Source organism: Streptacidiphilus anmyonensis (genome assembly GCF_000787855.1).
Taxonomy (GTDB): Bacteria; Actinomycetota; Actinomycetes; order Streptomycetales; family Streptomycetaceae; genus Streptacidiphilus; species Streptacidiphilus anmyonensis.
This window is the reverse complement of the sequence record NZ_BBPQ01000029.1, coordinates 48,894-94,915: the sequence shown is the minus strand read 5'-3', so window position 1 is coordinate 94,915 and position 46,022 is coordinate 48,894. Positions and strand designations below refer to the sequence as shown.

The following is a 46,022-nucleotide window of genomic DNA, read 5'->3' as shown; positions in this document are numbered from 1 at the left end:
AGTCTCGGCCTTCTTACGGGTGCGGCGGGCCCGCTTGCGCGGCTCCGGCGCCTCCTCGGCGGCAGGCTCGGTCGGGGTGGACGCGGCAGCGGCCTGCGTGGCCGTCTCTGCGCCCTGGGCGGCGACGGACGTCTCGGAGGCGGCAGCCTCCGCTGTCGGCGGGCCGGCCGGGCGGCTCGCGGCGCGGCGGCGGCGCGGGGCGGCCTTGGGGGCCGCTGCCTGCGTGTCGCTCTGGTCGCGCCGCTCGTTGGATTCGTTGTCGGTGATGTCGGGCATGCGGGCGGTTCTCCCGTCACGCCCCCGGGCGCCGCGCCGGTGAGGCGGGCGCCGCACGGGGGCTCGCGTATGTCGTCGTGGCACCCCCACGGGTTCGCGGGCGTGCCGAAGTCTTCTGGTCGCACCCCTCGACCCGGCCCCGGATGGCTCCCAGGGCGCCGGTCGGGCGCCGGCGACGCCGCGTCGCCGACCGATCGCCGCTACACGAGCTGCGGCCCGGCCGCCTCGGAACTGTGGGTTCCAAGGGCCGCAGCCGCGTCGCGGTCGGACGCGAACGGGTCGGTCACCGCACCGGACTCCTCGTCGAGCGGCCCCTGCGCCAGCCTGGTCACCCCAGCGGGGACCGGCAGCGCGAGGTCGGCCGTCGCACGAAGCCCGGTCAGGACGTCGTCGGGTCGGACGGCGGGTGTGGCGTGCCGAACAACCAGCCGCAGTATCGCACAGGCGCGGCCTGCAGGGATATCGGTCGTACTTTCCGGTAGGGCGGGCGCACCCGCGTCCACCTGCGCATCCACGACCTGCAGCGAGATCACCGCGCCGCGCGCGTCGAAGCTGCGCAGGCCGTTCTTGGTCTGCCGCTCCACGATGACCTCGTCGGCGGCGAGGAACGCGGCGACGGCGGCGCGGGCGGCGTCCGGCTCGACGCCGTCCAGCTTCAGCTGCCAGACGGAGGCCTGGAGCCGCTCCATGAAGTCCTTGCCCTGCGCCTCGACGGCGTCGATCACGTCCAGGCCGGGCGGGAGCGACTCGTCGAGCTGCTTGCGCAGCAGCTCCGGGTCGCGGTGCTCGGCGAGGGCCAGCTCCACGTACTCGGCCTCGCTCGCGGCGCCGGTGGGCGCGGCGTTCATGAAGCTGATCCTGGGGTGGGGGGTGAAGCCGGCGGAGTACGCCATGGGGACGGCGGAGCGCCGCAGGGCGCGCTCGAGGGCCCGCTGGAAGTCGCGGTGGCTGGTGAAGCGGAGGCGCCCGCGCTTGGTGTAGCGGAGCCGGATCCGCTGGACCACGGGTGCGGGCGGCGGACCATCGGGCGTGCGGCGTGCCAGTGCGCTCAGTCCTTCGGGAGTAGGGGCGGTTGTGCGCCTACAAGGGTACGCGGGCGCGTCAGGGGATGGATCCGGGCTCGGCGAGCCAGCGGGTGGGCAGGCCGGTGAGGCGGCCCATGGCCTCCAGGTCCGCGTCGTAGTGGAGCAGCGTCAGGCCGTGGTGGGCCGCGGTGGCCGCGAGCAGCAGGCCGGCCGTGCCGACGAGGCGCAGCGTCCCCTGTTCGGCGTCCTCGGCGAGCCGTTCCTGGTAGTCGAGGGCCCGGCGGGCGGCCTTCTCGGGGATCGGCCACCAGGTGTAGAGGGCCTCGACGCCGGCGCGCATCCGCGTGAACTCCTCGCCGGAACGGGCCGTGCGGAGCAGTTCCAGCCTGGTGACGTCGCAGATGCCGATCTGACCGGTGGAGATCTGCTCGCGCCAGTCCTCGATCACGTCGGGACGCATCATGCGGCCGACGGCCGAGGTGTCGATCAGGAAGCCGCCTGCTCCGGCCAAGCCCGCGCACCTCCCCGGCGCTGCATCGAGTCGTCGAAGGCGCCGCACTCGAACAGCTGGAGCATCTGCTCCAGGGCCCGCTCGCGCTTGGCCCGTGCCCCTATCTCCCGCAGTGCGGCGTTGACCGTGTCCTTCTTGGTCTTGGTGCCGAGCACCTCGGCTGCGAACGCCAACGCCTCTTCGTCCAGGTCGATCAGGGTCTTGGCCATGCTATTCAGCATATTCGCCCGAAGGGACTGCAGAAACATTTCCTCTGGCCCGATAAGCACGCATCTTCGCACGACTTCCACATACGGCCATGCTGCACCAGCGTCCGCGTCCGGCCGGGGAACGATCGTAATAGACCTCGCGACAGGACTCGTCCGCGCACGCCTTGAGCCGCAGAAAGTCCTTGCCGGAAGCTGCGACAGCGGCCGCGACCTGCGCGAACAGCAGTTCCGTGGGCGGCAGTCCGGGAGCCGGGACGAGTTCCGCGCTCCCGTCGGGGCGGAGCGCGAGCACCAGGGGAGCGATTGCGAGCTGACCTTCGAATATCTCTATCGACTCCGAGGAAATATCCATCCCTCCATGAGCTGCACATACGAGGCGTAGCAACTCACGAAAGGCGCGCGCCCGCACGAGATCGACGCCCTCGGCGGCGAAGGTCTCCAGGGCGTCCGCACCGCTGTCGACGTCGAGGGTGTTGACCAGGTCCTGGACGAGCCGCAACGGCTCCGGGGCGTCTCCCATGCTTGCGATGTTACCGATTGTGCGAGAGGATCCGGTAACACCAGCAGTTACCTGTAGACCGCATCTGGCGGTAACGCCCCATGGAAGGCACGAGATGATCGGCACTCTGCGCGCCTACGCACTGGACTGTCCCGACCCCCTGGCCCTGGCCGCCTTCTACGCCGAACTGGTCGGCGGCAAGGTCGTGGACGAGGGCGACGGCTGGGTGGAACTGGTCGGCGACTACGGCACCAGGCTCGCCTTCCAACAGGTCGAGACCGCCTACCGGGCACCGGGCTGGCCGGACCAGGACACCCCGCAGCAGGCCCACATCGACATCGGCGTCACCGACCTCGACGCCGCGCAGGCGCAGGTGCTCGCGCTCGGCGCGACGCTGCTCCAGGACTGGGACGGCACCAGGTCCTGGCGGGTCTTCGCGGACCCGGCCGGCCACCCGTTCTGCCTCTGCGCCTGCTGACTCCGCCCGCCGAATGAATTTCGCTCCGGAAAGGGGCGTAAATACCACGCGCCCCTTTCCGGACGGACCCTCAAGAAATAAATGCCGTAGTTACCTTGCGGTAGCAATCAGCCGTGTGCCAGATTCTGCGCACCGGCCGGTGAACCCCAACCCTCACCTGGAGTTCACCCATGATTGGCTCCTCCAGAGGGATGCGACTCGGCGTCGCGTCCCTGACCCTTCTTCTCGCGTTCTTCAACGGCAGCGGCACCGCGCATGCGGCCGTCACCGGACCGACCGCCGTCGTCTCCATGGGCGACAGCTATATCTCCGGCGAGGCCGGACGCTGGCTCGGCAACAGCGACGACTACTCCGGCAGCCGCGACGGCACCGACCGCGCCTACGTGGGCGGCAGCTACCAGCCCACCGTCGTCTACGGCCCCACCTATAACAGCGGCTGCGACCGCTCCGACACCGCCGAGGTCGACAGCGCCCCCGGGCTCTCCCAGTCCACCCGCATCAACATCGCCTGCTCCGGGGCCACCACCGCGAACGTCCTGCGTGCGGCGGACGGCGGCCAGTCCTTCAAGGGCGAGGCCCCGCAGGCCGACCAGCTGGCCCAGATCGCCGCGACCGACGACGTGCAGACGATCGTGCTCTCGATCGGCGGCAACGACCTCGGGTTCTCCGACGTGATCACCACCTGCGTCGAGGACTACGAGATCTGGTACAGCTACTGCAACCCCTCTGAGCAGCAGGCCATCGCCTCCGCGCTGCCCGGCGCGATGAGCGCCGTGGGCAACGCCATCGACTCCGTCAACGCCGCAATGGCCTCGGACGGCTACGCCCCCGGCAGCTACCGGATCATCCTCCAGTCCTACCCCTCCCCCATCCCCCGCAGCAGTGAGAACCGCTACGCGGAGAGCGGTTGGTCCCGCACCGACACCGGCGGCTGCCCGTTCTGGAACGGCGACTCCGACTGGGCCCGCAACACCCTGATCCCGGAGATCTCCTCCGCCCTGCGGAACGTCGCCGACGCCAAGGGCGTCCAGTTCCTCGACCTGGAGAACGCCCTCCAGGGCCACGAGGTCTGCTCCACCCACGACCAGCTCGCGACCTCCACCCAGCCGCCCTCCCCCGCCACCAGCGAGTGGGCCCGCTTCCTCACCACCGGCGCCACCCAGGGCACCGAGCAGGAGTCCTTCCACCCCAACGCCTACGGCCAGCAGGCCCTCGGCAACTGCCTCGCCCTCATCACCGCCCATTCCTCGGGCGACTGGTCCTGTACGGACACCCCCGGCCAGGGCCCGTCGGCGATGAGCCTCAGCCAACTGTCCTGAACCCGCCCCCGAACAGCGACGAGCGGCCCTGCCCGAAGGCAGGGCCGCTCGTGGTGTGACGCGGTGCGGGCGCTACTGGTTGACGACCGTCAGCGGCAGCAGCTTCTTGCCCGTGGGGCCGATCTGGATCTCGGTCTGCATCTGCGGGCACACGCCGCAGTCGAAGCACGGCGTCCAGCGGCAGTCGTCGACCTCGACCTCCTCGAGGGCGTCCTGCCAGTCCTCCCAGAGCCAGTCCTTGTCGAGGCCGGAGTCGAGGTGGTCCCAGGGAAGGACCTCCTCGTACTGGCGCTCACGGGTGGTGTACCAGGCGACGTCGACGCCGGTGCCGGCCAGGGCCTTGTCGGCGCAGCGCATCCAGCGGTCGTAGGAGAAGTGCTCGCGCCAGCCGTCGAAGCGGCCGCCGTCCTCGTAGACGGCGCGGATGACCGCGCCGACGCGGCGGTCGCCGCGCGAGAGCAGACCCTCGATCAGGCCCGGCTTGCCGTCGTGGTACCGGTAGCCGATGTTGCGGCCGTACTTGCGGTCGCCGCGGATCGCGTCGCGCAGCTTGATCAGGCGCGCGTCGGTCTCCTCGACGCCCAACTGCGGGGCCCACTGGAACGGCGTGTGCGGCTTGGGCACGAAGCCGCCGATGGAGACGGTGCAGCGGATGTCGTTGGTGCCGGTGACCTCGCGGCCCTTGGCGATGACGTTCTTCGCCATCTCGGCGATCTGCATGACGTCGTCGTCGGTCTCGGTCGGCAGGCCGGCCATGAAGTAGAGCTTCACCTGGCGCCAGCCGTTGCCGTAGGCGGTGGCGACCGTGCGGATGAGGTCCTCCTCGGACACCATCTTGTTGATCACCTTGCGCAGGCGCTCGCTGCCGCCCTCGGGCGCGAAGGTCAGACCGGAGCGGCGACCGTTGCGGGAGAGCTCGTTGGCGAGGTCGATGTTGAAGGCGTCCACGCGGGTCGACGGCAGGGACAGGCCCACCTTGTCGTCCTCGTAGCGGTCGGCCAGGCCCTTGGCGATGTCGCCGATCTCGGTGTGGTCGGCGGAGGAGAGCGACAGCAGGCCGACCTCCTCGAAGCCGGTGGCCTTCAGGCCCGCCTCGACCATCTCGCCGATGCCGGTGATGGAGCGCTCGCGCACGGGGCGGGTGATCATGCCCGCCTGGCAGAAGCGGCAGCCGCGGGTGCAGCCGCGGAAGATCTCCACCGACATGCGCTCGTGGACCGTCTCCGCCAGCGGCACCAGCGGCTGCTTCGGGTAGGGCCACTCGTCGAGGTCCATGACGGTGTGCTTGGACACGCGCCACGGCACGCCGGGCCGGTTCGGGACCACGCGGGCGATGCGACCGTCCGGCAGGTACTCGACGTCGTAGAAGCGCGGGATGTAGAAGCCGCCGGTGCGGGCGAGGCGCAGCAGCACCTCGTCGCGGCCGCCGGGGCGGCCCTCGGCCTTCCAGGCGCGGATGATCTCCGTCATGTCGAGGACGGCCTGCTCGCCGTCGCCGACGACGGCCGCGTCGAGGAAGTCCGCGATCGGCTCCGGGTTGAACGCTGCGTGGCCGCCGGCCAGGACGATCGGGTCGTCCAGCGTGCGGTCGGCGGCGAGCATCGGGATGCCGGCCAGGTCCAGCGCCGTGAGCATGTTGGTGTAGCCGAGCTCGGTGGAGAAGCTCAGGCCGAACACGTCGAAGGCCTTGACCGGGCGGTGGGCGTCGACGGTGAACTGGGGCACGCTGTGCTCGCGCATCAGCGCCTCCAGGTCCGGCCAGACGCTGTAGGTGCGCTCGGCCAGGACCCCCTCGCGCTCGTTGAGGACCTCGTACAGGATCATGACGCCCTGGTTGGGCAGACCGACCTCGTACGCGTCCGGGTACATGAGAGCCCAGCGGACATCGCAGGCGTCCCAGTCCTTGACGGTCGAGTTGAGCTCGCCGCCGACGTACTGGATCGGCTTCTGGACGTGCGGGAGGAGGGCCTCCAGGCGCGGGAAGACCGACTCGACAGGCATGAGAGGCAGGGACTTTCGTGTGGACGCCGGGGTGACCCTCAAGGTTACCGCAGGGACTAAGGTAAGTGGTTTGACCCGAATGTCCCTGGCCGGCTCTCTTCCGAGGTAGCGCACTGTGTCACCCATCCCCAAGGCGGCTGCATCCCCCCTCCCCAAGGCGGAGCTGCACCTGCACATCGAGGGCACGCTCGAGCCCGAACTCGCCTTCGAGCTGGCACACCGCAACGGGGTGGACCTGCCGTACGCCGACCCGGAGCAGCTGCGCGCCGCGTACGCCTTCAGCGACCTCCAGTCCTTCCTCGACCTCTACTACCAGCTGATGGACGTGCTGCGCACCGAGGACGACTTCACCGCGCTCGCCGAGGCCTACCTGGTCCGCGCGGAGGCGGAGGGCGTCCGCCATGCGGAGATCTTCTTCGACCCGCAGGCGCACACCTCGCGCGGCGTGGAGCTGGACGCGATGGTGCGCGGCCTGCGGCGGGCTCTGGACGCGGCGGCGGAGCGGCACGGCATCAGCACCAGGCTGATCATGTGCTTCCTGCGGGACCTCCCGCAGGAGTCGGCGCTGGCGACCTTCGAGGCGTGCCGGCCGTACTTCGGCGCGGCGATCGACGGCGTCGGCCTGGACTCGGCCGAGGTCGGGCACCCGCCGGCGAAGTTCGCGGACGTCTACCGGCTGGCCCGGGAGGCCGGGCTGCGGCTGGTCGCCCACGCGGGCGAGGAGGGCGGGCCCGAGTACGTGCGCGAGGCGCTGGACGTGCTGCGGGTCGAGCGGATTGACCACGGGATCCGGGCGATCGAGGATCCCGAGCTGGTGGAACGGCTGGTCCGGGAGCGCATCCCGCTGACCGTCTGTCCCTTCTCGAACGTCCGGCTGCGCTGCGTGGACACCCTCGCCGACCACCCGCTGCCCGCGATGCTCGCGGCGGGGCTGCTGGTGACCGTCAACTCCGACGACCCGGCGTACTTCGGCGGATACGTGGACGAGAACTTCGGGGGCATCCGCGCCGCCCTGGGACTGACGGACGATCAGCTGCGGCTGCTGGCCCGCAACTCCTTCGAGGCCTCGTTCCTGGAGAACGACGAGGAGCGGCGCAAGAGGCTGCTGGCGGAGGTCGACGCGTACCGGTTCCCGGAGCGGGACTGACCTCCGGCCCCGCGACGGACCTGCCGCCCCGGGGGGAGGCCCGGGGCGGCAGGTGGAGGACGGCGGGGTCAGCGCTCCTCGGGCTCGGCCCGCTTCTCCGGCTCGGAGGAACGCAGCAGCGTCGGCTGGTTGGTCACCGTCGTCCAGCCGTTCGTGCAGGTCACGGGCGTGGAACCGGTCGCGAACGCGCAGCTGGTCTGGTAGAGGGTTCCGGTGGTGCTGAGCACCTCGACGACTGCGGTGTTGCCGTGGTCGCTGATGCCCACGCCGCAGGCGACGGCACCTCCCGGGAGCGCATTGGGCGGGCTGGTCCAGGACGTCGTTCCCGGCGTCGGGTTGAGGTCCTCGGAGCCGACGTCCACGTGACCGTTGCGCACCACGACCGTGTACTCCACGTCCCCGTGGATGAAGGAGTCCAGGGTCATGCACGGCCCGGCGGCGCCCGTCGCACCGGTCGCGCCGTTGGTACCCGTCGCACCGGTGGCGCCGTTGGCGCCGTTGGCGCCGGTCGCACCCGTCGCACCGTTGACGCCTGTGGCACCGGTCGCGCCGTTGGCGCCCGTCGCGCCCGTCGGCCCGGTCGTGCCGTTGACGCCGGTGGCGCCCGTCGCACCATTGGCGCCGGTGGCACCGGTCACGCCGTTCGTGCCCGTCGCACCGGTGGCACCGTTGGCGCCGGTCGCACCCGTCGCGCCGTTGAGGCCCGTCGCACCCTTCGGCCCGGTGGCACCAGGGGAACCCGTGGCACCGGTCGCGCCCTTCGCGCCGGGGGAACCCGTGGCGCCCGTCGCGCCCTTCGCACCAGGGGAACCCGTGGCACCCTTCGCACCGGGGGCGCCTTTCGCACCCGGCGGGCCCTTGGGGCCGGTGGCGCCCTTGGGACCGCGCGGGCCGGGCGGGCACTTGCAGTGCTTCTCCTCGTGGCACTTGGGCGGCTTCTTGCCCCCGTCGGGCCCCGCCGCCCGCTTCGCAGCGGCGGGCGCGGCCGCCCGGTGCACCACGACCGGCGTGACGGCGGCGGGAGCCTTGAGGGCCACCGAGGTGTGCGTCGCGGCGAGGTCCGCGGCGATGGCGGTCACCGGTGAGCTGAGCAGTGTGCCCGTCAGCGCGGTGCCGCCGACGCCCAGAGCCACGCGGGCGAAGGTTCGGGCGACGGCCCTGGAGCGGTGATCCTCGGTCATTTCCACCTCGATGGTCGCTGGTGTCGCGATGTCGAGGCGTCAGATCCCACACAGAGGATCGTTGATATCACTATCAGATTGACGGACTACTCGGTCGGCGTACAAGCGCCATGCGAAGGGCCCTGCCCTCAGCCGATCGAATCCGTCACCGGCAGCTCGCTCACGAACCAGCCGAGATTCCCCCGCACCCGGTCCGCCTGCGGATTGCCGCGCAGCGCGCGCACGCCCGCGTGCAGGGCCTCCTCGTGACGGCCCGAGTTGCCCAGGCAGACGGAGAGGAAGTCCCACGGCGCCCACCCGTGGTCGCGGTCGCGGACGAAGCCCTCGGCCGGGCGGGTCCGCGCCGCCGTCGCGGCGCTGAAGAAGGGCACGGCGCGGGCCCAGTCGTGCTGCTCGTAGGGGATCATGCCGGCCACCATCCAGGCCTCCGGGCGGGTCGGGTCCAGCAGCACCGCCCGCAGCGCCACCTCCGCCGCCTCCGCGCCCCGGTCCACGGCCTGGAGGCACTCGGCCCGCGACATCAGCGCGAAGTACCGCTCCCAGGCGGGCTGCTCGGTCTCCAGCACCTCCGCGTAGGCGGCGGCCGCCTCCTCGTGCCGGCCGAGGTCGCGCAGCTCGTTCGCCCGGTAGTAGAGCGTGCGCGGGGAGCGGTCGCCCTCGGCGTAGAGCCGCTCCAGGATGCGCAGGTTGCGCCCCTCGTCCTTGGCCGCCTGCGCCTCGGTCCGGCGGTGCTCCACGACGAGCTCCGGCTCGGAGCGCGTGCGGGCCGCGGTGATGTCGACGACCTCGTGGATCGCCCCGCTCCACCGCAGGCCCGCGGCGCGGCGCAGGACGCGCTCGCGCAGCGTGGTGAAGGTCGGCGCGCCGGTGCTCTCGTCGAACGCGCAGTGGTAGGGCGAGATCACCGCGTCGACGTCCCCGTCGAGCGCCGCGAGCACCCGCGAGAAGGCCTGCTGCGATGCGGGCGGGACGCGGTCGTCGGCGTCGAGCCAGATGATCCAGTCCCCGGTGCAGGCGTCCAGGCTTGCGTTCCGTGCGGCGGCGAAGTCCTCCGTCCACGGGACGTCGACCACGCGGGCGCCGGCGGCGCGCGCCAGCTCCTGCGTGCCGTCGGTGCTGCCGGTGTCGGCGACGACCAGCTCGTCGCAGAAGGCGGAGGCGTCGCCGAGCACCTCGACGATCGACTCCGCCTCGTCCTTCACGATCATGGAAAGGGAAACGTGGCCCATGCGACCGATTCTCGGTCGCACGGGCCACGGGAGCTCCGAGGCGAACGCCGCGCCGCGACGGATTCGCTCCGTTGCACTACTCCGGCGCGCACACCGGGTTCCGCGCCGTCGGGGCCGTCTCAGCCCGCCATCGAGCGCTGTATCTTGACCGACTGGAGCAATCCGATGCCGATCCAGATCGCGAACATCGACGACCCGCCGTAGCTGACGAACGGCAGCGGGATGCCGGCCACCGGCATGATGCCCAGCGTCATGCCGATGTTCTCGAAGCCCTGGAAGGCGAACCAGGTCACCACGCCCGCCGCCAGGACCGTGCTGTAGAGGTCCGTCGCCTCGCGGGCGATCCGGCACGCGCGCCACAGGATGACGCCGAGCAGGCCGATGATGACCATGCCGCCGACGAAGCCGAGCTCCTCGCCCGCGACGGTGAACACGAAGTCCGTCTGCTGCTCGGGGACGAACTGCCCGGTGGTCTGCGTGCCGTGGAAGAGGCCCTTGCCGAGCAGGCCGCCGGAGCCGATGGCGATGCGGGCCTGCGCGGTGTTGTAGCCGACGCCGGCGGGGTCGAGCGTCGGGTCCGCGAAGGCCGCGAATCGGGCGATCTGGTACTGCTTCAGGATGTGCAGCTTGACCACGGCGGTGGCGCCGATCGCGCCCACCAAGGCCAGGCCGCCGAGCCAGCGCGTGGACGCGCCGGAGGCGAGCAGCAGGCCGAGGATGATGACGACCATGACCATGGTCGAACCAAGGTCCGGCATCATCAGCACGATGCCTATCGGCACCGCCGCCAGCCCCAGCGCCTGGAGGATGGAGCGGGTGTTGGGCCGCTGCATCTCCCCGGCGTCCACGCGGGCGGACAGTATCGTCGCGCAGATCAGGATGATGGAGATCTTGCAGAACTCCGAGGGCTGCATGGAGAAGCCGCCGCCCAGCACGATCCACGAGTGCGCGCCGTTGACCGTCGAGCCGAGCGGGCTGAGGACGGCGAGGACGCCGAGGATCGACAGGCCGTAGATGAACGGCACCGCGGTGCGCAGCCGGTGGTGGCCGAGCAGCACCACGCCCGTGCACAGGCCGATGCCGATGGCGAGGTTCACCAGGTGCCGGACCAGGAAGTACTGCGGGTCGCCGTGGTTGATCTCGACCCGGGAGCGGGTCGCGGACCACACCAGCAGCGAACCGATGCCGGAGAGCGCGAGCGCGGCCAGCACCAGGATCCAGTCCATCCGCCGGAACGGGGAGTCCCGCTCCAGCAGCCGCGCCATCCCGTCCCGGCGCGGCTTGTAGCGCGGGGCGGACCAACTCGGGCTCGTCAGGCCTGCCATCCGTCGGCCCTCCTCTCGGGGGCGAGGGCGGCGATGTCGAGCGCGGGCAGCACCGGCGCCTGCTGCTGCGGCGTGGAGGCCAGCGACGGGAGCTGCACGGTGTAGTCGACCGGGCTGGTGACCGTGCCGTCGGCGTGGAAGGTCGGCAGCTGGTTCTGCGCCGGCGGGTGGATCGCCTTGCCCGGGTCGATCGAGTTGTCGGCCTGGATGCCGTAGAGCGCGTTGTAGATGTTGCGCACGGCCGGACCGGAGCCGCCGGAACCCGTACCACCCTGGGAGATCGTCATCACGATCGCGTAGTCCTTGGTGTACGTGTCGAACCAGGACGTGGTCTGCTTGCCGACGACCTCGGCGGTACCGGTCTTGGCGTGCAGCTGGATCTTGTCCTGGGGCCAGCCCCCGAACTTCCAGGCGGCGGTACCGCTGGTGATGACGTTGGCGGTGGCCTGGTCGATGTAGTTGATCATCTTCGGGGTGTCCGGCAGGTGGCCCTGCACGACCGGCTTGACGGCCTGGACGTCCTTGCCGCCCGGGCTGACGATCGCCTTGGCCAGCTCGGGCTGGTAGAGGGTGCCGCCGTTGGCCAGCGCCGAGTAGATCCGGGCCATCTGGATCGGGGTGACCAGCGTGTCGCCCTGGCCGATCGCGTAGTTGACCTCGTCACCGGCTCGCAGCGTGGCGAAGTCGGCGCAGTCCTCGGTGGCGATGGCCTTCAGGTACGCGTCGGTCTCCGTCTTGGCCTGCTGGCACCAGATGTCCTTCATGGCGTCGTAGTAGTCCACGTGCCACTGACGGTCCGGGACGCGGCCCTTGACCTCGCCCGGCAGGTCGACGCCGGTGAGGGCGCCGAGGCCGAACTGGTGGGCCGTCTTGTACAGCCAGTCCTTCGGGTTCTTCGGCTTGGTCCCGCCGTCCTTCATCCACTGCTGGTAGGCGATGTTGTAGAAGACCGTGTCGCAGGAGACCTCGAGGGCCTTCGACAGGTTGATGGCGCCGAAGTTCTCACCCTCGAAGTTCTTGAACACGCGGCCGCCGATGGTCATCGACGAGGTGCAGGGGAACGTCGAGTCGAAGCCGTACCCGGCGTTGAGGGCGCCGGTGGTGCTGACCACCTTGAAGGTCGAACCCGGGGCGCTCTGGCCCTGGATCGCTCGGTTCAGCATCGGGTAGTCGGAGGACGTGCTGTTCAGGGCCGCGTAGTCCTTGGCCGAGATGCCGCCGGACCAGATGTTCGGGTCGTAGGTCGGGGCGCTGGCCATGGCGATGATCGCGCCGGTGTGCACGTTCATCACCACCACGGCGCCCGAGTCGGCCTTGAAGTTCTCGTGGGTGACCGGGTCGTAGGTCTTGCGCAGGGTCACCATGGCCTGCTGGAGCTGCTGCTCGGAGATGGCCTGGATGCGCGCGTCGAGGCTGGTGACCACCGAGTCGCCCGGGACCGCGGCGTCGCCGCCCGCGGTGCCGATGACCCGGCCGAGGTTGTCCACCTCGAGGTTGCTGGTGCCGTTGGCGCCACGCAGGTACTTGTCGTACTGGAACTCCAGGCCGGCCCGGCCCACCTGGTCGGACGGCGACAGCGAGGACTTGCCGCCGGAGTCGGTGGCGGCGTTGATCTCGTCCTGGGTGACCGGGGAGAGATAACCCAGTATCTGCGCCGCGTTGGCCTTGTCGGGCGCCGGGTAGGTGCGCACGGCGGCCGGGGTGGCGGTGACGCCGGGGAAGTCCTCCTGGCGCTCCATGATCTGCATGGCCTGCTGGGTGGTGGCCGTCTGGGTCACCGGGATCGGCTGGTAGGGCGAGCCGTTCCAGCAGGGCGCCGGGGTCTTGGCGTCGCAGAGCCGGACCTTGTCCTCCACCTGCTGGGCGCTCATGCCGAGCACCTGCCCCAGGCGGGTCAGCACGGCCACGCCGCCGTCCTTCTGCCCTATCAACGACGTGCGGGAGACGGAGACGACGAGCTTGGTGGTGTTGGTCGCCAGCGGCACGCCGTTGGCGTCGAGGATCTCACCGCGCACGGCCGGGACGACGACCGTACGGATGTGGTTGGACGAGGCCTGCTGCTCGTAGGAGGCTCCGTTGCGGATCTGCAGGTACCAGAGCCGCCCGCCGAGCGTGCCGAGCAGGGAGAGGACCAGAACCTGGAGCACCAGCAGCCGGCCGGTGATCTTCCGGGTGCGGCCCGTCTCCGGGATGTTGCCCACGGGATTCCCCTCCTGGCTTCCGCTGGGTCTTCAGGGTTGTCGATGGTGCGGGCGCCGCTCGCGCGGCGTCGACTACTTCAGGGACTTGCCGGCGAGGCGGCTGAGCTTGCCGCTCCGGCTCGGCTTGGTGGAGGCGCCCGACCCCTGGCCGAAGCCGGGGACGGTGCCGAGACCGGCCGCGCCGCCGGTGCGGGTGCCGCGGTCGGCGAAGAACGTGCCGCGGCGGTTCAGGCCGATCCGGCGCGGCTTGGGCGGGGTGCCCTGTCCGGCGCCCGCGGCCGGGTCGGTGACGGTGCGTCGGGCCAGCGCCATGACGCCCGGCACGACGAACGGCGCGAGCAGCACGTCGTAGATCACCGAGGAGATCACCAGGCCGGTCAGCCCGACGTGCCGGGCGGCGGTGTCGCCGACCAGCGCGCCGACGCCCGCGTAGAGCAGCGTGGAGCCGACGGCCGCGGCGGCGACGACCATCAGCGGCGTCATGACCGAGCGCAGGTGGCCGGTCTCCGGCTTCATCAGGCCCGCGACGTAGCCGACGACGCACAGCACCAGCGCGTACCGGCCGACCGCGTGGTCGGACGGCGGGGCGAGGTCGATGAACAGGCCGCCGAAGAAGCCGATCAGGCAGCCGGTGACGTGCCCGTAGACCAGCGCGAGGCCGATCACGACGAGCAGCAGCAGGTCCGGCACGGCGCCGGGCAGGCCGAGCCGGGCCAGAATGCTGACCTGGACCACCATCGCGCCCACGATGAGCGCCGCGGAGAGCAGGAAACGCTGGATCATGCCGTCACCTCTTCTTCGTCGCGCTGGCCGACGGCGCGGGCGACGCCGAGGTCGAGGGGGCCGGGGTGTTGGCCGGCGCCGGCGCGGGCGCGGCCGGCTTCGGCGGCAGCACCGCGAAGCGCGGGTCCGTCGCCGGCGGCTGCACGACGACGCCGACCAGGTCCAGCTTGGTGAAGCTGACGAACGGCTGGACCAGCACCGTCTTGGTCAGCTCGCCGGGCGTGTTGACGATCTGGGTGATCGTGCCGAACGGGACGCCCGGCACGAACGGCTTGTCGTTCTCGGAGCCGAAGGTGACCAGCCGCTCCCCGACCTTGGCGTCGGCGTGGCCGTTGAGCAGTTCCACCCGCATCGGGGCGTCGCCCTCGCCGGTGCCGAAGCCGACCTCGCCGCTGGTCTCCAGCCGCGCGCCGACGGTGAACCGCGGGTCGACCGCGAGCAGCACGGTGGAGGTGGTCGGCGCGACGGTGGTGACCCGGCCGACCAGGCCGTCGCCGTTGATGACGGTCATGTCGCGCTGGATGCCGTCGGTGCTGCCGATGTCGATGGTGACGGTCCAGGAGAAGTTCTGGCTGGACCCTATGGCCACGACCTGCGCCACCTTGATGGTGTACTGGCCGGCCCCCGCGAGCCCGAGCAGCTTGCTCAGCTGTCCGTCACGGGACTTCACCAGGTCGTTGGAGGACAGCTGTTGACGCAGCAGCTCGTTCTGCTGCTCCAGCGCGCGGATCCGGTCGGCCTGGCTGCCGGAGTTGCGCAGCGCGTGCAGACTGTCCGCGACCGGGCTGACCACCCGCGAGACCCCGCTCTCGACCGGCCCGAAGAGCGAGGCGGCGGCGGAGCGCGGACCGTTCAGCGGCGAGTCGTCACCACCGTGGATGTCCACGGTGATCAACGCGAACGCGACCGCCACCAGCAGGATCAGCAGGAGTCGGCTCTCTCGTGTGTCCCTCACGATTCTCGGCGGAGCCCTTCAATTCGTGACGCAGCGTGAGCGGATGGGCCTTGCTTGGGGTACGGCTTGCCTGGGGTTCGGCTGGGTGGGGCTCGGAGGTCAGCGGCGCGGCTGCGCGTCGAGGACCTGCTGGAGCGCCTCGAACTCCTCGACGCACTTGCCGGAGCCGAGCGCGACGGAGTCCAGCGGGTTCTCGGCGATGTGCACCGGCATCCCGGTCTCGCGGCGCAGGCGCTCGTCGAGGCTGCGCAGCAGCGCGCCGCCACCCGTGAGAACGATGCCGCGGTCCATGATGTCACCGGCGAGTTCCGGCGGGCACTGGTCCAGCGTGGTCTTGACGGCGTCGATGATGGTGTTGACCGGCTCCTCGATCGCCTCGCGCACCTCGGCGGCGGAGATGACGACCGTCTTGGGAAGCCCGCTGACCAGGTCGCGGCCGCGGATCTCGCTGTGCTCCTCGTTGTCCCCCTCGGCGGGGTAGGCGGAGCCGATGGTCATCTTGATCTGCTCGGCGCTGCGCTCACCGAGAAGGAGCGAGTACTCCTTCTTGATGTGCTGGATGATCGCGTTGTCCAGCTCGTCGCCGGCCACCCGGATGGACTGCGCGGTGACGATGCCGCCGAGGGAGATGACGGCCACCTCGGTGGTGCCGCCGCCGATGTCGACCACCATGTTGCCGGTGGCCTCGTGGACCGGCAGACCGGCGCCGATCGCCGCCGCCATCGGCTCCTCGATGATGTGCACCTGGCGCGCGCCGGCCTGCGCTGACGCCTCGATCACCGCACGGCGCTCGACACCGGTGATGCCGCTGGGCACGCAGACCACGACACGCGGCCGGGCCAGGTAGCGGCGGCGGTGGATCTTCAGGATGAAGTAGCGGAGCATCCGCTCGGTGATCTCGAAGTCGGCGATGACGCCGTCCTTGAGCGGGCGGATGGCCACGATGTTGCCGGGCGTGCGCCCGATCATCTTCTTGGCCTCCGCGCCCACCGCGAGGATTCCGCCGGTGTTGGTGTTGACGGCCACCACTGACGGTTCGTTGAGGACGATCCCTCGGCCCCTGACGTACACCAGCGTGTTGGCCGTACCGAGGTCCACAGCCATGTCACGGCCGATGAACGACATGTTGTTCGCCATGGGGTGGGGGCCTTCCCGGGCTCGCGGTTTGGGTGCGACGACGGCGGATTGCAGGCGGATCGCCGACTCACTGGCCGTCAGTTACTGACCATGAACGAAGCTGCCGTCGGGCAGTCACCATGGTAGCGACGGGACCTTTATCGCCATTGTCCGTGCAGACGATCGGATATCCCGCCATTGGGACGCCGTGTGTCGGCGTTCGGTTCTCCACGGTCCGGGTACGGACCGTGGAAATCCCGTGAGAAAGGTGTGAGCGCAGCGGGTCAGGCGTGACCAGGGAAGAAAATCTTGATCTCGCGCGCGGCGGACTCCTCGGAGTCGGAGGCGTGGATCAGGTTCTCCCGGGTGATGGTGGCGAAATCCCCGCGAATGGTGCCGGGGCCGGCCTCCAGCGGGTTGGTCTTGCCGGCGAGGGCACGAATGCCCTCGATGACGCTCTCACCCTCGACGATCATGGCGACCGAGGGGCCCGAGGACATGAAGCCCATCAGCGGCTCGTAGAACGGCTTGCCCACGTGCTCGGCGTAGTGCTGCTCCAGCGTCGCGGCGTCCAGGGTGCGCAGCTCCATGGCCGCGATGCGCCAGTTCGCCTTGCGTTCGATACGGGAGACGATCTCGCCGATCAGGCCCCGGGCCACGGCGTCGGGCTTGAGCAGGATCAGCGTGCGCTGGGACGTCGAGGACATGGGACGGCTCCCGGAGTTTCGTGATGTGATGATCGACACGAGAGTACCGGAGGGGTGTCTCATCCTTCGCAGCGGGAGTCCTTTTGGATTCACCCGCGCGGGGGCTGTGCTACGCCTGTGCGGCGGCGTCCGCGGCCCGGGCCGCCTTGATGACGTCGATCTTCCGACCGTAGTGGACGGACGCCCACCACAGCCCGGCGAAGATCACGCCGAGCCCGTACATCATGCCGACGACCGCGCCGCTCGCGATGAGCGCGATCTGCAGCGCCCACCCGATCGTCACCGCGCCACGGCGGTTGAGCACCCCGCACAGCAGCACGCACAGCACCATCGCCGCACCCGACACCGACCACAGCGTCGCCGACGAGACATGCGACAGCCGCATCGCGACGAGCGCGGCGAAGCCGATGACCATCGCTTCGCTGATCAGTGTGGAAGAACAGAGGGTACGCACGACGGCAAGCTTAGACCGAGGGGTTCGGCAGGCCACGACCAGGGCCGCGGGAAGGCGGGCGCGGGGAGGCACAGCTCCCCGCGCCACTGGGGAAGGCGCAGCTACCGCTTGCCGAGAAGGATGCGGGCCTCGCCGATGGTGATGATGGAGCCGGTGATCAGCACGCCCGCGCCGCCGAGGTCGCCCTCCTCCTCGGCGAGCGTGACCGCGGCCTCGATCGCGTCGTCCAGGCGCGGCTCGACATGGACGCGGTCCGCGCCGAAGACCTCGACGGCGAGCTCGGCCAGGCGGTCGACGTCCAGCGCACGCTGCGTGCTGTTCTGGGTGACCACGATCTCCGCGAGGACCGGCTCCAGCGCCTCCAGGACGCCGAGGACGTCCTTGTCGCCGCTCGGCGAGAAGACGCCGACCAGGCGGGTGAAGCCGAAGGACTCCCCGATCGCCTCCGCCGTCACCTGCGCGCCGCCGGGGTTGTGGGCGGCGTCCAGGACGATGGTCGGGCTGCGGCGGACGACCTCAAGACGGCCGGGCGAGCTGACGCCGGCGAACGCCGCGCGGACCTTGTCGATGTCCAGCGGCTCCTGGTGCGCGGCCCCGACGCCGAAGAAGCCCTCGACCGCGGCCAGCGCGAGCGACGCGTTCTGCGCCTGGTGGGCGCCGTGCAGCGGAATGAAGATGTCCTCGTACTCGTGGCCGCCGATTCCCCGCAGGGTGATCATCTGGCCGCCGACCGCGAGGTCACGTCGCAGCACGCCGAACTCCATGCCCTCGCGGGCGACCGTCGCGTCGATCTCGACGGCGCGGCGCAGGATCACCTCGGCGGCGTCCAGGGGCTGCTGGGAGACGACCGCGAGGCCGCCCTTCTTGATGATCCCGGACTTCTCCCCCGCGATGGCGGCGTGCGTGTCGCCGAGACGGTCCATGTGGTCGAGCGAGATCGGGGTGATCACCGAGACGACCGCGTCGATGACGTTGGTCGCGTCCCAGGTGCCCCCTATCCCGACCTCGACGACCGCGACGTCGACGGGCGCGTCGGCGAAGCAGGCGTACGCCATCGAGGTGACCACCTCGAAGAAGGACATCGGGACGGGCTGCTGGGCGTCGACCATCGCGACGTACGGCTTGATGTCCTCGTACGTCTGCACGAACAGCTCGGGGCTGATCGACTCACCGTCGAGGCTGATGCGCTCGGTGATCGACTCGACGTGCGGGCTGGTGTAGCGGCCGGTCCGCAGCTCGAAGGTGCGCAGCAGCTGCTCGATCATGCGAGCCGTACTGGTCTTGCCGTTGGTGCCGGTGATGTGGATGGACGGATAGGACCGCTGGGGCTGGCCCAGGATGTCCATCAACGCCTGGATCCGCTCCAGAGAGGGATCGATCTTCGTCTCCGGCCACTTGGCGGCCAGTTCCGCGGCTACCGCGGTCAGCTCAGTGTCGCTCACGGCGCAAGTGTACGGACGCTGAGCGGGAGTGATGCACCTGCGTAAGTGGGCAAACGCCAGGGGCGCGGGGCTCTGCCGATGTGCGGCTCCACCGCGTGGGCGCGGGCAACCATCCTGTGCGAATGGCCCCGCTCGTTGTGCGACCCACCTCTTCGGTGGCTTGTCGCGCCCACGCGGCGGAACCGCAGGGCAGCAGAGCCCCGCGCCCCTGACGTGCTGCAACTGGGCGACGTGCCTAGCCCTTCGGAAGTGCCTCCAGCTGCGCCGTGAGGCGCTCGATGTCCTCCGTGGCCTTGGCGAGGCGGCCGCGGATCTTGTCCACGGCGGCCGGGGCCGCCTTGGCCACGAACGCCTCGTTGCCGAGCTTCGCGCCGGCCTGCGCCAGCTCCTTCTCCGCCGCCGCCAGGTCCTTGCTCAGTCGCTTCCGCTCCGCCTCGACGTCGATCGCGCCGGAGAGGTCCAGCTCGACCGTCGCGCCCGCGATCGGCAGGGTCGCCGTCGCGTGGAAGCCCTCCTCCGCCGGGGTGAGGCGGGCCAGGGAGCGCAGCGCGCCCTCGTGGGCGACCAGCGAGGTGCCCTCCAGGGTCAGCCGCGCCGCGACCCTCTGGCCGGGCTTGAGGCCCTGGTCGCTGCGGAAGCGGCGGACCTCGGTGATGACCTGCTGCAGCAGCTCGATCTCCTTCTCCGCCGCCGAGTCACGGAAGCCGCTGTCGGCGGGCCACTCCGCGATGACGACGGACTCGCCGCCCGTCAGCGTGGTCCACAGGGTCTCCGTCACGAACGGCGTGATCGGGTGCAGCAGACGCAGCGTCACGTCGAGGACCTCACCCAGCACGCGCCGGGTGACCTCCGCCGCCGGGCCGCCCTCGGCCAGCGTGGACTTGGTGAGCTCCACGTACCAGTCGAAGACCTCGTCCCAGGCGAAGTGGAACAGTGCGTCCGTGAGCTTGGCGAACTGGTAGTCGTCGTAGAGGGCGTCCACCTCCGCGACGGTGGTGTTCAGCCGCGACAGGATCCAGCGGTCGGCCGCGCTCAGCTGCTCCGCCGCCGGGAGCGGACCCTCCACCGTCGCGCCGTTCATCAGCGCGAAGCGGGTCGCGTTCCAGATCTTGTTGCAGAAGTTGCGCGAGCCCTGGACCCAGTCCTCGCCGATCGGCACGTCGGTGCCGGGGTTGGCGCCGCGGGCGAGCGTGAAGCGGAGCGCGTCCGCGCCGTAGGCGTCCATCCAGTCCAGCGGGTTGACCGCGTTGCCGAAGGACTTCGACATCTTCTTGCCGAACTGGTCGCGGACCATGCCGTGCAGGGCGATGGTGTGGAACGGCGGGGTGCCGTCCATCGCGTACAGGCCGAACATCATCATCCGGGCGACCCAGAAGAAGAGGATGTCGTAGCCGGTGACCAGCACGGACGTCGGGAAGAACTTCTCCAGCGACGGCGTCTGCCCAGGCCAGCCCAGGGTCGAGAAGGGCCACAGGCCGGAGGAGAACCAGGTGTCGAGGACGTCGGTGTCCTGACGCCAGCCCTCACCCGTCGGCGGCTCCTCGTCGGGGCCGACGCAGACGATCTCTCCGTTCGGGCCGTACCAGACCGGGATCCGGTGGCCCCACCACAGCTGGCGCGAGATGCACCAGTCGTGCAGGTTGTCGACCCAGGCGAAGTAGCGGGACTCCATCTCCTTGGGGTGGATCTGGACGCTGCCGTCGCGGACGGCGTCACCGGCGGCCTTGGCCAGCGGGGCGACCTTGACCCACCACTGCATGGACAGCCGCGGCTCGATGGTCGTCTTGCAGCGCGAGCAGTGGCCGACGCTGTGGACGTACGGGCGCTTCTCGGCGACGATCCGGCTGTCGGCGCGCAGCGCGGCGACGATCGCCGAACGGGCCTCGAAGCGGTCCAGGCCGAGGAAGGGGCCATGCGCGGTGATGACGCCGTGCTCGTCCAGGACGGTGATGGCCGGCAGGTCGTGGCGCTGGCCGATCTCGAAGTCGTTCGGGTCGTGGGCGGGCGTCACCTTGACGGCGCCGGTGCCGAACTCCGGGTCGACGTGCGCGTCGGCGACGATCGGGATCCGACGGCCCGTCAGCGGCAGCTCGATCTCGGTGCCGACCATGTGCTTGTACCGCTCGTCGTCCGGGTGGACGGCCACGGCCGTGTCACCGAGCATCGTCTCGGCGCGCGTCGTCGCGACGACGATGGAGTTCTCGCCCTCGCCGTAGCGGATCGAGACGAGCTCGCCCTCGTCCTCCTGGTACTCCACCTCGATGTCGGAGATCGCGGTGAGGCAGCGCGGGCACCAGTTGATGATGCGTTCAGCGCGGTAGATCAGCTCGTCGTCGTAGAGGCGCTTGAAGATGGTCTGGACGGCCTGGGACAGGCCCTCGTCCATGGTGAAGCGCTCACGCGACCAGTCCACGCCGTCGCCGAGGCGACGCATCTGACCGCTGATCTGGCCGCCGGACTCGGCCTTCCACTGCCACACGCGCTCGACGAAGGCGTCACGGCCCAGGTCGTGACGGGACTTGCCCTCCTTGGCGAGCTCCCGCTCGACGACGTTCTGCGTCGCGATGCCGGCGTGGTCCATGCCCGGCTGCCACAGGACCTCGTAGCCCTGCATGCGCTTGCGGCGCGTCAGCGAGTCGATGATGGTGTGCTCGAAGGCGTGGCCCAGGTGCAGCGAGCCGGTGACGTTCGGCGGCGGGATGACGATGGTGTACGGCGGCTTCTCGCTCTTGTCGTCCGCCGTGAAGTAACCGCGCTCTACCCAGCGCTCGTACAGCGGCCCCTCTACGTCAGCCGGCGTGTACTGCGTCGGCAATGTCTCGAGGGCGCTGTCGACCCCGGCGTCGGCGGGGTGCTGGTTCATTTCGGTCACGACGGCAAGTTTAGGGGGCGAGCGTCCATGGTCACGAACGCTTTCGCTGCGTGGCCGCGGGGGCGAAGCCGGACGAATCGGGAGCCGGAGCGACGCCGACGCAAAGGCAATGGACAGGGACCGGCCACGCTGGTCTGATAATCGACCATGTCGACGAATCCGCCTCCGGGCGGCTATCCCCAGCCCGAGTATCCGCAGGGCTACTCGGCGCCGGGTTCCCAGCCGCCGTACCAGCAGTCCCCCTACCAGCAGCCGGGATACGAGCAGCCGGGATACGACCAGAACGGCTACGCCCAGCCCGGCGTGCCGCCGCAGGGCTTCGACCAGGGCGGCGCCGCCTGGGGCTACGCGCCCGTGCCGCCCAGGAAGTCGCACACGCTGCGCAACGTGCTGCTGATCCTCACCGCCCTGGTGCTGGTCGGCGGCGGCGTGATCGCCTACTACGCGGTGAACGTGGCCAAGACCGTGGGGGCGAACAAGCTGGTCCCGCCGGCCTCGTTCCAGAGCTTCGCGCGCCAGGACGCCAACCCCAACCTGGCCTCCGTGCAGAGCAGCGCGCAGACGCTGGCCACCACGGCGCACCTGACGCCCTCGGTCGCGATCTACGGGACCTCCGCGACCAGCACCAGCCCGTCCTTCCTCTTCATGGGCGGCTACGGCAGCACGCTCGGCGCCGCGTTCGGCATCAGCGACTTCTGGAAGGGCATGAGCGGCGACCAGGGCGTGTCGGTCAGCGACCAGACGGACGAGTCGGCCGGCTCGCTGGGCGGCAGCATGCAGTGCGCCCAGGTGCACCTGGCCGCGCTCGGCAAGTCGCTGCCCGTCTGCGTCTGGGCCGACAACAGCGGCTTCGGCTCGATCATGGACTACTCCCGTGCCGGCTCCGCGGACCTCAGCGGGACGGCGGCGATGACGCTGGCCTTCCGGCAGGTCGCCGAGGTCAAGAAGTAACCGCACCGACGCCGCCCCACGCGCGCCTCGTTCGTGCCCCGTCGCCTGGACCAGTCACACTTGTGAGCTGACAGTCAGGCAACGGGGCACGAGTGGTTGAAGGAGCGAAGGTGAGCGAGGACCCGGGCGCCATGCGGCGGGCGCGGATCGAGGCGCTGCGCGCGCAGGAGCAGGCCAAGGCGCGGAAGCGCAGGGCCCTGGGCATCGGGGCCGCGGTGCTGGTGCTGCTGCTGGTCGTGGGCGGCATCCTGTGGGCGACGCTAGGCAACTCGTCCAAGTCGTCGAGCACGGCCGGCTCCAGTACGGCGTTCTGCGGCAACGTCGTCTCGGGCAGCCCGACCACCAAGCAGTGGTCGCAGCCGCCCGCGATGAGCATCGACACCAAGGCGACCTACACCGCCACGTTGAAGACCTCCTGCGGCGACATCGGCCTGAAGCTGGACGCCCAGCACGCGCCGAAGACGGTGAACAGCTTCGTCTTCCTCGCCCAGCAGGGCTTCTTCGACCACACGCACTGCCACCGGCTCACCACCGCCGGCATCTACGTGCTGCAGTGCGGCGACCCGACGGCCACCGGCACCGGCGGTCCGGGCTACAAGTTCGACGACGAGTACCTGAACGACCCGGCGATCCAGGGCGGCACCTACCCGGCCGGCACCCTGGCGATGGCCAACTCCGGCCCCAACACCAACGGTTCGCAGTTCTTCCTGGTCTACAAGGACAGCCAGCTGTCGCCGGCCTACACGCCCTTCGGCACCATCACCTCGGGCCTGGACATCCTGAACCACATCGCCCAGGACGGGAGTGACAACTCCAACGGCCAGGGCGACGGCAAGCCGAACGACACCGTCGTGATCAACTCGGTGCCGGTCACCAAGCAGTGACGCGAAAGGGGTCCGGGGCGAAGCCCCGGACCCCTTTCGGTTCGTTCCTTACGCGCTCTTCTCGCGGCGCTCGCGCTGGGCGCGCAGGTCGCGCGGGACCAGCGTCGGGTTCACGTGCTTGAGGACCACGTCATCGTCGACGACCACGCGGGCGACGTCCTTGCGCGAGGGGACCTCGTACATCACGGACATCAGCACCTCCTCCATGATCGCGCGCAGGCCGCGGGCGCCGGTGGAGCGCTTGATCGCCTGGTCGGCGATGGCCTCGAGGGCCTCGGTGGTGAACTCCAGCTCGACGCCGTCCAGCTCGAAGAGCCTGCGGTACTGCTTGACCAGCGCGTTCTTGGGCTCGGTCAGGATCTGCAGCAGCGCGTCGCGGTCGAGGTTGTGCACCGAGGTGATCACCGGCAGGCGGCCGATGAACTCGGGGATCATGCCGAACTTGACCAGGTCCTCCGGCATGACCTCGCGGAACAGGTCGCTGGAGTCGATCTCGTGCTTGGAGCGGATCGGGGCGCCGAAGCCGATGCCCTTCTTGCCCGCGCGGCCCTCGATGATGCGCTCCAGGCCGGAGAAGGCGCCGCCCACGATGAACAGCACGTTCGTCGTGTCGATCTGGATGAACTCCTGGTGCGGGTGCTTGCGCCCGCCCTGCGGCGGCACCGACGCGGTCGTGCCCTCGAGGATCTTCAGCAGCGCCTGCTGCACGCCCTCACCGGAGACGTCACGCGTGATCGACGGGTTCTCGCTCTTGCGGGCGACCTTGTCGATCTCGTCGATGTAGATGATCCCGGTCTCGGCCTTCTTGACGTCGTAGTCGGCCGCCTGGATCAGCTTCAGCAGGATGTTCTCGACGTCCTCACCGACGTAGCCGGCCTCCGTCAGCGCCGTGGCGTCCGCGATGGCGAACGGCACGTTCAGCATCCGGGCCAGGGTCTGCGCCAGCAGCGTCTTGCCGGAGCCGGTGGGGCCCAGCAGCAGGATGTTGGACTTGGCCAGCTCGATGCCGTCGTCGCGGCCGTGCTTGCCGTTCTCGCCCGCCTGCACGCGCTTGTAGTGGTTGTAGACGGCGACGGAGAGGGCCTTCTTGGCGACCTCCTGGCCGACGACGTAACCGTCGAGGAACTCGTAGATCTCGCGCGGCTTCGGCAACTCCTCGAAGCGGACCTCTGAGGTCTCCGCGAGCTCTTCCTCGATGATCTCGTTGCACAGGTCGATGCACTCGTCGCAGATGTACACGCCTGGCCCGGCAATGAGCTTCTTCACCTGCTTCTGGCTCTTGCCACAGAACGAGCACTTGAGCAGGTCGCCACCGTCACCGATGCGTGCCACGAGGTGCTTCCCCTTCGCCAAAGGCTCCTCAAGGGGCGGAGCCTGGTGCTTGGTATCCGACGGTACTCCGTCAGGAGCCGCGATTCGCCGTGTTCGACGGCTTCCCACTTCCGCCCTGGGCGAATAAACGAATCGGCCGGATCAGGATGTCGGTACTGACGATGGTGCCAGGCGTCGCCCCGGGCTCCAAGAGCGGGGGCCGGTCTGGCTGCGTGGTGCTGGTCTCAGCCGGCACTCAGCGGGGCGGACGAGTCCGGGCGCGGTCACGGACCGCGCCCGGAGCGTCACCCGGCGCGCAGGGCGGCCGGAATCAGACCGCTTCGGTCTTGCGGGTGGAGATGATCTGGTCGATGAAGCCGTACTGCAGGGACTCCTCGGCGGTGAGGATCTTGTCGCGCTCGATGTCCTCGGAGATCTCCTGCTGGCTCTTGTTCGAGTGCTTGGAGAGCAGCACCTCCAGCAGCTCGCGCATGCGCTGGATCTCCGCGGCCTGGATCTCCAGGTCGGAGACCTGGCCGCGGCCGGTCTCGGTGTACGGCTGGTGGATCAGCACGCGGGCGTTGGGCAGCGCCATGCGCTTGCCCGGCGTGCCGGCCGCCAGCAGCACGGCCGCGGCGGAGGCCGCCTGGCCCATGCAGACCGTCTGGATGTCGGGCTTGACGTACTGCATGGTGTCGTAGATCGCCGTCAGCGCGGTGAAGGAGCCACCGGGCGAGTTGATGTACATGGAGATGTCCCGGTCCGGGTCCATCGACTCCAGGCACAGCAGCTGGGCCATGATGTCGTTCGCCGAGGCGTCGTCCACCTGGGTGCCCAGGAAGATGACGCGCTCCTCGAAGAGCTTGGCGTAGGGGTTGTACTCGCGGTAGCCCTGCGAGGTGCGCTCGACGAAGCTGGGCAGGATGTACCGGCCCTCGGCGATCATGTTGTCGACGCGCGACTGCGCGGCGGACAGGCTGGGGATGTTCATCGGGTTCTTCCGTCCTCCGGGACGATGGTCGACTGGGTGGCGACTGGTGGTGGCTGCCGGGGCTGCCGAGGGCTCAGGCGCCCGTGCCGCCGCCACCGGGGACGTCCGAGGCACTGTGCATGATCTGGTCGATCAGGCCGTACTCCTTGGCCTCGACCGGGGTGAACCAGCGGTCGCGGTCGGAGTCCTTGGTGATCTGGTCCACCGTCTGACCGCTGTGCTCGGCGATGAGTTCGGCCATCCGGTGCTTCATCCGGACCAGCTGCTGCGCCTGGATGCGGATGTCGGTGGCGGAGCCGCCGAGACCGGCCGAGGGCTGGTGCATCAGGATCTCGGCGTTCGGCAGCGCGAAGCGCTTGCCCTTGGCGCCGGCCGTGAGGAGGAACTGGCCCATCGAGGCGGCCATGCCCATCGCGATGGTGACCACGTCGTTCTTGATGTACTGCATGGTGTCGTAGATGGCCATGCCGGCCGTCACCGAGCCGCCCGGGGAGTTGATGTAAAGGAAGATGTCCTTCTCCGGGTCCGCGGCCAGCAACAGCAGCTGCGCGGTGATCTTGTTGGCGATGTCGTCGTCGACCTGCTGGCCGAGGAAGATGATGCGCTCGTTGAGCAGACGGTTGTAGACCTGGTCTCCCAGACCGCCACCGCCGATGTCGCCGGCGGCACGCGGGGTCACAAGCCCGGGCATGGAGATCTGCGGAATCGTCACGTATCCACCTGCTCGTTGTTGACACGACGGCTGGTCGTCGAGGGCCGCCGTCACAGCGTTTCCACCGACCCTAACGCGCAGTGCTGGTCCGGCCATCCCTCAAAACCGACCTGTTCGCTTTGAGCGTCACGTGTCGTGCTCTGCGCGAACAGGGGAAGGCCGGAACGGCGGAACGGGAACGCGGCAGGGCCCGGACCGCGCGATGCGCGGTCCGGGCCCTGCCGTTTCAGACTGCTGAGGCTCAGGCCTCCTCGGTCTCCTCGGCCGCAGCCTCGACCTCGACGGTCTCGACAGCCTCGGACACCTCGTCCTCGTCCTCGTCGTCCGCGAAGTCGACCGGGTTGCCCTCGGTGTCGACGACCTTGGCGGCCTCGACGACGGACGCCAGCGCCTTTCCGCGGACGACCTCACCGACGAGCAGCGGCACCTGGCCGCCCTGGACGACCTGCTGGGCGAACTGGTCCGGCGTCATGCCGGAGCCAGCGGCGCGGCGCAGCAGGTGCTCGGTGAGCTCCTCCTGGCTGACACCGAGCTCCTCCTTGGCCGCGATGGCGTCCAGGACGAACTGGGTCTTGATGCCCTTCTTCGCCTGGTCCTCGAGCTCGGCCTGGAAGTCCTCGGCGGACTTGTCCTGGAGCTTCAGCCAGGCATCCATGTCGATGCCCATCTGGGGCAGCTGGTGGTGCTCCAGGTTGTGCTTGCGGGTCTCGATCTCGTCCGCGAGGAGCTTCTCCGGGTACGGCATCTCGACGAGCTCGAGCAGCTTGTCGAGGACGCGCTCCTGGGCCTGGGTGGCCTGGTCGAACTCCTTCATGCGGGCGAGCCGCTTGCGGGAGTCGTCCTTCAGCTCGTCCAGGGTGTCGAACTCGCTGGCCATCTGGGCGAACTCGTCGTCCAGCTCCGGGAGCTCCTTCTCCTGCACGGCGGTGACGGTGACGGTGACCTCGGAGTCCTTGCCCGCGGCGGAACCGCCCTTGAGCTCGGTGGTGAAGGTCGCGGTGCCGCCGGCCTCCAGGCCGATGACCGCGTCGTCGATGCCGTCCAGCAGGCGGCCGGAGCCGATCTCGTAGGTCACGCCGGTGGCGGTGCCGTCCTCGGGGACCTCACCGTCGACCTTGGCCTCGAGGTCGACGACCACGACGTCGCCCTCGGCGGCGGCGCGCTCGACGGCCTTCACCGAGGAGAAGCGCTCGCGCAGCTGCTCCAGGCTCTTGTCGACGTCCTCGTCGGTGACCTCGATCGGGTCGACCTCGACCTCGATGGTCTCGAAGTCGGGCAGGGTGATCTCGGGACGGATGTCCACCTCGGCGGTGAACTTCAGGTCGCCGCCGTCGGCGAGCTTCTCGACACCCTCGATCTCGGTGATCTCCGGCTGGCCGAGGACGTCGATCTTGCCCTCTTCGACCGCCTGGCCGTAGAACTTCGGCAGCGCGTCGTTGACGGCCTCCTCCAGCACGGCACCGCGGCCGAAACGCTGGTCGATGACGCGAGCCGGGATCTTGCCCTTACGGAAACCCGGAACCGTGACCTGCTGGTTGATCTTCTTGTACGCCGCGTCGAGGCTGGGCTTGAGCTCCTCGAAGGGCACCTCGACGGTGAGTCGAACCCTGGTCGGGTTCAGAGTCTCCACGGCGCTCTTCACGGTTGGGTCTCCTTGGGGGCTTTACGGTCGGTGTGTCCGCCACGGCCCGGTCTTCGGGCACGCGGCGAGACGGGTGATGCGTCCTGTTGACTAATCGCCCGCCGGGCTGTGTCGGTGGACCCCGCACACCCGCGACCATCGCCGCGGTGCGCAGACGCCACCAGCGCCCCATCCTACCGGTACCACAATCAGCCTTCGCCCCCGCGGGCCCGGCGGCTGTTCTCGCAGCTCAGCAGGGGTGCTCTCGCACGTTCATCGGCCCTGCGCAGTCGGGGTGACCGGATTCGAACCGACGACCTTCCGCTCCCAAAGCGGACGCGCTACCAAACTGCGCCACACCCCGTATCGTCTCGCGAGACGTAGCGTACATGCTGCGGGGTCGCCACCCGAGCGAATTCGGTTTCGACGCCGCGCAGGTCAAGTGGTGTGCATCCGCCCGCCCGCGTCCGCTACCCTGATCCACGGCGCAAGCCCCGCGGGCGTAGCTCAATGGTAGAGCCCTAGTCTTCCAAACTAGCTACGCGGGTTCGATTCCCGTCGCCCGCTCCAACGCCGAAGGCCCAGGTCAGGGACATGATCCCCGACCTGGGCCTTCCGCGTTCCAGGGGTGCTGCTCCCCCGGCATGCAACGGGACCGTGCAGTCCGGCCCCGTCGGAATTCGGTGGCCGACCCGGCCCAGCGCCCCTACGTTCTGATGCCGTGATCGTGGTCTCCTCGGAAGGTCCCCTGCGATGGACGGCGCTGCGCGACGGGCGGGAGGTGGCCTGTCTGCTGGCCCGTGACAGGCCGGATCAGCGGTGCTTTCTCCTCCACCGCGGCAGCCCCGACGCCCTCGGAGCCCTGGTGGAGACCGCGCTGGGGTCGCTGGCCCGGGACGTGTATGCCGAGGTCGACGCGACCGACGCCGGTGCACTCGCCCAACTGACCGCACTCGGCTTCGTCGTGCGGCGCCGGGAGCATCACTACCTCCTGCCGACCGATCCCGCTCGCTCGGGGCTCGGCGACGGCGCGCGGCCGGCGGCCATCGCGTTCCTGCCGGTGACGAGCGCGGACCCGGACCGGTGGCGGGAGTTGGACGACGTGCTGCGGCAGGACGTGCCCGGCACGGACGGATGGCGCAACGACCCGGGCAGGTTCGTCGAAGAGACCCTCAGTGACGCGGAATTCGACCCGTCCACCTACCTGCTCGCCATGGACGAGACGGACGGACGGTACGTGGGCCTGGTCCGCGTCTGGAACACCTCGACCGGGCCACGGCTCGGCCTCGTCGGAACGCTCGCGGCCCACCGACGCCGTCGCGTGGCCGCAGCCCTGCTGGCCGAGGTGTTCGACGTCCTCCACCGCCGCGGCCAGGCGCACGTCAGCTGCGAACTCGACACCACCAACGTGGCTTCCGACGCACTCATGCGGGGCATCGGCGCCGAGCGCGTCGGAGGCGCCGTCGAACTCGTGCGCCAGTGGGTGAAGACCTGCTGAGCTTTCGGGGCTTTGTCGGGTGGAACTCGGTGATCGTGGGTCTCACCTCCCCGGGGACGACGCCCTCGTCGTCGAAGAACGCGCCGGGCTGGCCGAGGACGCGCAGCGTGGCGAGCCGGATCGCCGTGGCCGCTCCCTGCTCCGGGGTGCGGTTCCCGAAGAAGCCGGTGAAGTCCGCTCCGAGCAGAGCGGTCTCGGGTCCGGACCACGTCCCCGGAGTGCGGGGCGCGGGCGGCGCTCCTAGCGTGGACGGTGCAGGCATCCCCTCATCCCTCGTCCGAGGGAGGCATCGTGCTGTACGTCATGACATTCGAGTGGCAGCCCGGGCTCAGCCGGGAGCAGCGGGACGGCGCGCTCGCGCGGCGGGCGCAGTGGCAGTACCCCGCGGGGTTCTCCGCGCAGGGTGAGTACTGGCTGGGAAGCGAGGACACGGCCGTCGTGGTCGTGTTCGAGGCCGAGAGCTTCGCGCCGATCATGGAGGTCTCCCTGGCCTGGGGCGACATGTTCCGGATCAACACCTTCCCGGCCGTCACGGCGGCGGACGGGCTCGCGATGGGAGCCGCGGCGCTTCAGCAGCGCAGCATCTGAGCCGGTCGTCGGTGCAGGAACCCTGCGTCCGGGAGGAGTCGTGAACAGCCGCTCGCGATACGCTCGGCGCGGCTTCACAGGGGCTTCACGAGAGGCGGCAGGTTGCGAGCCGAGCAGCGGCTGGACGTGATACGGCGCAACGTGGTGCGGGAGATGGCCGCGCTCGGACGTCGGTTCCACGTCGACGAGCAGGTCGTGCGCGGCCCCGGGCGCACCGCCGTAGCGGTGCGCGAGCATCGTGACCCCGGCGCGGACGCCGGTGCGGCGTCGCATCTGGACCTCGGGTACGCGCTGCGGCTGGGGGACGGCGAGGGGCCGGTCGTCTGGGACTGCGTGAGCGGACTGGGCCGCACCGAGGAGCAGCGGCTCGAGAACGGGGTGCGGATGTGGCGCATCACGACCGCGGGCGCGGTCGTGGAGCTGCTGGAGCGGCGCGGCGTGCACGGGGACGTCTTCGCGCCGGGCGCGCCCGCCGGGGTGCCGGGCTGGTACTCGGTGCAGGGACCCGCAGCCGTCTTCGGGTTCCGCAGCGAGCCGCTCAGCGCCTGGGTGGCGGGCAACCACCTGCTGCCCGCCCTGGCTTCACAGGTACTGCCGTACCTGGACGAGCGCGCCCTGCACGGGGTGCGCGTCTTCTTCGGCGGGCGTGCCGACGACGAGATCGCCGAGGTGCGCGTCGACGGCGAGCCGGTGCCCGCCGCGTCCGCGGCCCTGCGGGCGCTCGACTGGCCGCGCGGGGAGCACCTGGCGTGGGCTCGGTGCTTCCTGCTGCTCACCCGTGACCCGGACGCGCTGCGCGACGCGGAGAACGCCGCCCCGGCTCCCCCCTCGGGACCGGCCAGCCCCTCAGGGCCGGAACCGCACTCCGACGCGCGGACGCGGAGTCAGCCGCCGGCTCCCATGGCCCTGTTGCGCCGACTGCTGTGAACCTCGCCCGCAGGCGTGCCCGGTTGAGGGGGACTCACCTGGTGATCTGGTTGATCGTGTCGGCGATCTGGGTCAGGAAGGTCTGGATCGGGGCCGCGGCCGACGTCTTCGCCAGGAAGAAGCCGAAGAGCACGGCCAGCGCCGTGTAGCTCATCTTGATGCTCTTGTTCCTGAGGAACACCACGAGCAGGATCCCCAACAGGACCACCGCGGAGATGGAGAAGGTTGTCACGGGCCCCACTTCCTCGCTTCGAGCGTGACGACGGCTACGTCAACAGCTGAGGGACGCCCGGCGCCGAGGCCACACCGCGTCACCACGGCACCACCCCCAGCTCACGCTCGCCCGCTTAGTCAGTCTCTCCGGATCAACGGGCTCCGTAAAGCGGTTCTGGCTCACACTGCACTGCCGGAGTGCACTATCAGCCGAGATTGTCCGAAGATCGTGTGACGGATGGTACAAGTGCGGCCTGCGATACGCCTATTCGCGCCAGAGGAGCAGGAGGGCCCGGTCGTCGCTGCGGTCCTTGGCGACCCGTTCGATCAGCCGCCAGGCGGAGCCGGAGAAGGTGGTGCCGACCAGCCGGTCCGCCTCGCCCATGAGCCGGTCCATGCCCTCGGACAGGTCCCGGCCCGGCGCTTCGACCATGCCGTCCGTGCAGAGCATCAGCACGTCGCCGTGGGCCAGCACGCCGCGCACGCCCTCGAACTTGGCGCCGTCGTAGATGCCGAGCAGAGGCCCCTCGGCCTCCTTGGTCTGCCAGTGGCCGGTGCCGTTGACCCGCTGCATGCCCGGGAGATGACCGGCCGACAACAGTTCGTACTCGCCCGTGTCCAGATCCAGCACCAGATGCACGGCGCTGGCGAAGCCCTCCTCCCAACCCTGGCGCAGCAGGTAGCCGTTGGCGGCCGGAAGGAAGTCGTGCGGGGGCAGTGAGCCCAACAGGCCGCCGAACGCGCCGGAGAGGAGCAGGGCGCGCGAACCGGCGTCCATGCCCTTGCCGGAGACGTCCGCGAGCACCGCCTCCAGCACCCGCTTGCCGGTGCCGGTCCGGGCGGCGACGACGAAGTCACCGGAGAAGGACTGCCCGCCGGCCGGTCGCAGCGCCATCTCGGCGTGCCAGCCCACGGGGAGGGACGGGATCCGGCTCTGCACCTTGAGCCGCTCGCGCAGATCGAACAGCATCGATCCGCCGCGCCGCCACGGCACGCCGACCCGGCTGCGGAACTGCGCCAGCACCAACCCGACGGCCCCGACCGCGCCGACGGTCAGCACGCTGCCGGGCGTCACCCGGCTCAGATCGCCACCGCCGCCCGGCCCGAGCAGCACCGACTCCGCGGCGAGGGCCGCCGCGGCGGCGGCGTAGAGAAGCACGAGGCTACTGGGCCGCAGCAACAACGCGCCGGAGATCACCGGCATGACGAGCACGGTCGGCGGGAACCAGACCGGCAGGGACACGGTCGCGAACGTGAGCAACGGCACGAGGAGGAGCAGGACGACGAAGGCGATCCAGTCCGCGCCGTCCCCGCGGAAGTAGTCGACGGCGGCCCTGCGCACCCGTCGCCAAGCCCGTCGCTGCGCCCTGCGCAGGCGGACCGTACGGGTGTCGACCGGGTGTGCCCCGGCGTCTTGGCGTGCCATGTTCCGCAGACCCTACCGACCGCCGCCACCGCGCGTCGACGTGTTGCGGATGCGGGCTGCACCGATCGCGCCATTTTGGGCAGGCGGCTTCAGCGTCCGGGCGGTGGCCCTGGGCACACCGCACGGGCTTGCTCGGGATAGCGTCGTCGTATGTCTACCGCGACCGCCCGCCCTGCCCGCCCCGCGCAGGTGAAGGCCAGCCTGCCGCTGCTGCTTGTGATCTCCGTCATCGGGCTGGGGCTGGTCTTCCTGGGCGGCTACCGGGCCGCGTACTCCGCGGGGCTCGCGGGGACGCCCGGGACGCTGACGGTGGCGTCGTGCGGGCAGTCCGGCCGACCGGGCGTCTGCACGGGAGTGTTCCGCGCCGCGGACGGCTCGGTCACGGACCCGGCGGCGACGGTCTCGGCCTCCGGGAATCCCGCCAAGGGCCGCGCGCTGGACGTCGACCGCCTCGGCGCCGGTGACTACGGCCCGATCAGCCTGGCCCACTCGGTGGGTTGGCTGGCCCTCATCCTGTTCGGCCTGATGCTGGCGGCCTCGCTGCCGTCCTCGCTGCTGGGCCGCCGCGCGGAGGGCAGCCCGCGGGCCGCGCGTGCGGCGGGACGGCTCGGGTTCGCCGTGCTGGCGCTGTTCGTGGGCGCGGGGGTGTTCGGCATGATGGCGCTGGTGCTGTCGTTCACCGTCTCGTGACGCCGCGCCTCGTGACGCCGTGGCCCCGTGACGCGGCCGTCCTGTGATGTCCGCATGGTGACGCCCGCATGGTGACGCTCTGTCCGGTGGCGCCCGTCTCGTAACGTTGCGTCCCTTCCGCGGTCTCCGCGCGCGCCCGGGGCGGCCGGCTGGCGCGCATGCGGCGTCACGCCTGGCAGCGCGGGCACCAGAAGAGGTTGCGGGCGGCGTGCTCCTCGGTGCGGACCTCCGTGCCGCAGACCAGGCAGGGCTGGCCGGCTCGGCGGTAGACGTAGACCTCGCCGCCGTGGTCGTCGACGCGGGGCGGGCGGCCCATCGCCTCGGGGGTGTGCTCGGGGCGGACGGTGTCGATGCGGTTGTTGCGGACGCCCTCGCGCATCAGCGGGCGCAGGTCGTTCCAGATCGCGTCCCACTCGGCCCGGTCGAGGCTGCGGCCCTGGCGGTGCGGGTCGACGCCCTGACGGAAGAGCACCTCGGCGCGGTAGACGTTGCCGACGCCGCACAGCACCTTCTGGTCCATCAGCAGGGCGGCGACGGTGGTGCGGCTGCCGCTGATCCGCTTCCAGGCGGCGTCGCCGGTCTCCTCCGGGCGCAGCGGGTCGGGCCCGAGACGGGACTCGGCCTCCAGCTTCTCGAGCGGGGTGACGAGCGCGCACCGGCTGGGGCCGCGCAGGTCAGCGTAGGCGTCGTCGGAGGCGATCCGCATCCGGACCTGGCCGACGGGATCCGGGGCGGGGCCCTGGCCCCAGAAGACCTTGCCGTAGAGGCCGAGGTGGATGTGGACCCAGCCCGCGGCGCCGAAGCCGAGGAAGAGGTGCTTGCCCTTGGCGTCGGTCGCGGTCAGCTCGTGGCCGTCCAACTGCCGTGCGGCCTCGGCGAAGGGGCCCTGCGGGCTGGAGACGGCAACGGCCTGGCCGCCGAAGACCCGGTGGTATTCGGCGGCCAGTCGGTGGATGGTGTGGCCCTCGGGCATCCCAGCGCTGCTGCTGCCGCGCTCAGCCCTGCGGGTGGTGGGCCGGGATGGGCGGCAGCTCGCCGGTGGTCTCGTACTCCGTCAGCATGTCGATGCGGCGGATGTGGCGCTCCTCGGCGGAGAACGGCGTGTTGAGGAAGGCCTCCAGGAAGGAGGTGGCCTCCTCGACCGTGTGCATCCGGCCGCCGATGGAGATGACGTTGGCGTTGTTGTGCTCGCGGCCCAGCTTGGCCGTGTCCAGGCTCCAGGCCAGCGCGGCGCGGACGCCCTTGACCTTGTTGGCCGCGATGGCCTCGCCGTTGCCGCTGCCGCCGATGACGACGCCGAGCGCCTCCGGGTCGGCCGCGGTGCGCTCGGCCGCACGCAGGCAGAACGGCGGGTAGTCGTCGACCGCGTCGTAGATGTGCGGACCGCAGTCGATCGGCTCGTGCCCGGCTTCGGTCAGCCACTTCACGAAGTGCTGCTTGAGCTCGAAACCGGCGTGGTCGGATCCCAGGTAGACGCGCATGGCTGGATTATGTCAGCCCGGCGTCGACCAGGCGCGTCAGCCCTGCTCGCCCGAGGCGCGGCGGCCGACGAGCTTCCAGGCGGTCGGGAGCAGGCCGGTGGCGACGGCGATCTTGAGGGCGTCGCCGAGCAGGAACGGGTAGAGCCCAAGCGAGGCGGCCTGCGCAAGGGAGACGTGCGCGGCCGCGGCGAGCCACGGGACGCCGACGGCGTAGATGGCGAGGTTGCCGAGCGCCATCGCCCCGACGGTGCGCAGCGGCGAGCGGTCGGCGCCGCGCCGGGCCAGCGCGCCGACGAGCGCGCCCGCGACGACGAAGCCGACGACGTAGCCGAGGGTGAGCAGCACCGCGCCGGTCGCGCCGGAGCTGCCGCCCTGGAACCAGGGCACACCGGCGATGCCGGCCAGCAGGTAGAGGGCCATCGAGGCCGCACCGCGGCGTGCGCCGAAGGCGGTGCCGACGAGCAGCGCCGCCAGGGTCTGCCCGGTCACCGGCACGGGCGAGCCCGGCATCGGCACGGACAACTGCGCGGCCAGACCGGTGAACGCGGCACCGCCGAGAACGAGCGCGGCGTCCCGGCCCAGCGCGCGGCCGCGGGTGACCCCGGCGGCGGGCAGCAGGTCGACGAGGACGGCGCCGGGACGGACGATCGGTGCGGCAAGGCTCACGGCTGGGCTCCTGTGGTCCTGGGAGACGGATGTTAACGATCGTGAACATACCGCCGCCGGCGGGCGGGGCGCTTAGGGCGCTTCCCACAAAACCGCAGGTCAAGGGTTAGGTGAGCCCAACGGGTCGACGGCGGAGGGTGGTCGAGCCCTCACGCTTTGCGATTTCGGCGTTCGCATGCTGGCCGCTCGGGCCCGACTTCCTGCTGCCGCAGGCACCATTGCCCGAATACTGAGCACACCGGTTCAGTATGCGAACACCCCCGACCCTCAGGACAGATGAGCACCACGACGACCGCACCCCAGCCCACGCGGCAGACCGGGCAGCAGGCCGAGCAGGCCGCGACCCCCGGCCTGTCACACAGCCTCCGGCCGCGCCACCTCTCGATGATCGCCCTCGGCGGCGTCATCGGCGCCGGCCTGTTCGTCGGCTCGGGCGCCGGCATCGCGGCGGCGGGCCCCTCCATCGTGCTGGCCTTCGCGGCCTCCGGTGTGCTGGTCATGCTCGTCATGCGGATGCTCGGTGAGATGTCCGCCGCCCGCCCGGCCTCCGGCTCCTTCTCCGTGCACGCGGAGAAGGAGATCGGCGCCTGGGCCGGGTTCGCCTCCGGCTGGCTGTTCTGGCTGCTGCTCTGCGTCGGCGTCTCCGCCGAGGCGACCGGCGCCGCCGGCATCATGACCAACTGGCTGCCCGGCACGCCCACCTGGATGTGGGTGGCGCTGTTCATGGCCTTCTTCTGCGCGAGCAACCTCACCGCGGTGAAGAACTTCGGCGAGTTCGAGTTCTGGTTCGCGGCGATCAAGGTCGCGGCGATCGTCGGCTTCCTGGTGCTGGGCGTGCTGGCCGTCCTCGGCGTGGTCGGCAAGGGCGCCCCGGGCCTGACCAACCTCACCGGCCACGGCGGCTTCCTGCCCCACGGCGTCAACGGCCTGGTCACCGGCCTGCTCGCCTCGGTCTTCGCCTACGGCGGCCTGGAGACCGTCACCATCGCGGCGGCGGAGTCGAAGGACCCCGTGCGCAGCGTGGGCAACGCGGTGCGGACCGCGATGTGGCGCATCGCGCTGTTCTACGTCGGCTCGATGGCCGTCATCGTCACCCTGCTTCCGTGGAACAACCCGAACGTGGTGAAGAACGGCCCCTACGTGGAGACGCTGAACCTCATCGGCGTCCCGGCGGCGGCGCAGATCATGAACGTGGTCGTGCTGATCGCCCTGCTGAGCGCCATGAACGCGAACATCTACGGCTCGTCCCGGATGGCGTACTCGCTGGTCCAGCGCGGCCTCGGCCCCAAGGCGCTGGCCCGCGTGAGCGGGGGCGTGCCGCGGCCGGCCGTCCTGGCGTCCTCCGCCTTCGGCTTCTTCGCGGTGCTGCTGAACTTCTGGTGGCCGACGACGGTCTTCGCCTGGCTGCTGAACGCCGTCGGCGCGGCGGTCCTGGTGGTGTGGGCGTTCGTCTGCGTCGCCCAACTGCGGATGCGCCGGCGCGTGGAGCGCGAGGCGCCGGAGCAGCTGACGGTCAGGATGTGGGCCTTCCCGTACCTGACCTGGGTGGCCCTGGCGGGCGTGGTGACCGTCCTCGCGCTGATGCTGCTGAGTCACGGCAACCGGGTCCAGCTGGCGACGACGCTCGGCGCGACGGCGGTCCTGTCCCTGCTGGGGCTGGTCTGGGTGCGCAAGAGGTAGGTCCGGGTGCGCGCGAGGTAGGCCGGGTGCGTTCAGGGGCGCGGGGCTCCGCTGGTATGCGGCTCTCCGCGCCCCTGAGGTGTTGCCACCGACCCTCAGTCGAAGATCGGACCCTGGGTCCGCGTGCGCTTGATCTCGTAGAAGCCCGGCGTCGAGGCGACCAGGATCGTGCCGTCCCAGAGGCGGCCCGCCGCCTCGCCCTTCGGGGCCGGGGTGACGACGGGGCCGAAGAAGGCGATGCGCTCGCCCGTCGGGCCCGGGACGGCGATGACCGGCGTGCCGACGTCCTCGCCGACCAGGCTGATGCCCTCCTTGTGGGAGACCCGCAGCGCGTCGTCGTAGTCCGTGGAGCTCATCGCGTCCGCGAGCGACGCCGGCAGACCGGCCTCGACCAGCGCGGCCTCGATCGTCGCGCGGTCGCGCGGCTGACCGCCGTTGTGGAAGCGGGTGCCCAGCGCCGTGTAGAGCGGGCCGAGGACGCCCTCGCCGTGCTTCTGCGCGGCGGCGATGCAGACGCGCACGGGGCCCCACGCCTCGTCCATCAGCTTGGCGTACTTCTCCGGGAGGTCACGGCCCTCGTTCAGGACCGCCAGGCTCATCACGTGCCACTTGACCTTGATGGGGCGCTGCTTCTCGACCTCCAGCATCCATCGCGAGGTCATCCATGCCCACGGGCACAGCGGGTCGAACCAGAAATCAGCGGTGACGGGCGCTGCTGCGGCGTCCACGGACATGTACGTGCTCCCTTGTCTACGACGAGGCGTTCCGATAAGCGGTCCCCCATGACACGAACGCCCACGCCGACGTCGCCATTCCCGGCACCACTGGGCGTGACAAGATGCGAGGACAGGAGATCCACGGTCAAGTCGCGCTACCACCCCCAGCGCGCCCCATCAGCACGAGGAGTACGGACGTGCCCGGCACCAATCTCACCCGTGACGAGGCCCGCGAACGGGCACGCATCCTCGCGGTCGACGGGTACGCCGTCGAGCTCGACGTGCGCAGCGCGCTGGGCGACAGCGGCGTGTTCCGCTCCCGGACGACCCTGCGCTTCCGCTGCTCCGAGCCGGGCGCGGACTCCTTCGCGGACCTGCTGGCGCCGCACGTGCGCAGCGTGACGCTGAACGGGCGGGAGCTGGACCCGGCCGAGGTCTTCGACGGGTCCCGGATCGCGCTGCCGGGCCTGGCCGCCGAGAACGAGCTGGTCGTCGACGCCGACTGCGCCTACAGCCACACCGGCGAGGGCCTGCACCGCTTCGTCGACCCGGTCGACGGCGAGGTGTACCTCTACACCCAGTACGAGCCGGCCGACGCGCGTCGCGTCTTCGCCACCTTCGAGCAGCCGGACCTGAAGGCGCCGTTCACCTTCACGGTGACCGCGCCCGCGCACTGGGAGGCGTTCTCCAACTCCGCCGCCACGGGCGAGCCGCAGCGCAACCAGGACCGGTCGCGGACCTGGAGCTTCGCCCCGACGCAGCGCATCTCCAGCTACATCACCGCGGTCGTCGCCGGCCCCTACCACGTGGACCGCGACCACTACAGCCGCGAACTGCCGGACGGCACGACGCTGGAGATCCCGCTGGGCGCGCTGTGCCGCAAGTCGCTGGCGCAGTACTTCGACTCGGACGAGATCTTCACCGTCACCAAGCAGGGCCTGGACTTCTTCCACGAGGAGTTCGACTACCCGTACCCGTTCGGCAAGTACGACCAGGCCTTCGTGCCCGAGTACAACATCGGCGCCATGGAGAACCCGGGTTGCGTCACCTTCCGTGAGGAGTTCATCTTCCGCTCCAAGGTGACCGAAGCGGCCTACGAGGGCCGGGCCAACGTCATCCTGCACGAGATGGCGCACATGTGGTTCGGCGACCTGGTCACCATGCAGTGGTGGGACGACCTGTGGCTGAAGGAGTCCTTCGCGGACTTCATGGGCGCGTTCTCCCAGGTCGCGGCGACGAAGTACCAGTCCGGCTGGATCACCTTCGCCAACCGCCGCAAGGCGTGGGCCTACCGTCAGGACCAGCTGCCCACCACGCACCCGATCACCGCGGACATCCGCGACCTCGAGGACGCCAAGCTCAACTTCGACGGCATCACGTACGCCAAGGGCGCGGCGGTGCTGAAGCAGCTGGTCGCCTACGTCGGCCGGGACGCCTTCTTCGAGGGCGCGCGCCGCTACTTCAAGCGTCACGCGTTCGGCAACACCACGCTGCACGACCTGCTGGCCGTCCTCGCCGAGACGAGCGGTCGCGGGGAGCCGGCGATGGCGGAGTGGTCGCGCGCCTGGCTCCAGACGGCCGGCGTCAACGTGCTCACCCCGGAGCTGACCGTCGACGCGGAGGGCCGGATCACCGACTTCGCCGTGCTCCAGGACGCCGCCGAGGACTACCCGACGCTGCGCCCGCACCGCGTCGCCGTCGGCTTCTACGACCTCACGGAGGACGGCCGTCTGGTGCGCAGCCAGCGCGTCGAGCTGGACGTGCGCGCCGAGGCGCGGACGTCCGTGCCGCAGCTGGTCGGCGCGCCCCGTCCGGCGCTGGTGCTCGTCAACGACGACGACCTGACGTACTGCAAGATGCGCTTCGACGAGGGCTCGCTGGAGACGCTGCGGGTCTCGCTCGGCGACATCGAGGACCCCCTCGCCCGCGCCCTGTGCTGGTCGGCGGTGTGGAACATGACGCGCGACGGCCTGATGCCGGCCCGCGACTACCTCGACCTGGTGCTGCGCTTCGCGGGACGCGAGAGCAGCATCGGCGTGCTCCAGCAGTTGCACACCCAGGCCCGGCTGACGCTGGAGCAGTACGTCGCACCGGAGGGCCGCGAAGCGTCAGCGCAGGCGCTCGCCGAGGGCGCGCTGGACGAGCTGCGCGCCGCGGCGCCCGGCAGCGACCACCAGCTGGCGTGGGCGCGCTACTTCGCGCAGTCCGCGCACACCGAGTCCGAACTGCAGCTGGTGGGCGGGCTGCTGGCCGGCACGGCCCGGATCGACGGTCTGGACATCGACCAGGAGCTGCGGTGGGCGCTGCTCCAGACGCTGGTCGCCACCGGCCGCGCGGGCGACGCCGAGCTCACCGCCGAGCTGCGGCGCGACAACACGGCCAGCGGCAAGCGCCTGGAGACCGCCGCCCGCGCGGCGGCGCCGAACGCCGAGACCAAGGCCCTGACCTGGCACACGGTCGTGGAGACGGACGAGCTGCCGAACGCGCTGCTGGAGGCGGAGATCGCCGGCTTCCAGCAGGCCTCGCAGCGCGAGCTCGTCGCGCCGTACGCGGAGCCGTACTTCGAGGTGCTGGAGAAGGTCTGGGCGGAGCGGTCGATCGAGATCGCGCTGCGCATCGTCAACGGCCTCTTCCCGCGCCTGGTCAGCAGGGACGCGACGCTGGCCCGCACGGACCTGTGGCTCGCCGAGCACGAGGACGCGGCCCCCGCGCTGCGCCGTCTCGTGCGCGAGTGCCGCGACGACCTCGCCCGCGCGCTGCGCGCGCAGGCCTGCGACGCGCGCTGAGCCCGTCCGACTCCGTGTGAGTCCGTCTGACTCCGTCCGAGTCTGTCTTCTGAAGTGTTTCGCCCCCGTCTGTCCGGTCCCGCTAGGCTGGCTGGACGGGGGCGTGGCGCTGCATGCCCTCACGTTGGCTGATCGTCAGTCGACGGTGGTGGAGAGGCGCACGGGATGACAGACCACGGTTCGGGCTCGGCAGAGAGAGACGACGACTACCGCCTGGCGGCGGGAACGCCGCAGGACGGAGTTCCGCAGGACGCCGCGACGGCGGCTGCCGGAGGCGGCTCCAGTGCGGGCGGCGTGGGCGGTGTCGGCATGGGCGCGGCCGGAACGGACGGCCCTCCGCCGCAGCTCTCCGGGCAGCCCGGCTGGGCCTACACCCCGACGGAGATGGCCACACCACAGGTCCCGCACCAGAGCCAGGGCGCGGGCGCTGACGCGGCGGGTCAGGCGGCCGGTCTGGCGGCTGGTCACGTGCCCGGTCAGGCGGGCGAGATGCCGCCGCAGTCCGGAGGGTACGGCTTCCCGCAGCAGCCGGGACAGCATCCGCAACCCGGACAACAGCAACAGCCGCAGCAGCCGTTCGGAGCCGTGCCGACACAGGGCTACGGCTACCCCGGCCCCGGCGCCCCGATGCAGGCCGACGGCGCCGCTCCCGCGAACGCGCACGCGCAGCCGTACCCGCTGCCGCCGATGGCCCAGCCACCGTACGGGCAGCCCTCCTACGGCCAACAGCCCGGGTACGAGCAGGGGGCCCAGGCCCCGTACGGCCAACCGCCTTTCGCACAGCAGCAGCCGTCCCCACAGCCGCCGTACCAGCAGCAGCCTTACGAGCAGGCTCCGTACGGACAGGCTCCCTACGGACAGCCCGGGGCGGGCCCCGACGGCCAGGGTCAGTGGCCGCAGATGCCGCCGCTGCCGGGACAGCCGACGGAGGGCCAGCCCCAACCCGGTTACCCCTACCCCGGCTACCCGCAGCCCGCCGCTCCCCCGCGCGGCAGCCTGAGCCGCGGTGCGCTCATCGGCATCGTCGCCGGCGGCGTCGCCCTGGTCGTCATCGCGGTGACGGCTGTGGCGCTCGCCTCCAACGGCGGTGGCGGTGGTGGCGGGACGAACGGCGGCGGTGGCGGCTCCGTCCGCACCCTGGCCACCGGGTGGAAGGTGCCGGGCAGCGTCTCCGACGAGCAGATCGGCACCTGGGTCACCAACCAGTACCTGGTCCGGGCGAGTTCGGCCGGCGTCAAGGCCTACAGCCTCAGCACCGGCGCCCCGGCCTGGACCGCCCAGCCGCTCTCCGGCTCCGGCGTCCCGTGCGCCATGTCGCCGACGGTCTCCGCCTCCGGCATCGGCACGGTCGGCTTCGGACCCAACGCCGACAGCTGCACCACGCTCGTCGGCGTCGACACCAGCACCGGCAAGACGCTGTGGTCCACCTCGCTCACCTCGTCCGGCCACACCGAGGGCTCCTCGACGGCGACCTTCGTCGACGGCCAGGTCGGCGTCATCGTCAACGGCAACGTCCTCGGCGGAGTGAACCTGACGAACGGCCAGGTCGTTTGGGGCTACAAGGCCCGCGGCCAGTACTGCAACGCCTACCCCTACGGCGGCGCGGGCACGGTCATCGTCGACGACTACTGCGCCGACGTCAGTCCGACCTACACGCTGACCGCGCTGGACGCGGCGACGGGCAAGCAGATCTGGCAGAAGCAGGAATCCGACCACGTCCAGATCAGCAACGTGATGGACGGCTCGCCGATCGTCGCCACCACGGAGAGCGGCGGCTCCCAGGCCGCGTACCGCTACGACAGCAGCGGCAACTCCACGCCCCTGGCGCTGCCGGACCCCGTCCAGGCCCCGATGCGGCTGAACAGCGCCGACTCGGGCGCGCTGGTCGTCGGCCCGTCGACCCTGCTCGTCCCGACCAACAGCAGCTCGTCCAGGCAGGGCATCGCGGCGGTCAACCCGAGCACGGGCGCCACCCTCTGGACGTACGACGGCGAGTCACACGGCGGCGCGGTCCTCGTCCGCACCCCGCAGAACGCCTCGGGCTCGGGTTCGGGCGCGGGTGGGTCGGACGCGGGCAAGGTCTACGCGATCTCGTTCATCCCGGGCTACGGCTCGAACTCCGGCCCGCAGATCGTCTCCCTCGACCCGGCCTCCGGCAAGGCGAGTGTGATCGCCCAGCTCCCGTCGGACCTCACCACGGTGGACTACAGCCCGGGCACGGTCTACCTGCTGCCCAACGGCCAGGTGCTGCTCGCCTCCCCCGACGCGAGCGGCACGGCGGTCCAGCTCTTCAAGTAGGGCATGCGAAAGGGGGCTTCAGCCGAGCAGCGCCCGGCTGAAGCCCGTTACCTTCTTTGTGGCCCCGCAACGGGGCTCCCGGCCTCCGGTCCCGGCATGATTCGGTTGCCCTGTCAGTCATGATCGAAAGGGTGCTGTCACCGGGTACGGAGGCATCGGTAGACCGCTGATCAGGGGCATGGGCATCCCACCCGCACCGGGTGGGGCAGGCTCTCCGTAACGTGGATGCCGGCACGCTGATGCCGCAGGCAGGCCGGGACGGTTCCGAGTCGGGAGCAAGGAGCACGTGACCGAGGACGAGACCATCGACGTCTATCTGGGCCTGGACGTCGGCAAGGGCGAGCACCACGCCACCGCCCTGACACCGGCCGGGAAGAAGGCCTTCGACAAGCCCCTGCCCAACACCGAGCCGAAGCTGCGCGAGCTGTTCGCCAAGCTCCAGGCCAAGCACGGCACTGTGCTCGTCGTCGTGGACCAACCGGCCTCCATAGGCGCCTTACCGCTGGCGGTCGCCCGGGACATGGGCTGCCGGGTGGCCTACCTCCCCGGGCTGACGATGCGTCGGATCGCGGACCTGTATCCGGGCGAAGCCAAGACCGACGCCAGGGACGCCTACGTCATCGCCGACGCCGCGCGCACGATGCCGCACACACTCCGCGCCATCGACCCGGCCGATGAAACCACGGCCGAGCTGCAGATGATCGTCGGCTTCGACGACGACCTCACCACCGAGACCACCCGGATCAAGAACCGCCTGCGGGGCCTGCTCACGCAGATCCACCCCTCACTCGAGCAGGTCCTGGGCCCGCGCCTGGACCACCCCGCCGTCCTGGCCCTGCTGGAACGCTTCGGTTCACCCGCCCAGATCCGCAAAGCCGGACGCCGCCGCTTGGTCACGCTGCTGCGGCCGAAGGCCCCGCGCATGGCCGAGCGCCTGGTGGAGGACATCTTCACCGCACTCGACGCGCAGACCGTCGTCGTCCCTGGGACCGAGGCGGCAGCGCTGATCGTCCCCAGCCTCGCCTCCTCCCTCACCGCCCTCGCGGATCAGCGCAAGACCCTCGCCGCACGGATCGAGGAACTGCTGGAGGCCCACCCTCTTTCCCAGGTCCTGACCTCCATGCCCGGCATCGGGGTCAGGACCGCAGCCCGCATCCTCATCGACGTCGGCGACGGCACCGCGTTCCCACCGCCGGACACCTGGCCGCCTACGCCGGCCTCGCACCGGTCACTCGGGCCTCCGGCTCCTCCATCCGCGGCGAACACCCCGCCCGCCGCGGCAACAAGCAGCTCAAACGCGCCCTCTACCTCGCCGCGTTCGCCTCGCTCAAGCAGCCGGAGTCACGCGCCTACTACGACAAGAAGCGCAAGGAAGGAAAACACCACGTCGCGGCCATCGTCGCGCTCGCCCGACGACGTATCGACGTGCTCTTCGCCATGCTCCGCGACGGCACCTTCTACCAGGCCCCAATCGCCACGCCCGCTTGACGAAAACCATAGGGGCACCCTTTCTTCCCGCTCGTCGCCGCTATTCCGCCGGCTCGCCCATCTCACCTGGCACTCCCGGCTCGCCCTCCCCACCCCCGCCGCCACGGCGACGGTTGCGGACGACGACAGGGACGACGTTCGCGAGCAGCACGAAAACAGCCAGGCCCCCGATGTCGATGACCAAGGAGTGACCGGAGGGGGAGAAAGCGGAATCGGCTTCGGTCGTGCGCGCCCCCTTCAGCGGATCGGACGCCTGCGGCAGCGGCCCGGAGACAGGTCCCGGCGAGACGGCCATGGTGAGGTCGGGCGTCGCGATGCCGTAGCCGTACCGGGGGTCGGGCGTCGTCACGCCCTTGGGCGGGACCGCCGTCTTGATGACGTAGTCGACGATCTGCCCGGCGCTCAGGTCGGGATGAGCCGAACGGTAGAGCGCGGCGATAGCAGCAACGTACGCGGTGGAGTCACTGGTGCCGTCGCCCTGGAGCGTCTGGGTGTCGCTCGCGCCGCCGTCGCGCAGGATGGCGACACCGGGGGCGACGACCGTGATTCCGCCGGTCTGCGAGTCGCCGGCGAGCTTGCCCGCGCTGTCGACCGCACCGACCTTGATCACCCCCGGCCACGAGGCCGGATACTCCTTCACGCTCGTACCGCCGTTGCCGGCCGCGGCGACCAGGACGACGTCGTGCTGCTCCGCATAGGCGACCGCCGACTCCTCCTCGGGGTCCGCACCAGCGGATCCGATGGACATGCTGATCACCTGGGCCCCGTGGTCCACGGCGTAGCGGATGGCTTGGGGCACGTAGTTGCCCCGGACAACCCCCACCCCGCCGCCGACACCGATCGGGAGGATCTTCGCCCCCGGCGCAAGGCCCATGATCCCTTCCTCACCGCCCGGGCCATGGCCACGGCCGGCGATGATGCTGGCCATTCCGGTGCCGTGCCCTTCGGGCGAGTGATCCGTCTGGCCGTTCCCCCCGAAGACGAAATCCGTACCTGGAAGCACCTGCCCCCGCAGGTCCACATGCGTGGCGCGCACACCGGAGTCGATCACGGCGACCACGACGCCCTTGCCCGTGGAGTGCGGCCAGACGGCCTTGGCGGCCTCATAGGTGGACAGGGCCCACTGCGCGTCGCGCACCGTGTCCGCCTGGGCCGCCGACGCCCCGCCCATGACAAGGGCTCCAGCGAGCGCCGCCCCTCCCAAAGTGCGCAGTGCTCGACTGAAGCCCATGCCCAAACCCCGATCGCCAACCATGTTCGATGATCAGGACCCTACTCGACTCCTGATCGTCCACATGGTCGCCCGGCGACTACCGCCCCTGGCCGCCGTAGGGGTTCTGCTGCGGCGGGTACTGCTGGTTCCCC

40 protein-coding genes, 2 tRNA genes and 2 pseudogenes are annotated in these 46,022 nt (G+C 70.5%); 14 read left to right on the top strand and 30 right to left on the bottom strand.

What is annotated here, in order from left to right; all coding sequences use genetic code 11:
* The 5 genes from TR50_RS23660 to TR50_RS44505 all read right to left on the bottom strand — a co-directional run.
* A partial coding sequence (locus TR50_RS23660; protein ID WP_042425290.1) for a hypothetical protein occupies nt 1–276 on the bottom strand: 276 nt, incomplete at its 3' end.
* A gap of 200 nt (nt 277–476) precedes the next feature.
* On the bottom strand, nt 477–1,280 hold the full coding sequence (locus TR50_RS23655) for a TIGR03936 family radical SAM-associated protein (RefSeq protein WP_042425286.1): 804 nt from the start codon (nt 1,278–1,280) through the stop codon (nt 477–479).
* Between the two features lie 97 nt (nt 1,281–1,377).
* Nucleotides 1,378–1,812, bottom strand: coding sequence for a PIN domain-containing protein (locus tag TR50_RS23650; protein WP_052441265.1), 435 nt, complete (start codon nt 1,810–1,812; stop codon nt 1,378–1,380).
* Nucleotides 1,788–2,021, bottom strand: a complete 234-nt coding sequence (locus tag TR50_RS23645; protein WP_042425355.1) for a type II toxin-antitoxin system VapB family antitoxin — start codon at nt 2,019–2,021, stop codon at nt 1,788–1,790. Before TR50_RS23645 ends, TR50_RS23650 begins: the two co-directional genes overlap by 25 nt.
* 1 nt (nt 2,022) lies before the next feature.
* A complete protein-coding gene (locus TR50_RS44505) occupies nt 2,023–2,541 on the bottom strand; it encodes a CGNR zinc finger domain-containing protein (protein WP_084700843.1) in 519 nt (172 codons plus the stop codon).
* 94 nt (nt 2,542–2,635) lie between these two features.
* Between TR50_RS44505 and TR50_RS23640 the strand changes: the two genes are divergently transcribed.
* Nucleotides 2,636–2,998: a VOC family protein gene (locus TR50_RS23640; protein WP_042425283.1), complete on the top strand. Its 363-nt coding sequence runs from the start codon at nt 2,636–2,638 to the stop codon at nt 2,996–2,998.
* A 170-nt stretch (nt 2,999–3,168) separates the two neighbouring features.
* The gene (locus TR50_RS23635; RefSeq protein ID WP_084700841.1) at nt 3,169–4,317 is read left to right on the top strand and encodes a GDSL-type esterase/lipase family protein; all 1,149 of its coding nucleotides are present in this window, start codon (nt 3,169–3,171) and stop codon (nt 4,315–4,317) included.
* A 72-nt stretch (nt 4,318–4,389) separates the two neighbouring features.
* On the opposite strand, the gene TR50_RS23630 is transcribed toward TR50_RS23635, so the two are convergent.
* Nucleotides 4,390–6,318 carry a TIGR03960 family B12-binding radical SAM protein gene (locus tag TR50_RS23630; RefSeq protein WP_042425280.1) on the bottom strand — a complete coding sequence of 643 codons (1,929 nt, stop codon included), beginning with the start codon at nt 6,316–6,318 and terminating at the stop codon, nt 4,390–4,392.
* A gap of 115 nt (nt 6,319–6,433) precedes the next feature.
* Between TR50_RS23630 and TR50_RS23625 the strand changes: the two genes are divergently transcribed.
* Complete coding sequence (locus tag TR50_RS23625) at nt 6,434–7,465, top strand: adenosine deaminase (RefSeq protein ID WP_236654561.1); 1,032 nt, start codon at nt 6,434–6,436, stop codon at nt 7,463–7,465.
* A 68-nt stretch (nt 7,466–7,533) separates the two neighbouring features.
* Here the strand turns inward: TR50_RS23625 and TR50_RS50015 are convergent, their stop codons facing one another.
* The 11 genes from TR50_RS50015 to TR50_RS23570 all read right to left on the bottom strand — a co-directional run bounded on the left by TR50_RS50015 (nt 7,534) and on the right by TR50_RS23570 (nt 21,721).
* On the bottom strand, nt 7,534–8,646 hold the full coding sequence (locus tag TR50_RS50015) for a collagen-like domain-containing protein (RefSeq protein ID WP_084700839.1): 1,113 nt from the start codon (nt 8,644–8,646) through the stop codon (nt 7,534–7,536).
* Between the two features lie 128 nt (nt 8,647–8,774).
* Nucleotides 8,775–9,875 carry a glycosyltransferase gene (locus TR50_RS23615; RefSeq protein ID WP_084700837.1) on the bottom strand — a complete coding sequence of 367 codons (1,101 nt, stop codon included), beginning with the start codon at nt 9,873–9,875 and terminating at the stop codon, nt 8,775–8,777.
* Between the two features lie 119 nt (nt 9,876–9,994).
* Nucleotides 9,995–11,200: a rod shape-determining protein RodA gene (gene rodA, locus TR50_RS23610; RefSeq protein ID WP_042425273.1), complete on the bottom strand. Its 1,206-nt coding sequence runs from the start codon at nt 11,198–11,200 to the stop codon at nt 9,995–9,997.
* A complete protein-coding gene (gene mrdA, locus TR50_RS23605; RefSeq protein WP_042425270.1) occupies nt 11,188–13,401 on the bottom strand; it encodes a penicillin-binding protein 2 in 2,214 nt (737 codons plus the stop codon). Before mrdA ends, rodA begins: the two co-directional genes overlap by 13 nt.
* Before the next feature lie 72 nt (nt 13,402–13,473).
* Entirely contained in the window at nt 13,474–14,184 is a 711-nt protein-coding gene (mreD, locus tag TR50_RS23600) for a rod shape-determining protein MreD (protein WP_042425268.1), read from the bottom strand.
* 4 nt (nt 14,185–14,188) lie between these two features.
* Complete coding sequence (gene mreC, locus TR50_RS23595) at nt 14,189–15,139, bottom strand: rod shape-determining protein MreC (protein WP_042425265.1); 951 nt, start codon at nt 15,137–15,139, stop codon at nt 14,189–14,191.
* Between the two features lie 99 nt (nt 15,140–15,238).
* Nucleotides 15,239–16,264 carry a rod shape-determining protein gene (locus TR50_RS23590; RefSeq protein ID WP_042425343.1) on the bottom strand — a complete coding sequence of 342 codons (1,026 nt, stop codon included), beginning with the start codon at nt 16,262–16,264 and terminating at the stop codon, nt 15,239–15,241.
* Between the two features lie 275 nt (nt 16,265–16,539).
* Entirely contained in the window at nt 16,540–16,962 is a 423-nt protein-coding gene (gene ndk, locus TR50_RS23585) for a nucleoside-diphosphate kinase (RefSeq protein WP_042425264.1), read from the bottom strand.
* A 109-nt stretch (nt 16,963–17,071) separates the two neighbouring features.
* Entirely contained in the window at nt 17,072–17,416 is a 345-nt protein-coding gene (locus TR50_RS23580; RefSeq protein ID WP_042425261.1) for a DUF4233 domain-containing protein, read from the bottom strand.
* Nucleotides 17,417–17,517: 101 nt separating this feature from the next.
* Nucleotides 17,518–18,858 (bottom strand): bifunctional tetrahydrofolate synthase/dihydrofolate synthase, encoded by a 1,341-nt coding sequence (gene folC, locus TR50_RS23575; RefSeq protein WP_236654560.1) that lies wholly within the window; start codon nt 18,856–18,858, stop codon nt 17,518–17,520.
* 235 nt (nt 18,859–19,093) lie between these two features.
* Nucleotides 19,094–21,721, bottom strand: a complete 2,628-nt coding sequence (locus TR50_RS23570) for a valine--tRNA ligase (protein WP_042425258.1) — start codon at nt 21,719–21,721, stop codon at nt 19,094–19,096.
* A 156-nt stretch (nt 21,722–21,877) separates the two neighbouring features.
* Here TR50_RS23570 and TR50_RS23565 point away from each other — a divergent pair, with 156 nt between their 5' ends.
* Together TR50_RS23565 and TR50_RS23560 are read left to right on the top strand one after the other, a co-directional pair.
* Entirely contained in the window at nt 21,878–22,681 is an 804-nt protein-coding gene (locus tag TR50_RS23565) for a hypothetical protein (protein ID WP_042425256.1), read from the top strand.
* Nucleotides 22,682–22,791: 110 nt separating this feature from the next.
* On the top strand, nt 22,792–23,565 hold the full coding sequence (locus TR50_RS23560) for a peptidylprolyl isomerase (protein ID WP_236654559.1): 774 nt from the start codon (nt 22,792–22,794) through the stop codon (nt 23,563–23,565).
* 48 nt (nt 23,566–23,613) lie between these two features.
* Here TR50_RS23560 and clpX read toward each other — a convergent pair whose 3' ends face one another.
* The 5 genes from clpX to TR50_RS23535 all read right to left on the bottom strand — a co-directional run bounded on the left by clpX (nt 23,614) and on the right by TR50_RS23535 (nt 28,564).
* Nucleotides 23,614–24,897: an ATP-dependent Clp protease ATP-binding subunit ClpX gene (gene clpX / locus TR50_RS23555; RefSeq protein ID WP_042425335.1), complete on the bottom strand. Its 1,284-nt coding sequence runs from the start codon at nt 24,895–24,897 to the stop codon at nt 23,614–23,616.
* 310 nt (nt 24,898–25,207) lie between these two features.
* A complete protein-coding gene (locus tag TR50_RS23550; protein WP_152627549.1) occupies nt 25,208–25,867 on the bottom strand; it encodes an ATP-dependent Clp protease proteolytic subunit in 660 nt (219 codons plus the stop codon).
* A gap of 73 nt (nt 25,868–25,940) precedes the next feature.
* A complete protein-coding gene (locus TR50_RS23545; protein WP_042370496.1) occupies nt 25,941–26,558 on the bottom strand; it encodes an ATP-dependent Clp protease proteolytic subunit in 618 nt (205 codons plus the stop codon).
* Between the two features lie 262 nt (nt 26,559–26,820).
* Nucleotides 26,821–28,221: a trigger factor gene (gene tig / locus TR50_RS23540; protein ID WP_042425252.1), complete on the bottom strand. Its 1,401-nt coding sequence runs from the start codon at nt 28,219–28,221 to the stop codon at nt 26,821–26,823.
* 269 nt (nt 28,222–28,490) lie between these two features.
* A tRNA-Pro gene (locus tag TR50_RS23535) sits at nt 28,491–28,564 on the bottom strand.
* Between the two features lie 132 nt (nt 28,565–28,696).
* Here TR50_RS23535 and TR50_RS23530 point away from each other — a divergent pair.
* Both TR50_RS23530 and TR50_RS23525 read left to right on the top strand, forming a co-directional pair.
* Nucleotides 28,697–28,770 (top strand) — tRNA-Gly (locus tag TR50_RS23530).
* Nucleotides 28,771–28,921: 151 nt separating this feature from the next.
* On the top strand, nt 28,922–29,698 hold the full coding sequence (locus TR50_RS23525; protein WP_052441264.1) for a GNAT family N-acetyltransferase: 777 nt from the start codon (nt 28,922–28,924) through the stop codon (nt 29,696–29,698).
* A gap of 52 nt (nt 29,699–29,750) precedes the next feature.
* Here TR50_RS23525 and TR50_RS49070 read toward each other — a convergent pair.
* A pseudogene (locus tag TR50_RS49070) lies at nt 29,751–29,882 on the bottom strand (dehydrogenase); the annotation flags it as partial.
* Between the two features lie 107 nt (nt 29,883–29,989).
* Between TR50_RS49070 and TR50_RS23520 the strand changes: the two are divergent.
* Together TR50_RS23520 and TR50_RS23515 are read left to right on the top strand one after the other, a co-directional pair.
* Nucleotides 29,990–30,286, top strand: a complete 297-nt coding sequence (locus TR50_RS23520) for a DUF3303 domain-containing protein (RefSeq protein WP_042425249.1) — start codon at nt 29,990–29,992, stop codon at nt 30,284–30,286.
* 102 nt (nt 30,287–30,388) lie between these two features.
* On the top strand, nt 30,389–31,213 hold the full coding sequence (locus tag TR50_RS23515) for a DUF6348 family protein (protein ID WP_042425246.1): 825 nt from the start codon (nt 30,389–30,391) through the stop codon (nt 31,211–31,213).
* Nucleotides 31,214–31,247: 34 nt separating this feature from the next.
* Here the strand turns inward: TR50_RS23515 and TR50_RS23510 are convergent, their stop codons facing one another.
* Complete coding sequence (locus TR50_RS23510) at nt 31,248–31,445, bottom strand: hypothetical protein (RefSeq protein ID WP_042425243.1); 198 nt, start codon at nt 31,443–31,445, stop codon at nt 31,248–31,250.
* Between the two features lie 246 nt (nt 31,446–31,691).
* Complete coding sequence (locus TR50_RS23505; RefSeq protein ID WP_042425240.1) at nt 31,692–32,852, bottom strand: PP2C family protein-serine/threonine phosphatase; 1,161 nt, start codon at nt 32,850–32,852, stop codon at nt 31,692–31,694.
* Nucleotides 32,853–33,002: 150 nt separating this feature from the next.
* Here TR50_RS23505 and TR50_RS23500 point away from each other — a divergent pair, with 150 nt between their 5' ends.
* Complete coding sequence (locus TR50_RS23500; RefSeq protein WP_042425239.1) at nt 33,003–33,542, top strand: hypothetical protein; 540 nt, start codon at nt 33,003–33,005, stop codon at nt 33,540–33,542.
* A gap of 166 nt (nt 33,543–33,708) precedes the next feature.
* Here the strand turns inward: TR50_RS23500 and TR50_RS23495 are convergent, their stop codons facing one another.
* Genes TR50_RS23495 through TR50_RS23485 form a run of 3 tightly spaced genes read right to left on the bottom strand, consistent with a single transcriptional unit; the run spans nt 33,709 to nt 35,689 of the window.
* Nucleotides 33,709–34,515, bottom strand: coding sequence for an Fpg/Nei family DNA glycosylase (locus TR50_RS23495; RefSeq protein ID WP_042425237.1), 807 nt, complete (start codon nt 34,513–34,515; stop codon nt 33,709–33,711).
* Nucleotides 34,516–34,537: 22 nt separating this feature from the next.
* Nucleotides 34,538–35,023, bottom strand: coding sequence for a ribose-5-phosphate isomerase (locus TR50_RS23490; RefSeq protein WP_042425236.1), 486 nt, complete (start codon nt 35,021–35,023; stop codon nt 34,538–34,540).
* 36 nt (nt 35,024–35,059) lie between these two features.
* Nucleotides 35,060–35,689: a biotin transporter BioY gene (locus TR50_RS23485; RefSeq protein ID WP_042425235.1), complete on the bottom strand. Its 630-nt coding sequence runs from the start codon at nt 35,687–35,689 to the stop codon at nt 35,060–35,062.
* Between the two features lie 276 nt (nt 35,690–35,965).
* On the opposite strand from TR50_RS23485, the gene TR50_RS23480 reads away from it, so the two are divergent.
* Nucleotides 35,966–37,369 carry an amino acid permease gene (locus TR50_RS23480; protein WP_042425233.1) on the top strand — a complete coding sequence of 468 codons (1,404 nt, stop codon included), beginning with the start codon at nt 35,966–35,968 and terminating at the stop codon, nt 37,367–37,369.
* 95 nt (nt 37,370–37,464) lie between these two features.
* On the opposite strand, the gene TR50_RS23475 is transcribed toward TR50_RS23480, so the two are convergent.
* Nucleotides 37,465–38,103, bottom strand: coding sequence for a mycothiol-dependent nitroreductase Rv2466c family protein (locus TR50_RS23475; RefSeq protein WP_042425230.1), 639 nt, complete (start codon nt 38,101–38,103; stop codon nt 37,465–37,467).
* A gap of 179 nt (nt 38,104–38,282) precedes the next feature.
* On the opposite strand from TR50_RS23475, the gene pepN reads away from it, so the two are divergent.
* From pepN to TR50_RS44490, 3 genes and pseudogenes are all read left to right on the top strand, one after another.
* Complete coding sequence (pepN, locus tag TR50_RS23470; RefSeq protein ID WP_042425226.1) at nt 38,283–40,871, top strand: aminopeptidase N; 2,589 nt, start codon at nt 38,283–38,285, stop codon at nt 40,869–40,871.
* Nucleotides 40,872–41,036: 165 nt separating this feature from the next.
* Nucleotides 41,037–43,169 (top strand): outer membrane protein assembly factor BamB family protein, encoded by a 2,133-nt coding sequence (locus TR50_RS23465; protein ID WP_042425223.1) that lies wholly within the window; start codon nt 41,037–41,039, stop codon nt 43,167–43,169.
* A gap of 286 nt (nt 43,170–43,455) precedes the next feature.
* Nucleotides 43,456–44,657: pseudogene (locus tag TR50_RS44490) on the top strand (IS110 family RNA-guided transposase).
* Between the two features lie 40 nt (nt 44,658–44,697).
* Here TR50_RS44490 and TR50_RS23455 read toward each other — a convergent pair.
* Nucleotides 44,698–45,795 carry a S8 family serine peptidase gene (locus TR50_RS23455; protein WP_160311168.1) on the bottom strand — a complete coding sequence of 366 codons (1,098 nt, stop codon included), beginning with the start codon at nt 45,793–45,795 and terminating at the stop codon, nt 44,698–44,700.
* Nucleotides 45,796–46,022: the final 227 nt, after the last annotated feature.

Coding starts and splice junctions, on each gene's coding strand:
- TR50_RS50015 (WP_084700839.1), bottom strand. CDS start 8,646: ATGACCGAGGATCACCGCTCCAGGGCCGTCGCCCGAACCTTCGCCCGC.
- TR50_RS23640 (WP_042425283.1), top strand. CDS start 2,636: ATGATCGGCACTCTGCGCGCCTACGCACTGGACTGTCCCGACCCCCTG.
- TR50_RS23545 (WP_042370496.1), bottom strand. CDS start 26,558: ATGCCCGGGCTTGTGACCCCGCGTGCCGCCGGCGACATCGGCGGTGGC.
- TR50_RS23505 (WP_042425240.1), bottom strand. CDS start 32,852: ATGGCACGCCAAGACGCCGGGGCACACCCGGTCGACACCCGTACGGTC.
- rodA (WP_042425273.1), bottom strand. CDS start 11,200: ATGGCAGGCCTGACGAGCCCGAGTTGGTCCGCCCCGCGCTACAAGCCG.
- TR50_RS44505 (WP_084700843.1), bottom strand. CDS start 2,541: ATGGGAGACGCCCCGGAGCCGTTGCGGCTCGTCCAGGACCTGGTCAAC.
- TR50_RS23495 (WP_042425237.1), bottom strand. CDS start 34,515: ATGCCCGAGGGCCACACCATCCACCGACTGGCCGCCGAATACCACCGG.
- TR50_RS23645 (WP_042425355.1), bottom strand. CDS start 2,021: ATGGCCAAGACCCTGATCGACCTGGACGAAGAGGCGTTGGCGTTCGCA.
- TR50_RS23500 (WP_042425239.1), top strand. CDS start 33,003: ATGTCTACCGCGACCGCCCGCCCTGCCCGCCCCGCGCAGGTGAAGGCC.
- TR50_RS23570 (WP_042425258.1), bottom strand. CDS start 21,721: ATGAACCAGCACCCCGCCGACGCCGGGGTCGACAGCGCCCTCGAGACA.
- TR50_RS23635 (WP_084700841.1), top strand. CDS start 3,169: ATGATTGGCTCCTCCAGAGGGATGCGACTCGGCGTCGCGTCCCTGACC.
- TR50_RS23630 (WP_042425280.1), bottom strand. CDS start 6,318: ATGCCTGTCGAGTCGGTCTTCCCGCGCCTGGAGGCCCTCCTCCCGCAC.
- TR50_RS23550 (WP_152627549.1), bottom strand. CDS start 25,867: ATGAACATCCCCAGCCTGTCCGCCGCGCAGTCGCGCGTCGACAACATG.
- TR50_RS23615 (WP_084700837.1), bottom strand. CDS start 9,875: ATGGGCCACGTTTCCCTTTCCATGATCGTGAAGGACGAGGCGGAGTCG.
- TR50_RS23490 (WP_042425236.1), bottom strand. CDS start 35,023: ATGCGCGTCTACCTGGGATCCGACCACGCCGGTTTCGAGCTCAAGCAG.
- TR50_RS23565 (WP_042425256.1), top strand. CDS start 21,878: ATGTCGACGAATCCGCCTCCGGGCGGCTATCCCCAGCCCGAGTATCCG.
- TR50_RS23590 (WP_042425343.1), bottom strand. CDS start 16,264: ATGTCGTTCATCGGCCGTGACATGGCTGTGGACCTCGGTACGGCCAAC.
- TR50_RS23475 (WP_042425230.1), bottom strand. CDS start 38,103: ATGTCCGTGGACGCCGCAGCAGCGCCCGTCACCGCTGATTTCTGGTTC.
- ndk (WP_042425264.1), bottom strand. CDS start 16,962: ATGTCCTCGACGTCCCAGCGCACGCTGATCCTGCTCAAGCCCGACGCC.
- mreD (WP_042425268.1), bottom strand. CDS start 14,184: ATGATCCAGCGTTTCCTGCTCTCCGCGGCGCTCATCGTGGGCGCGATG.
- TR50_RS23480 (WP_042425233.1), top strand. CDS start 35,966: ATGAGCACCACGACGACCGCACCCCAGCCCACGCGGCAGACCGGGCAG.
- TR50_RS23465 (WP_042425223.1), top strand. CDS start 41,037: ATGACAGACCACGGTTCGGGCTCGGCAGAGAGAGACGACGACTACCGC.